66 protein-coding genes, 1 pseudogene and 1 riboswitch (1 of these 68 only partly in view) are annotated in these 57,438 nt (G+C 38.0%); of the genes and pseudogenes, 54 read left to right on the top strand and 13 right to left on the bottom strand.

All coding sequences use genetic code 11. From position 1 onward, the window contains the following. Positions 1-396 precede the first annotated feature (396 nt). Entirely contained in the window at positions 397-804 is a 408-nt protein-coding gene (locus EFT72_RS04435) for a GNAT family N-acetyltransferase (RefSeq protein WP_124065709.1), read from the top strand. A 126-nt stretch (positions 805-930) separates the two neighbouring features. On the opposite strand, the gene EFT72_RS04440 is transcribed toward EFT72_RS04435, so the two are convergent. The 3 genes from EFT72_RS04440 to EFT72_RS19895 all read right to left on the bottom strand — a co-directional run bounded on the left by EFT72_RS04440 (position 931) and on the right by EFT72_RS19895 (position 2,531). After that, on the bottom strand, positions 931-1,746 hold the full coding sequence (locus EFT72_RS04440) for an alpha/beta hydrolase (protein WP_124065710.1): 816 nt from the start codon (positions 1,744-1,746) through the stop codon (positions 931-933). Positions 1,747-1,807: 61 nt separating this feature from the next. Beyond that, positions 1,808-2,083 carry a hypothetical protein gene (locus EFT72_RS19890; RefSeq protein WP_347561845.1) on the bottom strand — a complete coding sequence of 92 codons (276 nt, stop codon included), beginning with the start codon at positions 2,081-2,083 and terminating at the stop codon, positions 1,808-1,810. Positions 2,084-2,105: 22 nt separating this feature from the next. Further along, positions 2,106-2,531 carry a hypothetical protein gene (locus EFT72_RS19895; RefSeq protein WP_347561839.1) on the bottom strand — a complete coding sequence of 142 codons (426 nt, stop codon included), beginning with the start codon at positions 2,529-2,531 and terminating at the stop codon, positions 2,106-2,108. Between the two features lie 139 nt (positions 2,532-2,670). On the opposite strand from EFT72_RS19895, the gene EFT72_RS04450 reads away from it, so the two are divergent. Continuing rightward, a complete protein-coding gene (locus tag EFT72_RS04450) occupies positions 2,671-3,030 on the top strand; it encodes a RidA family protein (protein WP_124065711.1) in 360 nt (119 codons plus the stop codon). Positions 3,031-3,119: 89 nt separating this feature from the next. Here EFT72_RS04450 and EFT72_RS04455 read toward each other — a convergent pair whose 3' ends face one another. After that, positions 3,120-3,656: a GNAT family N-acetyltransferase gene (locus tag EFT72_RS04455; protein WP_124065712.1), complete on the bottom strand. Its 537-nt coding sequence runs from the start codon at positions 3,654-3,656 to the stop codon at positions 3,120-3,122. A gap of 239 nt (positions 3,657-3,895) precedes the next feature. Further along, positions 3,896-4,048, bottom strand: coding sequence for a hypothetical protein (locus EFT72_RS19155; protein ID WP_164473072.1), 153 nt, complete (start codon positions 4,046-4,048; stop codon positions 3,896-3,898). Positions 4,049-4,968: 920 nt separating this feature from the next. Between EFT72_RS19155 and EFT72_RS04460 the strand changes: the two genes are divergently transcribed. Genes EFT72_RS04460 through EFT72_RS04480 form a run of 5 tightly spaced genes read left to right on the top strand, consistent with a single transcriptional unit; the run spans position 4,969 to position 9,186 of the window. Beyond that, complete coding sequence (locus EFT72_RS04460) at positions 4,969-5,802, top strand: AraC family transcriptional regulator (RefSeq protein ID WP_124065713.1); 834 nt, start codon at positions 4,969-4,971, stop codon at positions 5,800-5,802. Between the two features lie 59 nt (positions 5,803-5,861). Further along, positions 5,862-6,500 carry a hypothetical protein gene (locus EFT72_RS04465; protein ID WP_124065714.1) on the top strand — a complete coding sequence of 213 codons (639 nt, stop codon included), beginning with the start codon at positions 5,862-5,864 and terminating at the stop codon, positions 6,498-6,500. Positions 6,501-6,527: 27 nt separating this feature from the next. Continuing rightward, positions 6,528-7,466, top strand: coding sequence for a DMT family transporter (locus tag EFT72_RS04470; RefSeq protein ID WP_124065715.1), 939 nt, complete (start codon positions 6,528-6,530; stop codon positions 7,464-7,466). Continuing rightward, on the top strand, positions 7,453-7,881 hold the full coding sequence (locus EFT72_RS04475) for a DUF2000 domain-containing protein (protein WP_243109946.1): 429 nt from the start codon (positions 7,453-7,455) through the stop codon (positions 7,879-7,881). The genes EFT72_RS04470 and EFT72_RS04475 overlap by 14 nt, the downstream gene beginning before the upstream one ends. A 27-nt stretch (positions 7,882-7,908) precedes the next feature. Continuing rightward, positions 7,909-9,186 (top strand): 4Fe-4S binding protein, encoded by a 1,278-nt coding sequence (locus tag EFT72_RS04480; protein ID WP_124065716.1) that lies wholly within the window; start codon positions 7,909-7,911, stop codon positions 9,184-9,186. 76 nt (positions 9,187-9,262) lie between these two features. Here the strand turns inward: EFT72_RS04480 and EFT72_RS04485 are convergent, their stop codons facing one another. The 4 genes from EFT72_RS04485 to EFT72_RS04500 all read right to left on the bottom strand — a co-directional run bounded on the left by EFT72_RS04485 (position 9,263) and on the right by EFT72_RS04500 (position 12,280). Continuing rightward, positions 9,263-10,396 carry a site-specific integrase gene (locus EFT72_RS04485; RefSeq protein WP_124065717.1) on the bottom strand — a complete coding sequence of 378 codons (1,134 nt, stop codon included), beginning with the start codon at positions 10,394-10,396 and terminating at the stop codon, positions 9,263-9,265. A gap of 166 nt (positions 10,397-10,562) precedes the next feature. After that, positions 10,563-11,402 carry a KilA-N domain-containing protein gene (locus EFT72_RS04490; RefSeq protein WP_124065718.1) on the bottom strand — a complete coding sequence of 280 codons (840 nt, stop codon included), beginning with the start codon at positions 11,400-11,402 and terminating at the stop codon, positions 10,563-10,565. Between the two features lie 55 nt (positions 11,403-11,457). Then, complete coding sequence (locus EFT72_RS04495; RefSeq protein WP_124065719.1) at positions 11,458-11,934, bottom strand: ImmA/IrrE family metallo-endopeptidase; 477 nt, start codon at positions 11,932-11,934, stop codon at positions 11,458-11,460. A 19-nt stretch (positions 11,935-11,953) separates the two neighbouring features. Further along, on the bottom strand, positions 11,954-12,280 hold the full coding sequence (locus EFT72_RS04500; protein ID WP_124065720.1) for a helix-turn-helix transcriptional regulator: 327 nt from the start codon (positions 12,278-12,280) through the stop codon (positions 11,954-11,956). Between the two features lie 249 nt (positions 12,281-12,529). Here EFT72_RS04500 and EFT72_RS04505 point away from each other — a divergent pair, with 249 nt between their 5' ends. From EFT72_RS04505 to abc-f, 37 genes and pseudogenes are all read left to right on the top strand, one after another. Next, the gene (locus EFT72_RS04505) at positions 12,530-12,712 is read left to right on the top strand and encodes a helix-turn-helix transcriptional regulator (RefSeq protein WP_124065721.1); all 183 of its coding nucleotides are present in this window, start codon (positions 12,530-12,532) and stop codon (positions 12,710-12,712) included. Further along, positions 12,709-12,960, top strand: coding sequence for a hypothetical protein (locus tag EFT72_RS04510; RefSeq protein ID WP_124065722.1), 252 nt, complete (start codon positions 12,709-12,711; stop codon positions 12,958-12,960). The genes EFT72_RS04505 and EFT72_RS04510 overlap by 4 nt, the downstream gene beginning before the upstream one ends. 77 nt (positions 12,961-13,037) lie before the next feature. Next, on the top strand, positions 13,038-13,223 hold the full coding sequence (locus EFT72_RS19160) for a hypothetical protein (RefSeq protein ID WP_164473073.1): 186 nt from the start codon (positions 13,038-13,040) through the stop codon (positions 13,221-13,223). A gap of 190 nt (positions 13,224-13,413) precedes the next feature. Then, entirely contained in the window at positions 13,414-13,899 is a 486-nt protein-coding gene (locus EFT72_RS04515; RefSeq protein WP_243109947.1) for a CHC2 zinc finger domain-containing protein, read from the top strand. 1 nt (position 13,900) lies between these two features. Then, a complete protein-coding gene (locus EFT72_RS04520; protein ID WP_124065723.1) occupies positions 13,901-15,772 on the top strand; it encodes a DUF927 domain-containing protein in 1,872 nt (623 codons plus the stop codon). A 264-nt stretch (positions 15,773-16,036) separates the two neighbouring features. Beyond that, on the top strand, positions 16,037-16,267 hold the full coding sequence (locus tag EFT72_RS04525; RefSeq protein ID WP_124065724.1) for a hypothetical protein: 231 nt from the start codon (positions 16,037-16,039) through the stop codon (positions 16,265-16,267). 287 nt (positions 16,268-16,554) lie between these two features. Further along, a complete protein-coding gene (locus EFT72_RS04530) occupies positions 16,555-16,740 on the top strand; it encodes a DUF4177 domain-containing protein (protein ID WP_124065725.1) in 186 nt (61 codons plus the stop codon). A gap of 83 nt (positions 16,741-16,823) precedes the next feature. Next, positions 16,824-17,186, top strand: coding sequence for a hypothetical protein (locus tag EFT72_RS04535; RefSeq protein WP_124065726.1), 363 nt, complete (start codon positions 16,824-16,826; stop codon positions 17,184-17,186). Beyond that, complete coding sequence (locus EFT72_RS04540) at positions 17,171-17,584, top strand: hypothetical protein (protein WP_124065727.1); 414 nt, start codon at positions 17,171-17,173, stop codon at positions 17,582-17,584. The genes EFT72_RS04535 and EFT72_RS04540 overlap by 16 nt, the downstream gene beginning before the upstream one ends. A gap of 309 nt (positions 17,585-17,893) precedes the next feature. Then, positions 17,894-19,231, top strand: a complete 1,338-nt coding sequence (locus tag EFT72_RS04545) for a phage tail sheath family protein (RefSeq protein ID WP_124065728.1) — start codon at positions 17,894-17,896, stop codon at positions 19,229-19,231. Positions 19,232-19,244: 13 nt separating this feature from the next. After that, a complete protein-coding gene (locus tag EFT72_RS04550; protein ID WP_124065729.1) occupies positions 19,245-19,715 on the top strand; it encodes a phage tail tube protein in 471 nt (156 codons plus the stop codon). Positions 19,716-19,724: 9 nt separating this feature from the next. Next, on the top strand, positions 19,725-20,141 hold the full coding sequence (locus EFT72_RS04555; RefSeq protein ID WP_124065730.1) for a hypothetical protein: 417 nt from the start codon (positions 19,725-19,727) through the stop codon (positions 20,139-20,141). Positions 20,142-20,152: 11 nt separating this feature from the next. Further along, entirely contained in the window at positions 20,153-20,290 is a 138-nt protein-coding gene (locus EFT72_RS19165) for a hypothetical protein (RefSeq protein ID WP_164473074.1), read from the top strand. A gap of 10 nt (positions 20,291-20,300) precedes the next feature. Further along, positions 20,301-22,364: a tape measure protein gene (locus EFT72_RS04560; protein WP_124065731.1), complete on the top strand. Its 2,064-nt coding sequence runs from the start codon at positions 20,301-20,303 to the stop codon at positions 22,362-22,364. 9 nt (positions 22,365-22,373) lie between these two features. Further along, positions 22,374-23,099 (top strand): hypothetical protein, encoded by a 726-nt coding sequence (locus tag EFT72_RS04565; protein ID WP_124065732.1) that lies wholly within the window; start codon positions 22,374-22,376, stop codon positions 23,097-23,099. Then, complete coding sequence (locus EFT72_RS04570) at positions 23,096-24,073, top strand: hypothetical protein (RefSeq protein ID WP_124065733.1); 978 nt, start codon at positions 23,096-23,098, stop codon at positions 24,071-24,073. The genes EFT72_RS04565 and EFT72_RS04570 overlap by 4 nt, the downstream gene beginning before the upstream one ends. Before the next feature lie 10 nt (positions 24,074-24,083). Continuing rightward, positions 24,084-24,377, top strand: a complete 294-nt coding sequence (locus tag EFT72_RS04575) for a DUF2577 family protein (RefSeq protein ID WP_124065734.1) — start codon at positions 24,084-24,086, stop codon at positions 24,375-24,377. Between the two features lie 8 nt (positions 24,378-24,385). Beyond that, positions 24,386-24,787, top strand: a complete 402-nt coding sequence (locus EFT72_RS04580) for a DUF2634 domain-containing protein (RefSeq protein WP_124065735.1) — start codon at positions 24,386-24,388, stop codon at positions 24,785-24,787. Further along, positions 24,784-25,836 carry a baseplate J/gp47 family protein gene (locus EFT72_RS04585; protein ID WP_124065736.1) on the top strand — a complete coding sequence of 351 codons (1,053 nt, stop codon included), beginning with the start codon at positions 24,784-24,786 and terminating at the stop codon, positions 25,834-25,836. The genes EFT72_RS04580 and EFT72_RS04585 overlap by 4 nt, the downstream gene beginning before the upstream one ends. Position 25,837: 1 nt before the next feature. Beyond that, complete coding sequence (locus tag EFT72_RS19440; RefSeq protein ID WP_206426605.1) at positions 25,838-27,811, top strand: hypothetical protein; 1,974 nt, start codon at positions 25,838-25,840, stop codon at positions 27,809-27,811. Positions 27,812-27,814: 3 nt separating this feature from the next. Next, positions 27,815-28,429, top strand: coding sequence for a YmfQ family protein (locus EFT72_RS04595; RefSeq protein WP_124065737.1), 615 nt, complete (start codon positions 27,815-27,817; stop codon positions 28,427-28,429). Between the two features lie 7 nt (positions 28,430-28,436). Further along, positions 28,437-28,976 (top strand): hypothetical protein, encoded by a 540-nt coding sequence (locus tag EFT72_RS04600; protein WP_124065738.1) that lies wholly within the window; start codon positions 28,437-28,439, stop codon positions 28,974-28,976. A 3-nt stretch (positions 28,977-28,979) separates the two neighbouring features. Beyond that, positions 28,980-29,540 (top strand): hypothetical protein, encoded by a 561-nt coding sequence (locus EFT72_RS04605; RefSeq protein WP_124065739.1) that lies wholly within the window; start codon positions 28,980-28,982, stop codon positions 29,538-29,540. A gap of 17 nt (positions 29,541-29,557) precedes the next feature. After that, positions 29,558-29,983: a hypothetical protein gene (locus EFT72_RS19445; protein WP_206426606.1), complete on the top strand. Its 426-nt coding sequence runs from the start codon at positions 29,558-29,560 to the stop codon at positions 29,981-29,983. Between the two features lie 11 nt (positions 29,984-29,994). Beyond that, positions 29,995-30,219: a hypothetical protein gene (locus EFT72_RS04610; RefSeq protein WP_124065740.1), complete on the top strand. Its 225-nt coding sequence runs from the start codon at positions 29,995-29,997 to the stop codon at positions 30,217-30,219. 100 nt (positions 30,220-30,319) lie between these two features. Then, positions 30,320-30,430: pseudogene (locus EFT72_RS04615) on the top strand (XkdX family protein); the annotation flags it as partial. A gap of 2 nt (positions 30,431-30,432) precedes the next feature. Continuing rightward, positions 30,433-30,852: a phage holin family protein gene (locus EFT72_RS04620; RefSeq protein ID WP_124065742.1), complete on the top strand. Its 420-nt coding sequence runs from the start codon at positions 30,433-30,435 to the stop codon at positions 30,850-30,852. Positions 30,853-30,927: 75 nt separating this feature from the next. Beyond that, entirely contained in the window at positions 30,928-31,695 is a 768-nt protein-coding gene (locus EFT72_RS04625; RefSeq protein ID WP_124065743.1) for a hypothetical protein, read from the top strand. A 177-nt stretch (positions 31,696-31,872) separates the two neighbouring features. Next, complete coding sequence (locus EFT72_RS19170; protein WP_164473075.1) at positions 31,873-32,046, top strand: hypothetical protein; 174 nt, start codon at positions 31,873-31,875, stop codon at positions 32,044-32,046. 282 nt (positions 32,047-32,328) lie between these two features. Further along, complete coding sequence (locus tag EFT72_RS04630; RefSeq protein ID WP_124065744.1) at positions 32,329-32,985, top strand: hypothetical protein; 657 nt, start codon at positions 32,329-32,331, stop codon at positions 32,983-32,985. A gap of 158 nt (positions 32,986-33,143) precedes the next feature. Continuing rightward, positions 33,144-34,784 carry an ATP-binding cassette domain-containing protein gene (locus tag EFT72_RS04635; RefSeq protein WP_124065898.1) on the top strand — a complete coding sequence of 547 codons (1,641 nt, stop codon included), beginning with the start codon at positions 33,144-33,146 and terminating at the stop codon, positions 34,782-34,784. Positions 34,785-34,900: 116 nt separating this feature from the next. Beyond that, on the top strand, positions 34,901-35,674 hold the full coding sequence (gene cbiQ / locus EFT72_RS04640; protein WP_124065745.1) for a cobalt ECF transporter T component CbiQ: 774 nt from the start codon (positions 34,901-34,903) through the stop codon (positions 35,672-35,674). 34 nt (positions 35,675-35,708) lie between these two features. Beyond that, positions 35,709-36,539, top strand: a complete 831-nt coding sequence (locus EFT72_RS04645) for an ABC transporter ATP-binding protein (protein ID WP_124065746.1) — start codon at positions 35,709-35,711, stop codon at positions 36,537-36,539. Between the two features lie 27 nt (positions 36,540-36,566). Beyond that, positions 36,567-36,751, top strand: a riboswitch (cobalamin riboswitch). A gap of 177 nt (positions 36,752-36,928) precedes the next feature. Beyond that, complete coding sequence (locus tag EFT72_RS04650; RefSeq protein ID WP_124065899.1) at positions 36,929-37,678, top strand: energy-coupling factor ABC transporter permease; 750 nt, start codon at positions 36,929-36,931, stop codon at positions 37,676-37,678. A gap of 3 nt (positions 37,679-37,681) precedes the next feature. Then, positions 37,682-37,996: an energy-coupling factor ABC transporter substrate-binding protein gene (locus tag EFT72_RS04655; protein WP_124065900.1), complete on the top strand. Its 315-nt coding sequence runs from the start codon at positions 37,682-37,684 to the stop codon at positions 37,994-37,996. A 94-nt stretch (positions 37,997-38,090) separates the two neighbouring features. After that, positions 38,091-38,855, top strand: coding sequence for an exodeoxyribonuclease III (locus EFT72_RS04660; RefSeq protein ID WP_124065901.1), 765 nt, complete (start codon positions 38,091-38,093; stop codon positions 38,853-38,855). 18 nt (positions 38,856-38,873) lie between these two features. Then, positions 38,874-40,733: a ribosomal protection-like ABC-F family protein gene (gene abc-f, locus EFT72_RS04665; protein ID WP_124065747.1), complete on the top strand. Its 1,860-nt coding sequence runs from the start codon at positions 38,874-38,876 to the stop codon at positions 40,731-40,733. Here abc-f and EFT72_RS04670 read toward each other — a convergent pair. From EFT72_RS04670 to EFT72_RS04680, 3 genes are all read right to left on the bottom strand, one after another. Next, positions 40,720-41,670: a hydroxyacid dehydrogenase gene (locus EFT72_RS04670; RefSeq protein ID WP_164473076.1), complete on the bottom strand. Its 951-nt coding sequence runs from the start codon at positions 41,668-41,670 to the stop codon at positions 40,720-40,722. The two genes, abc-f and EFT72_RS04670, sit on opposite strands and share 14 nt — an antisense overlap. Before the next feature lie 142 nt (positions 41,671-41,812). Continuing rightward, the gene (locus EFT72_RS04675; RefSeq protein WP_124065749.1) at positions 41,813-42,283 is read right to left on the bottom strand and encodes a phage holin family protein; all 471 of its coding nucleotides are present in this window, start codon (positions 42,281-42,283) and stop codon (positions 41,813-41,815) included. A 13-nt stretch (positions 42,284-42,296) separates the two neighbouring features. Beyond that, positions 42,297-42,836, bottom strand: a complete 540-nt coding sequence (locus EFT72_RS04680; RefSeq protein ID WP_124065750.1) for a sigma-70 family RNA polymerase sigma factor — start codon at positions 42,834-42,836, stop codon at positions 42,297-42,299. 324 nt (positions 42,837-43,160) lie between these two features. Here EFT72_RS04680 and EFT72_RS04685 point away from each other — a divergent pair, with 324 nt between their 5' ends. Beyond that, entirely contained in the window at positions 43,161-45,719 is a 2,559-nt protein-coding gene (locus EFT72_RS04685) for a peptidoglycan-binding protein (protein ID WP_124065751.1), read from the top strand. Between the two features lie 91 nt (positions 45,720-45,810). On the opposite strand, the gene EFT72_RS04690 is transcribed toward EFT72_RS04685, so the two are convergent. Further along, positions 45,811-46,920, bottom strand: coding sequence for a hypothetical protein (locus EFT72_RS04690; protein ID WP_124065752.1), 1,110 nt, complete (start codon positions 46,918-46,920; stop codon positions 45,811-45,813). 362 nt (positions 46,921-47,282) lie between these two features. Here EFT72_RS04690 and arcD point away from each other — a divergent pair, with 362 nt between their 5' ends. The 9 genes from arcD to EFT72_RS04740 form a co-directional block, all read left to right on the top strand. Continuing rightward, positions 47,283-48,704: an arginine-ornithine antiporter gene (gene arcD, locus EFT72_RS04695; protein ID WP_124065753.1), complete on the top strand. Its 1,422-nt coding sequence runs from the start codon at positions 47,283-47,285 to the stop codon at positions 48,702-48,704. A 168-nt stretch (positions 48,705-48,872) separates the two neighbouring features. Next, positions 48,873-49,835, top strand: a complete 963-nt coding sequence (locus EFT72_RS04700; protein ID WP_124065754.1) for a helix-turn-helix transcriptional regulator — start codon at positions 48,873-48,875, stop codon at positions 49,833-49,835. Between the two features lie 1,154 nt (positions 49,836-50,989). After that, complete coding sequence (gene arcA / locus EFT72_RS04710; protein ID WP_124065756.1) at positions 50,990-52,246, top strand: arginine deiminase; 1,257 nt, start codon at positions 50,990-50,992, stop codon at positions 52,244-52,246. After that, positions 52,246-53,238 (top strand): ornithine carbamoyltransferase, encoded by a 993-nt coding sequence (gene argF / locus EFT72_RS04715; protein WP_124065757.1) that lies wholly within the window; start codon positions 52,246-52,248, stop codon positions 53,236-53,238. The genes arcA and argF overlap by 1 nt, the downstream gene beginning before the upstream one ends. A gap of 14 nt (positions 53,239-53,252) precedes the next feature. Continuing rightward, positions 53,253-54,191, top strand: coding sequence for a carbamate kinase (gene arcC / locus EFT72_RS04720; RefSeq protein WP_124065758.1), 939 nt, complete (start codon positions 53,253-53,255; stop codon positions 54,189-54,191). 96 nt (positions 54,192-54,287) lie between these two features. Next, positions 54,288-55,532: a helix-turn-helix domain-containing protein gene (locus EFT72_RS04725; RefSeq protein WP_164473079.1), complete on the top strand. Its 1,245-nt coding sequence runs from the start codon at positions 54,288-54,290 to the stop codon at positions 55,530-55,532. 29 nt (positions 55,533-55,561) lie between these two features. Continuing rightward, a complete protein-coding gene (locus EFT72_RS04730) occupies positions 55,562-56,020 on the top strand; it encodes an arginine repressor (protein WP_164473080.1) in 459 nt (152 codons plus the stop codon). A 238-nt stretch (positions 56,021-56,258) separates the two neighbouring features. Continuing rightward, positions 56,259-57,026 (top strand): C39 family peptidase, encoded by a 768-nt coding sequence (locus EFT72_RS04735; protein WP_164473081.1) that lies wholly within the window; start codon positions 56,259-56,261, stop codon positions 57,024-57,026. Positions 57,027-57,099: 73 nt separating this feature from the next. After that, positions 57,100-57,438, top strand: partial view of a hypothetical protein gene (locus EFT72_RS04740; RefSeq protein WP_124065762.1) — the 5' portion only. Its footprint extends 777 nt past the window's final position; the window shows 339 of its 1,116 coding nt (coding positions 1-339); its start codon is at positions 57,100-57,102; its stop codon lies off the right edge, out of view.

A 57,438-nucleotide genomic window follows, 5' to 3' on the forward strand; every position in this document is an offset into this window, starting at 1 on the left:
TGTAACATAGTATTTGCCATTCTTCGTGATGAAAAAGAGTTTCAAATCATCACACCAGAAGAACATCAAAAGAATTACTTAAAAGCGAGATGCGACGTCGCTGCTTAATGTAATGAATACCTCCTTCGAGCCAGCCACTTGATGAAATATCAAAGGGTCTATTAAAGTTGCCCTATTTTGTTTCATTGTAAATATCAAATATTTTTTAATTCACTATTGACATTTATTAGCTGGACTATAAAAGTTAACATCGTAATTTGGCGCTTACTGTATTATATTCAATAAGTATTAAACGGAAACTAGAGAATAGGGCCAAGCCATTTTGAAGTTGATGGTTCGTAAGTATAGTGGTAGACTATTTATGAAGAATATTTATGCTATATCGGAGGGGAATTTATGGAAGTATCAATAGATCTTCTTGAAAAATATAAAGACTATGAAACAAATCCAGGATCTGAATCAGTTGATGTGATAGCAAAAAAAATGAAAGATAAATATACGGATTTTTATTTTATTGTACTTGAAGATAAAAAAATTGGGGTGATTAGAGTTGTTAGGCTTTCGAATCAGGAATGCAGAATTGCAAACATGTTCATTCTGCCCGAATATCAAGGCTGTGGGTATGCCAAGAGGATATTAAAACAAGTGGAATTATTATATCCTTGGGCGAAAATTTGGGGATTAGATACAATTAAACAAGAAAAAAAATTATGCTATTTATATGAGTCTATGGGTTATAAGTTTACAGGACAAGAGAAAAAGATAAAAGATGGTATGACTATTGTGTTTTACCAAAAAAAATGAAAAAATAGGATCTCTCTTTTGATATTTAATAATAGTACCCTCAATAAAAACTACCAGCATAATACTGGTAGTTAGAAGGTTTTAAATAATGCTTATATAAAAATGAGAATTTATCTATTAATATTATTAATTACAGTTATTTAGCCAATCATGAAAATGAAAATCAAATAATGGTTTATTTTCTATTTGTAGATTGTGTCCTGCCTTATCAAGGCACACAAAGGTTAAATGTGATAAATGCTTTACTAATCTCCAAGTATCTTCATAACCCACACAATTATCTTGTTTACCTGTTATTACAACAATAGGTTTATTAAAGTTTATATCTTTTAACGATGCTTCAAAAGAAAAACCATATCCATCTTTACGATATGTATTGATGAAATTCACATCAGCGTCTTTTAGTCCAGGCATGATTTCGTTTCTATACCTTTCCCATGTTTTAGTAGTAGCAATAACCGCATAATCCATAAAATCTTGGAATTCATTCTGTTCACTATCTTTAGGTTTTAAATCTTTTTCTAAAACAAGAATTTCTTTTTGTGCTAGGTTACGACTCTCCTGATTACTTATTACACAAGGGCATATTAAGAATACTCCACTTATATTTAAACCCGAATTTAACATCATTCCCAATGATAGATACCCACCGTAAGAAAGCCCCACTAATAAGAAGCTTTCATCTTTAATAACTTCTCTTATAAAATTGGTTAAAAAATCTAACATATCATCTGCATTTTTTATACTAGCATTCATCTTAGTGCTACCTAATCCTGGCAAATCAATATAAATCCTTCGGTAATTATCTAAAGACGCCATAATTGGTTCAACACACCCAGTCATTGTTCTATGATCTTCTGGAAATCCATGAATACATAGTATTGGCTTTCCTGTACCAAATTCCTGATAGTAAACAGGATGATTATCTATCTTACATATCATATTTTTTATGCCTCACATTCTTTTTTGTTTTAAGATAGAATTATTTCTATTTACAACGTGATCATAATTTACATAAACTATTTACTCTAATCTCATTTAACTCATCCGGTGTTAATACATCATTATGATACAGCGTCAAGTATTCTTTTGAAACATCGCTTCCAAACATTAAAATATCATCGGAATTAATAGTAACTTTAACACCAGACCGAAACAATTTACCAATGGGATGGTGTTTCATATCCAAAACCCTTCCTAACAAAAGATTACTTGTAGGGGTAATGTTTAAAGTAATGTTGTGATTTATTAAATAATTTATAACCTCATATGATTCCACAGCAGCAATTCCATGTTGAACTTCATCTAATGAAAGCAGTTCCCCATTCCCCAATATGGGCAATCGTTTGATTCGCAGTGCGAAAAGCTGTTATTAACTCATCGATATCATTGGAAAAGAACTCACTTAATCCCCATACATCTTCCCCTATTTCCAAAATAGATACTCCATCATTTTTAGCTTGTTCAAAGGTTGCCTCAATAAGTAGCTTACGCATATCTTTGCAATTAAATCGGCAACCTATATTTTCGTGACTCCATATATGCATATCAGTCATAGAATACAGTACTGATTGAATGGGTTGGATATTATAGCCTGTTTTTCTTTGAATATATTCTCGACTACCTCCTAAAACAAAATGATTATGTAAATCAGCTTTAGGGATGTTACGAATCGTTTTCAAGTCGTTATTCTTTAATGCACATATAAATCGATTGGAATTTTCCATTGCCACACCTCCTAAAATATAAATAATACACTTATTGACCGCACATTATTAGATGTTTATACTTTCTTATAATTGAATATTGGCTACAAGTGTGTTATGATAAAAGAACACTAGTTCTGTATTGAGAAAGGGGTTTAATATGATTAAAAAAATGCCAAGTCATTGCGGCGATGAGACTTGTTCGTCATGCGTAATTGTCGGAGATTACATATTCCTGGCTCATCATGGGGGAGGGCAGGAGAAAGAAGATATTGTCCACCAAATGAGAAAGACATTTGAAAGTATGGAGAATACACTTGCTACTGCTGGTGCAACTCTAGATGAAGTGGTGCAAATAAATCTTTATCTAAGGGACATTTCTGATTTTCGGCTAGCAGCTGATGTATTTAAAGAATATTTTAAAAATGGAGCACCTGCAAGAATGACAACAACGACTGATTTTGTTGGTAAATCTTGTTTATGCCAAATGGATGGCATTGCATATAAACCAAACCATTAAAATTCTAAGTTCGTATATGGTAAATAGCCGGTACTGTGCTAATTAGTAGCAACCATGTAATAATAATTCATAAGATCAAAAGAGGTTTATTACAGGACCCACATTTGGCTTTCATTTACTAATTCATATGACGGATGATACAATCTCGTTGGTTTATAATAGTTTTTTCCTATGTATTGGAAACCAAGCTTGGTCAATATCTTTTCGGAAGCTTCGTTTTGTGGATGATGTCCAGCATACAATTTATCTGCTTTTAAAACATCAAAACTATAGTCAATAACTGCTTTTGCCGCTTCGGTAGCATATCCCACTCCCCAGTGATTTTTACACAGATGAAATCCAAGCTCATAGGAATGTATTTCAGAATCAAAAGGACGAATGCCACAACAGCCAATCAATTCTTCTGTTGTGAGTTCAAAAATAGGCCAGTACTGTATGTGATGCAATTTATCATTTTGAATTTCTGTTTCCAATCGGTGAATGATAGCTCCTCTTGTAAAGATACCAGTGGCACAAATATATTGGGTAACTTCTTTGTCCCCCCACAACTGAATAGCTAAATTTAAATCTAAATCATTCCATCTTGAAAAGCCAATCCGTTTTGTTTTCAAAAACAATTCTCGCATTTTGAACCTCGTGTTCTATAAAAATATTCATAAATAGACTACCACCAAACTTACGAACTATCAATATTAAGTTCTCAATGTACATAGATTTATTCTTAATCGTGTGATAAATTTTAAAATAACCATATAATTTGTCTGTAACCATTTTAATTATGCTCATCGTGTTTTCTGCTATTAATTAATTAAATCTACTCTTTTAATAAGCTCTTTGAGAAATAGAAAAGCACCCTTTCGGGTGCTTAACTTGGTCTTCTCTTTGTATTTGGCCCCATGCCTTCCCTGCGGGAATTATGGGTTTGATTCTGGTTCTCTGGATTTACTTTTTCCGTGATGGAGTTGAACAAATCACTGGATTTTCTCTGTTCTTGTTTCTCTTGTTGCCCCTTATCCATATTATCACCTCTTAGGTAGTATGGACTGAAATATATTCTTTTATTCATCACAAACTCAGTATAATTTCATATCTTTTTAATAATTAAGCATTGAAGGTATCGTATGGAAAAAAGTTTTGGAACAGCTCTAAGCTGCATTGATGGGAGAACGATAATTTGATTACGCTGCAAATCCAGTTAGCCAGTGCAAACATTTTCAAGATATTGTTGATTACCCTTCACATACCCTAGTCTTACATAGGAAAACCCTGTTTTTTTTAAGTATCGACAGACTTCTAAAATGATGGAAGTACCAACACCTTTCATTTGTACACTGTGATTCATCATAAAGAAACCGATAAAGGCGGTATCTGCATTGGGATACCCAAATATTAAATTCATTACTGCAACAAGCAATTCATTATTATAAAAACCAATATAGAACTAGTCATCTAGAGTCTTTCTATTAGGCAATGCTTTAAGATCTTCTTTCAAACTATCAATTGTTACGACTATCAATGTTAAAGTGGGACGGAGTTAATTACAAACACCTATTGAGTGCATGGAGAACCCATAAAAAAGGGAGGAGCCGACAAGATGGGGATCCTGCCGGCTGTATGAAAAAAAGTTTTATATAAAAAGGTTGTTAAACTGTTTGTAATTATTAATATAACTGGAAATTGTGACGGGAATTTGATAAAACTGTGAAGAGTTTGTGAAAGAAGTAATGTACGTTTAAAACTTAATATTGATAGTTAGAAGGGTATGCTGTATTGTAATATAAAGTAAATCAAAATTTTATGCATCAAAGGGATGTAAGAACTTTGTTGTTTTTTGCGATGTGTTTTTCTCTCATAAAAAAGCATAGACAATATCATACAATAAAAACTTACTATACTTGTGTTAATATTGTACCAAATCATAGAAAGGAGGAAGTTACAATGAAAAAAGAAATTAGAAATGTTTATTTAGATGAAGATTTAAATATTGAGGCATATCGCTTTCAAGGCATATCGCAAAAATTTCCCAATCATTTTCATGAATATTATGTAATTGGTTTTATTGAAGACGGGGCAAGAAGTTTAACGTGTCAAAATAAAACATATAAAATTGAGACTGGTGATCTGCTACTATTTAATCCAAATGACAATCATGAGTGTGAACAAATAGATAATAGATCTTTGGATTATCGCTGCATTAATATTCAAGTCGATATTATGTTGAAAACTACTTTAGAGATAACAAAGAAAAATTATCTGCCACATTTTACGGAGAATGTATTGTTTCATAGTGATTTGTTGCCTTTATTACGGAACCTTCATTATATGATAATGCAAGAGGAAAAGGAATTTGAAAAAGAGGAGCTATTTTTCTTCTTGATGGAACAGTTGATAACAGAACATTCCAATGCTTCTTATTCTGACGAGTTATTTGAACATAATACAGAAATTGAAACGATATGTGATTATATGAAAAATAATTATAGGAAGAGGATTAAACTGCTTGACTTAATAAATATTATAGGAATAAGCAAATATTGTTTATTACGCTCTTTTACAAAACAAAAGGGGATATCACCATATAATTATCTTATGGCAATCCGAATAAGTGAAGCAAAAAAGCTTTTGGAAAAAGGTACTTTACCAGTGGAGGTAGCACTAGAGACAGGTTTTGTAGATCAAAGTCATTTTAGCAATTTTTTCAAAAAGTTAATAGGGCTTACGCCGAAACAATATAGGAACATATTTGGACATATTGGATTAAACTTAAAATAAATTGATTTATATTATAACGTTACATGACAAGTTATATTTCTTGGTTTGGAGGTTATATCATGAATGAATTGTTAAATGGATTTTATGAACAGTATAATTACTTTTTTAAGGAAATAGTAACGAATGATAAGATAAGAATAGGAACGTTAGGACCATGTGGAACCAGTAGTGAACAAGCTCTGAAATACTTAAGTTGTTTTATTAAAAAATGTGATAAAACGATCACGATAGAAACAAGTTTGAAAAATAATTTTCTTGATGTATATGACGCCTTGAATCGAGGGCTGATTAACTATGCCCTGATACCAACTGCATATGAAAGAGTGACTGATTTTTACTGGAATAATAGATTTGTGAATAATTTGAATTTTATATTTCCAACACCGGAATATGGATTGGTGTGTAAAAGCAACTACGTGCCGATTAAAAACAGGAAAACAAGGATTGCATGTTGTCCAGCAGTTGAAAATATAATTGAGTATTTATCAAATGGTGAGCTAAAAAATGAGATGGTTGAAAAAGTAAAAACAAACTCCACAACAGAAGCGGTTATCTGTTTAATTAATGATGAAGTGGATTTGGCTATAACGAACAGAACTTCTTTCAATCATTATTCTAATAAAAACATTAAATTTATTTCTAAAACATATAATGCTATTATTGTTTGGTCTTTGTTTAAGCAAAAGGATACTTTATAAGAACGCATTGAACATAAGGGGGATTGCATGAAAGATAAGAATTCAATTGGAAATTTATTGGCATTATTAACTATGGTGATTTGGGCAACTACCTATATTTCTACAAAAGTACTTTTGCAGAATTTAGAACCAATTGAAATATTGTTTTATAGATTTGTAATGGCTTATTTTATTTTAATAATTATTCACCCCAAATTTAAAAAACTACATAAATTTCGTGAAGAATTATTATTTATTAGTGCAGGAATATCAGGAGTTACTCTATATTACATGATTGAAAATGTTGCATTGAAATATACACTTGCTTCAAACGTTGGATTATTTATATCTGTTGCACCAATACTAACAGCTATATTGAGCAATTTTTTTATAGAACACGGAGGGCTTACCAAAAAACTGGTCCTTGGTTTTTTAATTGCAATGATAGGAATATTTTTAGTATTGTTTAATGGGAATTTTGTACTAAAGCTAAATCCCATGGGAGATTTATTAGCAATATTGGCCGCATTTGTTTGGGCAATTTACTCCGTAATACTTAAAAAAATTAATAATAAATATAATTATAATAACATTTACATAACCAGAAAAATATTTTTTTACGGTGTACTGTGTATGATACCTATCATTATGTATTTTAAAATCGACTTACATGTAAACAAATTAATGATTCCGACGGTGGCGTTTAATATTCTGTTTTTAAGCCTAATAGCTTCTGCTTTATGTTTTGTTATGTGGAATGTAGGAGTCAATTATATTGGAGCGATCAAAGCAAGTAATTATATTTATATCGTTCCACTTATAACGGCTATTACATCCATAATCGTACTAGGTGAGAAAATAACTTTGATCGTTATATTAGGTGGATGCTTTATATTAGCGGGCCTGTATATATCACAAAATGGATTAAAAAATCCATTGAAATTTTTAACCATAATAAAAAGGAGAGATTCATTTGAAAACAACTGAAATAGAAAATAAATGTGTCCTTGTCATTGATTCTGAATTACCGGTTGGACTGATCGCTAATACAGCAGCTATTCTTGGAATGACAATGGGGTACAAGCATAATTGCATAATAGGTGAGGATATCATGGATGCTTCCAATCAATGTCACGTAGGAATTACCAATATTCCAATTCCAATTTTAAAGGGAACGATAGAAAAAATCAAAAAATTATTAGAGGAAATAAGAACAAACTATGCGGATGAGTTAACAATTATAGATTTTTCAGAAACGGCACAGACTTGTACTGATTATAATGATTATATTTCTAAAGTCAAAAATCTTTCTTCAAACGAATTTGAATATTTAGGGATAGGGATCTATGGACCTAAGAAAATTTTAAATAGATTAACGGGAAATATGCCACTTTTGCGTTAGATAATCAATGCTATAGGGGGGAATCATATGGGACACTTAGGAAATATGAAACAGGAATATTACGAACTTTCTAAAAGATTAGATAAAAATGTTGTTGGATTTCCAGAACCAGAGAATGAGACAGCTCGTAAGGGCTGGGTAACAATTCTTGAACTATTATATACACCAGAAGAGGCAATGATCGGTTCGGTGCTGCCTACTTTTCCAGCATCACTTGAAACAATTGCAAAGAAGAAAGATATTTCGAAGGACAAGCTAAAGGAAATTCTTGATCATATGGCGGATAAGGGCATAGTTATGGATCTTATTAATCCAGAGACAAAAGAAGTGTTATATTCTCTATCGCCTCCTATTGTCGGATTTCTTGAGTTGACAATGATGAAAATGGGGGATCAAAAAGTATCTCAAAAGGATTTGGCAGATGCACTTTCCATTTATGGTGGAAATAGTGAGGCTTTTGTAAAAGAAGTTCATGGATCTGGGAAGACAGCTTTGGGGAGAGCGTTGGTTTATGATTCATTGATAAAAGAAGATTTAATACCGTCGGTTTATGAATGGGAAAAAGTTGTAGAGATTGTTAATAAAGCAGAAATTATTTCTGTCTCTAATTGTTTTTGCCGGCATAAAGCGGAACATCTTGGTAAAAGATGCTCTGCACCAATGGAAACATGTTTATCTTTAGATGACTTTGGTAGATTTGTTATTAGAAGAAATTTTGGCAGAGAAATTTCTAAAGGGGAAGCAATAGAAATTTTGAAAGATTGTAGAAAACATCATCTTGTACATTTGGTTGATAATGTGAAAAATAAACCAGCATGGATATGTAACTGTTGTAAGTGTTGCTGTGGTGCTCTAAATGCAATTAATAAATTTGATTTTCCAGCTGTCAATCCAAGTGATTTTAAGCCTAAGCTATTAGGGAGAAATTGCGTAAATTGTTTATTATGCGAAAAAGTTTGTCCGGTGAATGCGATATCAAGTAATTCAAATGGAATTTACATAGATACGAACCGATGTATTGGGTGTGGAGTTTGTGCATCGGCATGTCCGCAGAGTGATATTACGTTAGAAAGACGTGAAAAAACGAATTTTGTACCAGACTCAAAGATAGAATTATTGATGCTAAGAGCATTTGAGAGAAATAAGCTTGCTGAATTTGTATATGATAATGGAGAACAATATGGTACAAGCTTCTTGAATTTAGTTGTGAAAGTAATATCCACATTGCCACAAAAGGATCAAGATAAGGCTTTAAATCAATTAGATTCAAAATTTGTTCACTATATAATGAAACATAAAGATTAAGACCATTTTTAGCCAACTATACAATATAATTAAGAAAAAAGATAAAAATTTTCAACAAGTCCCTGAAACCCTTTATCTATGCGTGTTTCAGGGGGATTATATTCTCGTTTGACTGCATCTTGACTGCATTGTAATAGGATTCCAGTTTGTCCACTTTTACATCTGCGTATCCAAAATGGGTGTAAGTGTCCAGGGTGGTCTTGATGTCGTCATGTCCGAGTAAGTATTGCGCTTGTTTAATATCTATCCCAGATTTATATAAGTCGCTGGCATAGGTATGTCGGAATGTATGGGGAGTAATGTCCTCTGCCAATGGGGTATTACTTACCGCTTGTAGTTTTTTAAGAATGTTGCTCCAGTGATTACACATAGATCCATTCCCAATGTAGTCACCTGTGCGGGAGGGAAACAGGATCCCTTTTCGGTCAGACGCATATTCTTCTAAGATGGGTAGTAACGGAGAGGGGATTGGCACTTGCCGCTTTCCTGCTTTGGTTTTTGTATTATCCTGTAGGCAATTATTTACTTTCTTGCTTGTGATCAGCGTTTTGCACACGTTAATTTTTTTATGGGTGAAGTCCAAATCTGACAGGTTCAGAGCTAATGCTTCACTTTTACGCAAGCCAGTATAAAGCAACAGACTTACAAAACAGCGTTCAAACTTATTAAAGGCGGCTTTGTCTATAAGATCTCTTTCTGCGTTGGTAAGGGATCTTTTTGTTTTTACTTCATGCTTAGCCTTTAACAGACCCTCGGTAACATCTCTTGCCACGATGTCTTTACGAACGGCATACCGCATAATCGCACGAATCGTAATCAAGCACTGGTTATACCTGGCTGTCTTACCCATCTTTATATACGTCCGGCGAAACGCTTCGATGTGGCTCTGTCTTAAGTCTTTTACCTTAATGTTTCCCACAAGGTCGTTTATACTTCGCAGCTGGCTTTTTATTACATGAATGGATTGATCTTTAATACGACCCACTTTTTCATTTGCAAGCCACAGATCTGATAACTCCTGAAAGGTGATGTTCTCTTCCTGGAGGATTATCCCTTTGTCTTTTAGACTCATGAAATCCCGGTAATTTTTATCCAGTTCTTTTAAGGTATCTCCATACAGGGTTTTTCGAATCGATTTCCCATTCTTTATCCCAATAGTTACCTGTTTTGCATATCGTCCGTCCTTTCTTTTCTTTCGTTTTTCAGCCATATTATCATTTCCTTTCTATTTTTGAGTATAAAAATAACGCCCTCTTGTCAGGACGCTTCGAAAATGATATAATTCCATTGATGAAGTGGATATATCTTTCCGGAAGTCCGGTGAGAGAAAATCTATATGAAGCCGTTCGGTGTTGGTAGCGCCGGGCGGTTTTTTGCTATTTAAGTTTAGTTTGAATATTCTGTTTTAATTTGTTGGTCACGTTACCAGATTCCAACGAGCGTAACTGGTAGTAAGCAATATTTCTTAATTTTTGAAGGCGCTCATCTGCAGGCAATCCTTGGCGAATCAAATCAGCGTTCATGCTTTCGAGGTTTACGAGTACAATTAATTGTTCAACGCTTGCATGATCACGCATATTTTCTTTGTTATTTCCTGTTTTTTCTCTCCACTGTTTCGCTGTAATTCCAAACAAAGCCATATTTAAAACGTCAGCTTCAGTTGCGTATTTCCGGCTCTTTTCTTGATTGGTTATTTCTGGAGTAATTAAAAATTCTTTTATCGCATCTGTGTGTATGCGATAATTAATTTTTGAGAGCTCCCGTTTGGTATCCCAACCAATTTCAAGTCGTTTTGCCTCGTCGGATTTTAATCTCTGATAATCTTTAATTATGTATAACTTAAATTCTGGAGATATCCAGGAAGCAAATTCAAAAGCAATATCTTTTTGCGCAAATGTTCCACCGCCACGGCCAGAACGAGAGATAAGACCTATTGCGCAGGTAGTGTTTATCCATTTTTGGGGAGAAAGAGTAAATGAGTTTTCTCCTGCGTGTTTTTTAAACTCCTCGAATTCGAGGGGTTTAAAATCAGGATTGTTCATTTGCTCCCACAATCCAAGAAAATCAAGAGTGTTTCGATTTCTAAGCCAATTCCCAATTACTCCAGCTGGATCATTGGAATTTTTATATCTAGCAATATCAGTTATTGAAATATAGTCTTCGCCGTTGCGATTGTCAACGATAAGTATTTCAGTACCTTTAGCACTAATTTTCATACTCATATTCTCTTTTCTTAAGATTTTTATTAAAAAGCCATAGGCTATTTTAATCTTATTTTACAGTCATTAATGTATGGACTTGAATATATGGTTCAAACTGAATCATATAATTATCTATCATAACACCAGTACCATAAATCTGTCGATAATATTCAAGCGCTTCTTTTAATGCGTTTTCAGAAACATTCAGATGCTCTGCAATATCGTACATACTTTCACAGTGGGCTTTAAAAGCATCGATAAGCCCTTCCAATCCAATTCTTTTATTGTATCCCCATAATCGGGCAGTACGCTCTTGTTTTTGATTTGAGATTTTTTGGTTATCTATTATATTTCCAGATGACGTATAATAGTGTCCCATTTCTTCTGCTAACACATCGGCTTTAAGAATGGTATTAGGTAAAGTTGAATTAACGGCTATCGTCCCATCATAATATAACCCAAGAATATTTTCACTTTTAAAATCAATGTAATCAACTTCTATATTTTCTTCATATGCCTTTTGCTCAAGTTTTTCTAAATCATTCATTAATTGTCCCCGTATAATGTTATTTTTTACGCCGGCTTTTCACAAACTCAACGTAACTCATAATTTCTTCCATTTCTTCTTCAGAAAGTTCTTCGCCATCAAAATGAGCAGCCAGTGTCTCAACTGCAGATAGCTCAGTAGTATAATCTTTGGATTTTTCCCCAGTCATCAAATAATCTACCGTAATGCCAAAATAGTCAGCTATCTTTTTCATTTTATCTGCTTTTGGAGTACTTTTCCCCCTTTTCCATTCACTAAACAGTGATGACGGAAGTCCCGTTCCTCTGCAAACGTCGGCAGCTTTTACGCCCCGAGTTTCTAATAGTTTTGAAAAAATCTCGTACATAGTATCTCCTTTTCAAAAAAAACTAGAAAATTCTAAAAATAAAGTTGACAAACTAGAATAGTCTAGCTATACTATGCGTATAAGTTAGAAAATCCTAGGAAGTAAGTTCTAGCTTTTAATAATTGATCTGTAGTAATTTCGATTATATAGAATTTTCTAGCTAAAGTCAATATAAAAAGTAGAATTTTTGAGAAAGTGGGTGATTTTTTGCTTAGTTCCGTTGATTCTTTTCGAAAGTTGGAGAATCTTGTGGAGAGGAATGGAGTCTCATTCTATGCACTCGGAAAAACGTTAGATTTTCCATCATCTTTTTTTAGTGAATGGAAGAGAGGAAAAATGATGCCGAAAGTAGATAAGCTTATGGTGTTGGCAGAGCATTTTAAAGTTCCAATTAATTATTTTTTAGAGAACATAGAAAAGGAGGGCTCATGAATGATTTAGTGACCCAAGTTCAGCAGTTTCCGGATGCACTGGAAGAGTTAAGCAAGTTTGTTCTTGGAGGTAGAGAAAAGTTGATTTCAATAAGGACGGAAAAAAGAGCTATTGATAAAGTTCATCTTGCATTTCTCCTTTCTTTTGTACTCAGCTCTGGTAGGAGCCTGTATTTACTGTTTAGGAAGATTTGGAAAATTTCACAAAAAAGGAATGGTGATACATATAGAACGCAGATTATTGTTTAAATCCTGTCGATACCGCAATCGCTGTCCTGATCGTTTCAGACGGTATCCATGCAAGGATAATAAAAGGGGGGAGAGCAATGCCAGACAAACAATTTCTAACAATTAAGGACTGCGTGGAGCGTCACGAAATAAGTCACAATACAATAGAAGGATTGTTTAAACGGAAGGGATCACCTGCAATCCGCGTCGGTCGCAAGTGGCAGGTGGACATTGCGAAGTGGGACCAATATCTACTTAAATTGGCAGAAGATAGTAAGGGATAGGAAAGGAGCATACGTCAACTCTTAAACACTTTTTACCCTTATTGCAAGGGATTTGCAGGAAGATTTACGGACGAACTGAAACGAGCGCAGGAAATAGGCGTGAAAGTGGTTACTGGAGAGAAACTGGAAAAGATCTTAAAGACTACGGGCAAAAAGATAATTGAACGATTAGGAGGTGTTCCCTCTGACAGTGGAAGAGATTAAAGATACATACAGCATGAAGGATGTTGTGGAACGCTACGGCTTTCAACCAAACAGGAGGGGGTTTATTTCCTGTCCGTTTCACACTGGTGATAGAAGCCCTTCTTTAAAAGTATATGACAAAGACTTTCACTGTCATGCTTGCGGAGCCAACGGGGATATATTCTCATTCATTCAAATGATGGACAATGTTACATTTAAGGTAGCATTTAGAATTTTGGGCGGAGCTTATGAGAACCCCACGTTTTCCTCTCGTATGAGCGTTTATAAGTCTCAAAAACGGCGGAGTATGCTTCACAAAGAACAGGAACGTCTTGGGAGAAAGAAATGGCTTAACTGTATGCTTATCGGTATCTACCGGGCATATATGGACCGTTCAGAGCCTTTCAGTGCTGTCTGGTGTGATTGCTACAATGCCCTGCAGTATCAGCTTTATATACAGTCAGAATTAAATGAAATGGAAGCGAGGTGGTAGCATGGTGCCCTTAAATGAGCTCACGGCAAAAACATTATTATCCAATCAAATATTAACAGAAGTTTTTGACCAGGAAGATGAGCTGTGCAGAGCGGAATTACTCGCTTCCCTCGGTTTAAAAGCTGCAGAGTTAAAGGTAAAAACAGAATTTAGAGAAATGGTAGCAGCGTATAAAAGAGTAGAAAAAGAAATGAAGCGCCAGGAAAAGGAACGGACGAATCAACCTTGTATTCTTGATAACTGGACAAATTTCAAAGGTCCCTATGACAATATGCAATGCAAAGAATGGCTTGCGACCGAAGGCGGGATCTGCCTTAAAAATCCATCAACCGGATACACGGATATCCTGGCCTGTTATCATCCGATTCTTCCAATCGAACGACTTAAGAACTTGGAGACAGGAGAGGAGCAGATAAAATTGGCTTATAAACGAAATGGCCGGTGGGAAGAAATCATTATTCCAAAGACCATGGTCACATCGGCAAATAAAATAGTTTCTCTGTCAGGCCGTGGAATTGCGGTTACCAGTGAGAATGCAAAGTACTTGGTGCGATACTTGGCTGATGTAGAAAATGCCAATGAAGAGCATATCGCAGTTCAGTATTCTACGTCTAAGCTTGGCTGGATTCGGAATGGTTTCTTGCCATACGATACAGAAATAGTTTTTGATGGGGACGCAAGGTTCAGGCAGATTGCGGAGAGTGTAGCGCAAGTCGGAAGCCGTAATAAGTGGTTTGAGCATGTTTTAGAACTGCGTAATACAGGTAGAATCGAAGTAAAGTTTATGTTGGCAGCTTCTTTTTCAAGTGTATTGGTTCAACCGTTAAACGGACTCCCGTTTTTTGTAGATCTGTGGGGAGAATCAGAGGGTGGAAAGAGTGTTTCTACTATGGTGGCAACGTCTATCTGGGCAGACCCAGCTGAGAATGCGTACATAAAAGATTATAAAGGAACAGAAGTGGGTTTAGAAGCGATTAGTGACTTACTAAATAATCTCCCTCTTATTTTGGACGATACCAGTAAAAAGAACCGTAAGATTGAAGATAACTTTGAAGGACTGGTATATGATCTGTGTTCTGGAAAAGGAAAGACCCGTTCGAATAAAGATTTGGGACTTAATCGAGAGAGCCACTGGAAGAATTGCATTTTAACAAATGGAGAAAGACCGCTTAATTCTTATGTAACACAAGGTGGCGCTATTAACCGTATTCTTGAGCTTGAATGTGGCCTTAGAGTTTTTAAGGATGTGTCAAGGACTCTTGAAATAATTAAGGGAAACTATGGTTTTGCTGGACGTGAGTTTATAGATGCAATTAAGGAAATTGGTTGGGAGAAAATAAAAAAAATACAGAAAGATTTTATGCAACAATTAGCTGATGATGAGAAGATGCAAAAGCAAAGCCTATCTCTTTCAATCATATTGACAGCGGATAAAATTGCTACAGAGTATCTGTTCAAGGACGGTGAACAGATCAGCTTGGAAGAGGCGAAAGAGGTACTTATCGACCGTAATGAGCTTTCCGACAATGAACGCTGCTATCAATTTATCCTGGACAAGATTGCCATGAATCCGGCACGGTTTGACATGCAGAATGAAAACACTGAGAAGTGGGGCGTGATCGAGAATGGATATGCCATTGTTTACGCTACGGCATTTACTGCACTTTGTAAAGAAGGTGGATTTTCACGGGCCTCATTCCTTTCATGGGCTAATCGGAAGGGGCTGATCCAGGCAGAAAGCAGCGGTAAAAAGATGGATAAAGTTAAGAGTTTCAAAGGAAATAAGGTGCGTTGTGTATTTCTAAAATTGAATGATGATGCGGACAAGGATGGATTTGTAAAGGTGGATCAGGCTGAAAACTCGATTCTATAAGGGTTTAATGGAGATTTTAGGGGGCAGTAACCCAGTAACCTAAAAAAACACCCCCCTATATATAGAAAAATAATTTTATGATTTTAGTATTATATTTAACAATATTTTATAAAAAATGTCTCCTACGTAGGGAAAGTTAAAAAAGTGGGTTACTAGGTTACTGTAGTGCTTAAAGCCTTATTTTACAGGGGTTAAAGCGGTAACCTATAAAATTAAAATGTAGGTTACTGTAACCATAATTAAGGTTACTTAGGAGGTTTTGTCATGTCAAACGAAGAAATCAAGAACATATTTAACGAGATACATAATGTTTTCTGGAAGAAATGGAGAGATAACGTTCCTGCAAGAGATTCCAAGGACTGGGAGGTTATCGTTCAAGAAGGAAAAGACTTGATGAAGAAATATAATCATTGCCCATTGGTAGTTTGCAATATGCGTGAGCTTATTGGAGAACTGAGTGATCGAATGAAAAAGTGTGAGAAAGGTGTCTGCTAAAAAGAAAGGCGGAGTAAGCTGCACATACATTTTGAGTGTATGAAAAATCCATAAAAAAGGAAGAAGCCGACAAGATGGGGATTCCTGCCGGCAGTATGAAAAAAAGTTTCATATGAAAAGGTTGTTTGCCTCTTTACAAGTATTAATATACCGGGGAAATGTGACGGGAATTTGATGGATCTGTGAAGAGATTGTGAAAGGAAGTTTGTACATTGATAATTGAATATTGATAGTTGGTAGTGTTGTGGTAGAATATAGATATTAGAGAATATATGGGGGCAATTATTATGAAAAAATATGAATATGTAAATGTGCATATCGGTAAATTTATTGGAGCGAAATCAGAAGAGCATAGAAAAATCATTAATGAATATGCTGATAAGGGATATCGTTTTGTGGGGTATATCCCAACCAATATAACGGATTATGGGAAAATAAAAGATATTGATTTAATATTTGAAATTGATTTTTAACCTATAATATCATAAAAGTACTATTTGACTATCAGCTATTAAATTCGGTTGATAGTTTTTTATTGCCCAAAAGGAGGGATACATTGAGAAAATCATCAAAAGAACAGCGAGAAGAGAAAGTGAAACGGGAAAAAGCTTTGCAGGCTGAAATGGCTGTAGCGATAAAGGCACCGCCGGTTATGAGCTTCAGTGCAAGAATGCCGGCTTATACATATACGAGTTTGTGTTCGGATCCGAAACTTAAGAAATCACCAGAACACAGATCAAATCATCCAGAAGGGATACAGCCTGTAGTAACGGAAAAGCTATGCTTGATCTGTCGTAAACACTGGCCTGTTGATTGCGGACGTGAGAACTGTGATTGCGATAGACAGGGGCATTTGTTTAGTTCGGGAGTTTATTATGAGCCTAAAAGGAAGGAGGTGACAGTTTGGAGACTAAGATAACTAGGAAATTGCTGGAGGACTATAAAAAAACGAAACGAGAGATTCCTGTGTTGGAATACGAGCTTGTAGAAATGCAAACCACGGATTCTGGAATTGGGAATGATATTATTTTCGATTACCGAGATGGATATCCTAAGCCCCAGAGTGTAGTAGGATTCGATTGGCCGTTGTATGAACATAGGCAAAAAGTCCTAGAACGCAAGAAGGAGATAATAGAAGCAATAGAGCAGTGGATCAATGCCATTGAGGACGGGCAAACTCGTTGTGTCTTCCGCATGAGGTACATAGATGATATGAACTGGGTTAAGATAGCGGCAAAGACAGGATTTAAGGGAAACCATGATTATCCAAGACTTTATATTAGGGACAAGTATTTTAAAGAGTCAGGAATTAAATAAAATATATCGTTTACATCGGAAATATCGTTTTAGAATATAATTAGGTCAAAAGGTTTAAGCCGATGCCCTCCCCCTGCGATTGCCGGGTGTAACGGCTTGGCGGCCGATTCGCCCGGTTTATACTCTGCCAAGACATTTGCCTGTTTTAAGGCTCTTAGCGTATAGCTAGGAACAGGTGACATGGCTAAGGCATGGGGGGGGTACTACAAAGCTTGATTTTGCTAAGGTGTTACTTTTTGAGCCTGCGTATAGTGTCAAAGATGCAAAGAAAATATTAAACAATTTTTATGAAAATAAGGAGGGAAATAGATGGCAGGTGAAACTTGGACTAGTCAAAATAAGAAACAGCCGGGAGTGTATATTAATGTGAAATCGAGTATGACACAGGCGGTCAGTGTTGGAGATCGGGGTATAGTTGCGATTTGTGAGCCGTTATCCTGGGGACCAGAGGGTGAGATTATGACCATTCATGTAGGCAATGATTTTACTCCTTACATTGGGTATGACTCCACCAATAATAAAGCACTGTTTTTAAGAGAAATTTTTAAGGGGAGCGATCGGACTACCGGACCAGTAAAAGTATTACTTTATCGCCCCAGTGCCACAGACGCAGTTAAAGCTACCGCAACGATTGAACCACTTACTGTTACCGCAAAATATAACGGTGTAAGGGGAAATGATATTTCTATTTCCATTATTACGGATCCTGATAACGCAGGAAACTTTATAGTGCAGACTGTAGTTGATGGAACGGTAAAGCATTCCCAGTATGGGAAAAAAGTAACAGACCTAAAGAGCAATGACTGGGTTATATTCTCTGGAACTGGAGACTTGGTGGACAGCGCAGGAGCGCCCCTTACGGGTGGCAGTGACGGGACTGTAAGTAGTGCAGCATATTCCGCGTTTTTAACCGTTTTGGAATCTTTTTCCTTTAATGTTTTGATCTATGATGGAGCTGACAGCGCGGTACAATCCGCTTATGTGGCTTTTGTTAATAGAATGCGAGATAATCTAGGTAAGAAGTGTCAGGCTGTTATGGCAGGTATTGAGAGTAATTCCGAAGCGATCATTTGTGTTAAAAACGGAGTAATACTTTCTGACGGAACCATTCTTACTCCGCAGCAGACGTCATGGTGGGTTGGTGGCGCGGAGGCAGGAGCTAATTACAATGAATCTTTGGTGTATGGGCAGTATCCAGACGCTGAAAATGTATCTCCCCGATTGACTTCTTCCGAGATTGACGAAGCCCTGGACAAGGGTCAGATTGTATTCTTTGAAGAGTTTGGCTCTGTAAAGATTATGTCTGATATTAACACACTAACCACTTATACCTCAGATAGGGGGGAAGCATTTCGTTTAAATCAGGTGATCCGGATCGTAGACACGGTAGTAAATGACATCTATAAAAATTTTTCCAAAAATTTTATTGGTAAGACGCAGAATAATGCAACCGGCAGAGATTTATTGAAAGTCTGGATTGTAGGACATTTGAATGAGATCCAAGCAAATGGTGGTATTCAGAACTTTATTGCAGATGATGTGGTTGTGGGAGCAGGTGAGGAGATCAATTCCGTTGTGATAACACTGGCAATCCAGCCCGTAGCAGCCGTAGAAAAGATTTATATCACGGCGACCCTTACAGATTAACAGGAGGTAGATTATGAGCTTTTTATTAGAACGTGATGCCTTAAACGGAAAAGCTGGCCGGGCTTTTGCTGTGATTGATGGTAGGAACGTGGAAATGTTTGGTTTAAAGAAGATTCAGGCGGATGCAGAGTTCCAAGAATCAGATTTTAAGGTAGTTGGTACCAATTTGGTACAGAAAAAGACTTCCGGCGTATCACTTACTGGCTCTGCAACTGTTTATTATGGGACACCAGAGTTTTTAAATATGCTTAGGGCTTATTTGAAAACAGGCAAGCTTCCCTATTTTACAATTCAGATCACAAATGAAGATGAAGGCAGCTCAATTGGAAGCCAAACGGTAGCCCTTTATAATGTAAAGCTTCAGAAGCTTCCTATTGCCATTTTGGATGCTGACACAGAGTTTTTGACAATGGATATCTCATTTAGCTTCACGAATGTTGAGATTCTTAACGCATTTTCATCCCCAAAGCAGTTGGGAGAATAGGAGGAATTTATGAGCGCATTAAAAGCATTTTTACAGCCATCAGTAGCGGGAGAAACAAAAGAGGTCATTGTTTCCCAACGTTTTAAAGATGAAAAAGGAAAGCCTGTCCCTTTCGTTATTAAAGCAATTTCACAGAAAGAAAATGAAAAAATTGCAAAAATGAGTAGGGAGACGGTTAAAATGAACGGAACTCCGGTTGAAAAGTTGAATCATTTCCTGTATACCAAAAGGCTCATTCATGCCTGCGTACAGGAACCGGATTTTGGGGAACAGGAGATCTGTAAGTATTATGGAACAGAGGATCCGCTGGAGGTTCCTTCCCAAATGCTTAGCATTGGAGAGTATAACCGCCTGTCAGAAGCAATCCTAGAGTTAAATGGCATGAAAGATTTAGAAGATAAGCAGGAAGAAGCAAAAAACTCTTAAACGGGGGAGATATGGACGTGCAGCTGGCTTACTATATGTTTGCCAATCATGGACGCTTCCCCGGGGAAGTTGTAGACCTTCCGGAAAATGAGAAAATATTGTTGTTTCAAATGGCAGTAAAAGAAATTAACAGCAGACCCAAGAAGTAGAGGAGGACCTATGGGAGAGATAAGAGAAGAATTAATACTTAGTGATCAGTTCAGTGCATCTTTTTCCAGGTTTCTTAATCTTGGAAATACTGCCATCAACCAAATGGGGCGCATTGATCAATCCGTAACGAGAACAGAAAGAACCATGCGTCGGTCGATTGGCGGAGCTACTGGAGCTGTTATAACAAATATGAGACAGATTGGTGAGTCAGCGAATGAAATCTCTTCTTCTGGTTTCGATAAGATGGAAGCGCAGCTGATCAAAATAGCAAACAATACATCTAAAGCCGCAAGGGAGCAAGATAATCATAATCGTAAGGTAAAAGAAACGAATAATTCGGCAGGAAATCTGCTGTCAAATGTTAAAAAAGTGGTCTCGGTCGCGTCTGGATTTAAAAATCTGTTTAATATATCTGACAAGATGACACAAACTTCAGCACGCATTAACATGATGAATAAAAGCTTTCAGTCCCCTGCGGCGAATACAGGCTCGCAGGGATCTGAGTCACTAAACAAAAGCCTCAGGGAGACTAAAAGAATCCAGGATGCTATCTTCCAGTCTTCGCAGAGGTCAAGAACAAGCTACCTCGCGACAGCGGACGTGGTTGCAAAGTTGGGGATAAGTGCGGGGGGCGCTTTTTCTGGAAGTGATGAAGTAGTGGCTTTTGTTGAGAATTTAAACAAACAGTTTGTCATAGCTGGTGCCAGTCAACAGGAAATTTCTGCCGCATCTCTGCAGCTTACTCAGGCAATGGGAACTGGGGTACTACAGGGAGAGGATTTAAACACAATATTTGCGGCTGCACCAAACGTAATACAGACAATAGCGGATTATCTCGATGTTCCTGTTGAAAAAATTAGTGAGATGGCATCAAACGGTCAGATTACAGCTGGGATTGTTAAAAATGCAATGCTGAGCGCCACAGATAAGATAAACCAGGAATTTGACTCTACGTCTATGACGTTCCAACAGGTAGGGATAGCGATTGCTAATTCTCTACTTCAGGCATTCCAGCCGGTTATTCAGCTAATTGGACAAGGAGCGGCATTTATTTATAAGAACTGGTCCTCTATAGCACCCGTGTTTTACGGGGTTGCAGCAGGGATTTTGGGAGCAGCGGCGTGCTGGGGGATATATACCGTATCTCAATGGATCGCAAACGGAGCAGCGGCAACATTCTTTGCAACCTTAATGTCCAATCCATTGACGTATATTGCTATCGTTATTGCTGCTGTAGTTGCAGAAATATACAGTTGGGTGCAATCGGTGGGAGGCATTCAAATAGCTTGGCTAATTTGCGTGAACGAAGTCTTGACGCATGCGGATCGGTTGAAGCTAGGTTTTATGGTAGCGTGGTCCATGATCAAGGGCGGAACGCTGGACGCCGTTTTTGCGTTTGACTCATTCAGTGTGAAAGTGCTTAATACTCTCGGGAATATGAAAGTCAATGCCCTAATAATTTTGCAGGATCTTGTAAATGGAGCAATCGACCGGTTTAATAAACTGATTGGTATGGCAAACAATATCCCAGGTGTATCGATTGATTTGATAGATCACGTAGAATTTGCCTCTGGTGCAGCCATGGAAGAACAGATGAAACAGCAACAGCGAGCAGCGAAACTTGAAAGAAAAAAGGAAGCAATTTCAGGTGCTAAAGCTGAGTGGAAAACAGAATTTGACAGAGCGCAAAAGGCAGCTGGTGAGGCAAGGGAAAAGCGGCTGGCAGGAATAGAGGATGCAAAAGAGAAAGCAGTAAGAAAAGCAGCAGGTGACGACGGTTCGACCGGAACCGGCAATAACGGAACCGGTGATATTGGAACCGTTGATAAGGTCGGCAGTGTTGGTAAGATTGACCAGGACGTAAACATTGCGGATGAAAATATCAAGCTTCTCCGAGATCTGTCAGAACGACAGTACGTGGCAATGGTGAATCTTACTGTACCACAAACGAATCTTTCTGTTAGACAGAATGTTGCAGGAGGGGGAGGATCCGATATTGACGCTGTGCTCGGTGCTTTAAATAATGCGTTGGGAGTTCAACATGTTTCTAGCAGTAATGTTGCTACAGGATAGGAGGAAATTATGCGGAACAAATATAAATTTTTTGCTGATATGGGAGGAGATACGATTGAATTCCCTGTTAATCCGAAAGAGTATACTATTTCCTATCCTTCAGACAATAAGACCTATAATATTTTGGATAAAGGAGAGATCGTAATTCCTAGGTTGCCGGCTTTAATGGAGGTGTCCTGGGAATCGTATTTTCCAGGAGATCGTGATGATCCGTTGATTTGTGGTAATGACTGGATGAACCCAGAAGATTATTTGGAAGCCATTATTGACGCTAGGGATAATCGGGAGATATGTGACCTCGTCATAAGCCGGTACGATGCTATGGGAAGTAGAATGTTTGATACGAATATCAGTTCAGTAATAGATGGCTTTGAAACTACGGAAAAGGGTGGAGAGGCAGGAGATGTATATTACAAAATTAAATTTAAAGAGTATCGAGATTTTGCTCCGATCAAAGTATCGTTACCGCAGGAAAGTACGGCAGGCTCGGATTCAATTCAGACGGAGAAGGAGTCAAGACCATTATCGGCAACCCCTGAACTACGTGTGGGAGCCACGGTCATTGCAAATGGTACTTATTTCAGCAGTAGTTATGGAGATAAGCCCACAGGCACGGCAAACAACTTATCAACAACTGTTTCAAGGATTATTCCAGACGCTTCTAGACCTTATCCGATCCTGATCGGTGGAAGTCGTGGCTGGATTAAGGCAGATCAGCTGCAGGTGACTGGATGAATTATAAATTATTAATTTACAACACTGACTCGAATACCATGTATGATTATGCACCGATTACGGAAAAAGTCACGTATACCACAAACCGGAATGGCAGTGCGGGTAAGTTGACATTTTCCTTCATGCAGGAAAAAGCCATAAACCTGACAGAAGGGGCCAAGGTTCAGTTTTATGTGGATGGGATAGGTGTTTTCTTAGGGTTTGTATTTGTGACAGAGCAGGACCGTTGGGGTATTGTTTCTGTCACTGCTTATGATCAGCTAAGGTATTTAAAGTCAAATGCTAGTTACAGTTTTGAGAGAAAGAAGCTGGGGGAGATCATACAGCAAGTAGCTACAGATATGCAGCTGCAGATTGGCTTATTGGAGGATACGGGGTACGTTATACCTACCCTTACCAAGGTTAGCACAGAATGTTTGGACATTATTGAGTACGGACTTCAGCTTACCCAGTATAATACTGGAAGGACCTTTGTGTTTTTTGACGATTTTGGGAAATTGTGCTTGATAGAAGCTATGAATTTGAAGTCCAGTATTCTTATTGGAAATGGAAGTATCATAACGGATTATTCCTATAAATCGGACATAGACTCAGATACTTTTAATCAGGTAAAACTTGTCCGCGATAACAAAGATACTGGACAAGGAGATACTTACAACTTTAGCGACAGCACCACAATAAAAAAGTGGGGCCTCTTGCAGAAATATGTAAAAGTGGATGAAAACTTAAATGAAGCGCAGATCAACCAACAAGGAAACATCATGATGGCTTATTATGACAGGGTACTTAAAACAATATCAGTTGACGGTGTTGGCGGAATACCTGGGCTAAAGGCAGGAGCCATGGCAAAGTTCAAGATCAAGGATGTCCCTGAACTTTCTGAAGGACTTTTCCTATTACTGGATAAGGTAAAACATACTTTTTCTAACGAAGAACATACCATGAGCCTTGATGCACAAATCATAAATATTTAAGGAGGGTGGAATGGAATTAATAGAGAGAATAAAGTCTATTGTTATTGATACAGTGAGGGCTATGGACCTATTGGATACTGGTTACGCTACTGTGGTTTCTACGTCCCCGTTGACAATAAAACTACAGGCCATGCAGCTGACGATTAAAGAGCCGGTGGCAGTCCTGACAGACAATGTAAAATATCAGGCTATTACCATTCAAGGAGAAACTGCGGTCATAAATCCAGGATTGAAAGCTGGGGACAAAGTTTTGACTTTGAAAGCTAATGCCGGGCAGAATTATATTATAATATCGAAAGTGTAGGTGATACTATGAAAACATTACCAGAATCTTCTCGAGCTGATGCGCGTAAATCAGAAGCAAAGGAGTATCCAACAGAAACATTTTTAATTGATGAAAGTACTGGCTGTATAAAGAAAGTCGGTGGAGGATTGCTTGCAATGAAGCAGGCGATTAATATCATATTAAATGTTGAACGATATCAGTATCAGATCTACACATCTAATTTTGGGCGGGAACTTAATAAATTAACTGGAAAACCTCCGGAGTACGTAACTAGCATGTTAAAACGTCGTATCAAGGAGGCTTTTTCAATGGATTCAAGGATCCTTTCTGTAGATAACTTTATATTTGAAGTAAGCTTAGGGACAGTGAAATGTACCTTTGATGTAAAAACTATATTTGGTATGGTACCGGCGGAGGTGAAAGTTTGATTGATTTTAGTAAAAAAACTTATGAAAATATTTTAAGATCACAGCTAGATCTGATACCTGATACGATTGACAAGAGAGAGGGATCAATTGTAAAAACAGCTCTTAGCCCCGCCAGTTGGTATATGGAAGGTATCTATTTGGATCTTGCATTTTTTCAGAATAATGTATATGCGGATACGGCTGCGGGAACTTATCTTGATAGGTTGGTTTCACAAGTAAGATTAGAGCGAAAAAATGCCACTACCGCTATGAAAGAGGGCGTGTTTAATATACAAATTCCGATAGGAAGTAGGTTCTCGATATTGTCAAACCCCCAATATGTAACTTACCGAGTTAAAGAGTTTGTTGAGAAAAAAGCTGATGAATTTATATATAAGATGGAATGCGAAACTGCAGGTGAATCTGGTAACAACTATTCCGGACAGCTTATAGCCATTGACTACATACCGGGACTCACATCTGCACGGCTTACCAATCTACTAAATGCGGGATCCGATGAAGAGACAGACGATGATTTGAGGAGAAGATTTCTTACAAAGATCCAAAAGCCATCTACTGGAGGAAACAGGTACGATTATTATAACTGGGCACTGGAATGTGAAGGGGTTGGAGCAGTAAAAGTCTTTCCTCTGGGGAATGGTCCAGGTACTGTTAAGGTTGTTATTGCGGATATAAACAGATCTGCTGCAGGTGCTGATTTGGTACGGCAAGTTCAAGATCATATTGAAGGAGTCCGCCCAATCGGTGCCGATGTGTCAGTTGTGTCCGCTCAGGAAAAAGGAATGAATATATCTGCTGATATTAAATTAAAAAATGGTTTAAATCTAGGAACGGTTCAGAACCTTTTCAGTAATGCTATAACAGAATACCTTCAGGAAAATGCATTTGGCGTTTCCTATATCAGCTTGGCTAAGATCGGAAATCTTCTACTTAATACAATAGGTGTAGATGATTTTACGAATTTGCTAATTAATGGGGAAGCCGGAAACCAGGAATTGCAGGATGAGGAAATTGCTGTTCCTGGAAACATCGTTTTGGAGGTGATTTAAGTTGGACATTGCGAAATTTAGCAAGAAGCTAAACAAAATAGACGGAAATATCTATGTGATGGAGGAAAAGGTGGATCTGGTAGGGGGTGTTTACAATGCTCCTTTGCAACATGGTAACATCAATACCTTCACCCTTGCCGTTTATAGTGGTCCCAAATTAACAGGGAAAAAAATACAAAGCTATACACTTTCCACGCCTAGTCATACTCCCTGGAAGCAAGTTATACGAATCTATGCCAATGTGCCTACTGTTTATATTAGCTATGAGACTGAGGGAGATACCGTGGAAGCCGAAGACGTAAACCGGCTTCAAGAAGAAATGGCTCGTACCCAGGAAGCAGTTAACGCAGAAGCTAGCCGAGCGAAAATTTCTGAGGAGGATAACGCTGATAAACTGACCGCAGAAACAACCAGGGCGAAGATGGTTGAAAATATTTTGGAAGATAATCTGTCTGCGGAAAAGACCAGAGCTATATCAGCAGAAGATGCAATCAGGAGCATGATTCAAAGTAATAAACCAAACTGGGAGGATAAATATACCCGAAATGAGGTTGATAATAAATTTTCTGCTTTGGAAAATGCGATTGACTGGAAGGAATCAGTTGCTACGTTTGCGGATATCGCAGAAGTTTATCCGGATCCACAGGACGGTTGGACAGTCAATGTAAAGGACACGGATTACACCTATCGTTACAGTGGATCCGCGTGGGTGGTTATCTCCGCCAATGCAATCCCGAAAGCCACCCAGAGTGTTGATGGGCTTCTGACAAAGGAAGATAAGACTTCTTATGATGATGCGAACAGTAAAAAGCATACCCATTCCAATCAATCCCTGCTTGATGAAGTTACCAAACCTCTAGTTGATCGGTGGAACGCAGCTCATGCTCATGTTTCCGATACAGTAAGGCATGTAACAGCAGAAGAACGGAAAGCCTGGAATACGGTTTCTGAAAAGGTGGATACTGTGGAAGGAAAGGGGCTTTCCACCAATGATTATACCAATTCCGAAAAAAATAAGCTGGCCAAAGTAGCAGCAGGTGCCGAGGTAAATGTACAGGCGGACTGGAATGAATCTGATTCAACATCAGATGCTTTTATTAAAAGTAAACCATCTTCCCTTCCGGCTAATGGCGGAAGTGCGGAAAGGCTTTCTAATGCGATACAAATAATTGACTATGATGCATTTGTTCCAATAAAAGTTTTACAAGGGTCGATAACCCCAGTTAGAGCGGATAACAATGCCAAATCACCTTGGTTAAATACGACATCCGGTTTCTTGATTCAAAGTAACTACACAGATAGCTGGCATTTGTTAATCTTCCGCAGCGGTGGAGAAGGCTGGGCATACCGATCATTTTACAATAATAAATGGGGGAGTTGGAAAATATGGTCTACATTTGATGGGAAATACAGTAGCCTGTTTGATAAACCAAACAAGGTGTCAGCATTCGAAAATGATACGGGGTACATAACGGCTGCAGATGTAGATATTAGCCAGAATCACGTTCATGCAAATAAAAGTGTATTAGATAAAATCACCCAGGCATTTCTTGACCATTGGGATGCTGCTTACATTCATGTGGGTGATAAAAACAATCCTCACGAAGTAACGGCAGCACAGGTTGGCGCCGCAGCTGCAGGGCATAAACATAAAAAAAATGACATCTCAGATTTTCCCTCTACTATGCCTGCGAATGGAGGAGACGCAGCTACTGTGAACGGTCACGCTGTAAACGCAGACGTACCGTCCAGCGCCAAGTTTACAGATACAGTCTATACACACCCAAATAGCGGCGTGACTGCAAGAACTTATAAATCTGTAACAGTCAATGCGCAGGGGCATGTAACGGGGGGGACAAATCCTACCACGCTGGCCGGATACGGAATCACAGACGCAGCATCCAAAACTCATAACCATGATAGTACATATCTAAAAGAGACTGGACTAACCTGGGACGATCTGAAAGGGGTGTAAGTCATGTATGGAAAAAATCAATACGGACGAGTCCAATATGCACAGGATAAAAACAATGACGAGGAGCAAAAAGAGTATTATGTAGATCTTGTCCGATACGCACCACCCTTCTTGGTAGAGGTCAGGGAACTGAAATCCATATATGAAACGGAAGGATATTTGGTGGGGCTGTTGGAACATGAGCTTTCCGACTTGCTGGACCAGTGCTTCATCTCAACCGCAACCTGGGGTTTGACCCGGTGGGAGGAAGTTTATGGTCTTACAACCAACATGGCTCTTTCCTATGAACAGCGTCGGGAGATCCTTACGGCAAAGCTCCGGGGGCAGGGTACCACAACAGCTCAGATGATAAAGGAGACAGCAGAAACATTTTCAGGTGGGGAGATCGAAGTGATAGAGGACAATCCAAACAATCATTTCACAGTGCGTTTTATCGGTATTAAGGGGATTCCGAGAAATATGAGTGCATTTATTTCCATGTTGGAAGATATTAAGCCTGCTCATCTTTCTTATTCGTTTGAATATCGTTACACAACCTGGGGTGAACTGATAGATAGAAGCTGGGCCAGCGTGAAGGGCTTTACCTGGAATAATATTAGAACTTTGAAGGAGGTATAATTGAAACATGAAAACTACAGCAAATCTAAATTTAAAAATTCCTGAAGGTGGGGATCCGATTGATATATTAGACATTACGGATAATTTTGAGACTCTGGACGAGGAAATATCTAAAAAATCAAATTCTATTGGCGGAGATGTATCGGAAACAGTGGTAAAAACACTGGAAACCATTAATACACCTTTTCCAATTCCAATCGCCGGTGAATCTACAAAAGTGTTTTTAGGTAAAGTGAAAAAATTTATTCAAGACTCACATGAAGCAGTAAGCCAACTGATTCATGTGACAGAGGTAACCTTGACTGCTGCAGGTTGGACCAGTTCGGCTCCCTACACTCAGACAGTGAACGTTTCGGGTATGGTTGAGACTGACAGACCTACAGTAAGCCTGTACCTGTCGGACGGAATCACTGCAGCAGACGTAGACCTGCAAAGCAAAGCTTACGATTGCGTAAACCGTGCGGTTTCCGGTAATGGGAGTATTGCAGTCTATTGCTACAAGAAAAAACCAGCAGTAGACTTTCAGATTCAGATGAAGGGGGTATAAGATATGGCAGAATGTATTATTTTAAAAGGCGGTGGAGGGGCAGATCTGGATGTAATAAATGCAACTGCACCTGATGTATTAGCTGGCAAGGTAATTGTTGATAAACAAGGGGAACCTTTGACGGGTACCATGCCAAATCGTGGAGCGGTAAAACCAAATCTTAACGCTGGAGGAAGTTATACAATCCCAGCAGGGTATCATAATGGCGGTGGAAAGGTAACAGCAAATAGCCTAGCAAGCCAGACCTCGGGGAACGTAGATGCCGGTTCTATGCTAAGTGGTCGGAGTGGTTGGGTAAATGGTGTTAAAGTCAATGGAGGGATTCCGTGGCAAAATGCAGACGTTTCAGGGACTGATAGAGTACGGGCAACAGGTATGTCGAATTGGGGAGGAACCATCAATCTTGGTGTTAGAAATGGCCATTATTTAAATGGTGTTAATTGGATTCAGCAGGATATACCAAACTATCAACCATGGAATATAAAAAAGGGAGTTAATATAGGCGGTGTAGTGGGTGAAATGGTGGACTATAGTTATTTAGCAGTAGGACAAACGTCTTTTTAAACGGAACCTTTTCGGGAGTGCTGACCAATGGGTTCCGAATTCATCCTCACAGCATAGTAAAAAAATATTACACAAATTCAAATGGAATAATACTTGATGCGGATTACATAGATGTTAATAAAAAACAGTTTTCTTCAATAGTAAGTAAATTATCTGTAAATGTAACTCCATTTAGTAAGATAAGAATAACATATAGTGGGACTATGGAGGCGAGAGTAGATGACCGTGAAATAAACTGTCGTTTTTCTTTAATCAAAACAGATAAAAAGACAATAGTAACCCGTACTATGGAACTTTCTGTATATCCAGAAGCTAGGTTTCGCGACATAGACGTTACAGACATAAACGAACATGTGTTTTTATATATAAATCCTTATTTCAATAATCGATTGTATATAACACACGCTCAGTTTATTGTTAGAAAAATTGAGTTTATAAAATAAAGGAGGTTTCTATGAATTGTTTTGCGGTTTACGATGAAACAGGTAGTATATATTCAGTGAGGTATGGTGACAACCAGAATATTCCCAATAAATTACTTGGAATATATCAGGAGATACCGGACGAAGTTCTGATAGATAGAGTGGACGTTTCTGATCCAGAAAACCATAAATTGATTTTTATTACACCGAAAGAGAAGGTATTAGAGAATGAACTTAAGGAAGTAAAAAAAGTCTAATAATAAATTGAAGGCTCAAATAGAGTATTTATCCATGATGTCCGGTTTCAAAATGGAGGCAGCTGATGAGGAAATTTAATAAGGTTAAAGATTATATGATGAGAAGTTATGGAATCTTTATATGGTAAACAATGCGGTTAGCCGCTGGATCACGGAGGACGAGTTCAAAGAGATTACCGGAAAAGAATATGAGAAGAAAGAGAGTAAATAAAAATGAAGAATATATTATGTACAACCGCAGGAGTTGTGGGAAGTGTTATAGCATCGTTATTTGGGGGCTGGGATACCGGAATCGGTACTCTGGTCCTTTTTATGGCCATTGATTTTATATCCGGCTTAGCGGTTGCAGGAGTATTCAAGAAAAGCAAGAAGACTAATTCTGGAGCGTTGGCTTCCGGGGCCGGCTGGAGAGGGCTATGCAAAAAGTGTATGACCCTTTTATTTGTTCTTATTGCATATCGGCTGGATCTGATCATTGGTACGGACTACATAAGAAATGCAGTAATTATCGGTTTTATTGCGAATGAGTTAATCTCCATCGTGGAGAATGCGGGACTTATGGGACTTCCCCTTCCTGCAATTCTATCCAAAGCAATTGATATATTAACAAAGAAAGCAGAGGTAACTGAATAACCTGTTGCGATTGTCGCAACTTTACGGACCTGGGATATTCTGGGTCCTTTTCTATTGAAAGGATAAGTTGAATTTATGATATGTAATTGTGGGCATGATGAAAATAAAAAATACAAAGGTGGTAAGGCAGGAGATCAGAGCGAAACTGAATACGCTGTTATTAATTGGTATGACCGTCCTTGGTCTTGCGTGTTAAGATATCCTGATGCAAACGTTGCGGAAAAGATTGCGGAGGTTTCTAGGGCTGCAGCTAATAATGACGAGGTTGGTTATGACCAAAACCAAAGACTTACCTACTATAATAATTTAAAAGCAGTAAACTGGAATCCTGCAAGTATAAAAACCGCTTGTGAGTCAGATTGCAGCGCTTCTACGTCTGCCAATATTATTGCAGCAGGTAACACTCTTAATATAGATAAGCTAAAAGCAATTAATCCATCGAACACAACAAGTACATTAAGAAAAGCATTAACTGCTGTTGGATTTGAGTTGTTGATGGATAAAAAGTATCTTTCCAGTGATAAATATCTTTTGCCTGGGGATGTTCTTTTATGCGACGGACATCATGTAGCTGTTAATCTTACAAAAGGTTCGGAGATAAAGGTTGCATATAAAATTGGCTGGCACAATGATTTAAATGGCTGGTGGTACGCTGACACTGAGACCACTTATTATAAATCCTGTTGGAAGATCATTAATCATCATAAGTACTATTTTGGTTCCGACGGATATGCGTATTCTGGCTGGAATAAGGTTGATGGAGAGTATTATTATTTTGAAGACAGAGCAGGATACAAATTAGAGTGTGCAGTGTATCCAAATGTAATGCCGGAGTATTATTAAGCCAGGCTTAATGAAACGCACACCAGATCAGGATGGGGCGTTGCAGTATCTGGGATTGGAGGGATAAGCCTTATATTTTATATATTCACAACTAGTCTATGCGTCCATATACTAATATATAATTAAAAAAATATGAGGTGCTTTATATGAGTTGTTCTCAGGGCTGTAGAAATAATTGTGGATGCAATTGGAACAATAATCGTAATAACAATTGTAACAGCGATTGTAATGATAGATGCAATGATCCTTGCGCGGAGGAAAAAAGAAGGTGCTATTGCGAAGGCTATCGCGACGGCTGTAACAATGCTCCTTGCCGTTGGAGTAATGACAATAATTGTGGTTGTTAGTTAAAGAAGTAGGCGGGTATCCGGTTTTTTGGACCCGCCTTTCTTTCTAGTAGAATCATATCATTTTCTGACTGCATTTTGACTGCATGAGGCATGGTTTTGACTGCATTTAGGTGGTAAAAGGTGGTGAGACGAAAAGTCTCTAAACCCTAGGTTTTAAGCGAAAAACCCCCATTTTAGCCAACTATACAATATAATTAAGAAAAAAGATAAAAATTTTTCACATTCTAATGATATACTAAAGGAGAAATCATAGGTAATGCAGATTACAGAAAAGAGGATACTTATGAAAAAAAACTTAATGATCGCATTGACGATCTGTATGACAGTTTTATTGGCAGGATGTGGAAAATCGGCAAATAACGGGGAAGGGAAAAAGGAAACACCGGTGACAGCAGAATCAGCGACTTCACAGACAAAGGAATCAGAAACATCTGCAAGCACAGAGGCACCAGGTGAGACAGAAGAATTCAAGATTTTAAACGGTAAGATTAAACGTGTTTCCGAGAACATGGATAAAATCACCGTGTTGAACGATAATATAGAAACCATATTTAATTTAAATAATGTTGTTGTAGAGACTTCCTATGCTTTGGAGCCAGATGTGGCTGTATCCATCATTTACAAAGGAGAGATTTCTGGTTCTGATACGACCAATGCAAAGGTTGTACTGGTACTAGATGCTCAAAAGAGTATGGAGATTAAAGAGATGACTGGCAGTGTGAAGGATCAAGCCATGAGTACATTTTTAATCGAGGGAAAAGATGGCTCGCAGATGGGATTTATGAAAGATAACTGCGAAGGACTTGATTCCGGAGTTCTTGGTAAGGCAACCGATGATAGCAATGGAAGTGGAGACATGGTAAAAGTGACTTACGTTACCGTGACCTATGATGCAGGCAGCAAATCCAATTTCCCATTAAAAGTTGAAGCTGTAAAATAGATATTTGAGAATCCCGTAGATGCAGGGCTTTTTTGATAAAGGGCTTGCAAAATCGGGATTTTCATGTACAATAAGAGAGACGACAGAGTAAGGGGCCAGATGCCCCTATTTTGGTGGTTTCGATGGATGAAAACCAGAATGCAGAAAGGGATTTTAAGATGATTAGTGCACATAATGTAACGTTAAGACTCGGAAAGAGAGCATTGTTTGAAGATGTAAATATTAAGTTTATCGAAGGCAACTGCTACGGTATGATCGGTGCCAATGGCGCAGGAAAATCCACGTTTTTAAAGATACTTTCCGGAGAACTGGAGCCGACCAGCGGTGATATTGTAATCACTCCAGGACAGAGACTTTCCTTCTTAAGGCAGGATCATTTCAAATATGATGAATTACAGGTGCTGGATACCGTTATTATGGGAAATACCAGACTTTATGAAATTATGAAAGAAAAAGAAGCTATCTATATGAAGGAAGACTTTACCGATGAAGACGGCATTAAAGCAGCAGATTTAGAAGGCGAATTTGCTACCATGAATGGCTGGGAAGCAGAGTCCGACGCAGCAAACCTTCTAAATGGTCTTGGAATTGAGACAGATCTGCATTACAAATTCATTCGGGATCTGACCGGTGCAGAGAAGGTAAAGGTTCTTCTTGCTCAGGCATTGTTTGGCAATCCGGACATTTTGCTTTTGGACGAGCCGACCAACCATTTGGATTTGGATGCCATTGCGTGGCTAGAAGAGTTTTTGATTAACTTTGAAAATACGGTAATTGTTGTATCCCATGACCGTTATTTCTTAAATAAAGTCTGCACGCATATTGCAGATATTGATTATAGCAAGATACAGCTATATGCAGGAAACTATGACTTCTGGTATGAATCCAGTCAGCTTATGGTAAAACAGATGAAAGAGGCAAACCGGAAGAAAGAAGAAAAGATGAAGGAACTTCAGGACTTTATCCAACGTTTCTCCGCGAATGCTTCCAAATCAAAGCAGGCTACCTCTAGAAAAAAAGCATTGGAAAAGATTGAACTAGACGACATCAAACCTTCCAGCCGGAAGTATCCATACATTGATTTCAGGCCAGCCCGTGATATTGGGAATGAGGTATTAAGTGTCATTAACCTATCAAAGACCATAGACGGGGTTAAGGTTCTGGATAATATCTCCTTTACGTTAAACCGGGAAGATAAAGTGGCGCTGGTGGGTCCAAATGAGTATGCGAAAACCATTCTCTTTAAGATTCTTGCAGGTGATATGGAACCGGATGAAGGCGAATATAAGTGGGGGCTGACCACTAGCCACTGCTATTTCCCAAAAGACAATAGCGCTGAATTCGACAACGATGACACCATTGTTGATTGGTTAACCCAGTATTCCCCAGAGAAAGATGCAACCTATGTACGAGGATTCCTTGGACGTATGTTGTTTGCAGGGGAAGACGGTGTAAAAAAGGTAAAAGTATTATCCGGAGGAGAGAAAGTCCGTTGTATGCTTTCCAAACTTATGATTTCTGGAGCCAACTCTCTCATGCTTGATGAGCCGACCGACCATTTAGATATGGAGTCCATTACAGCACTGAACAACGGATTGGTTAAATTCCAGGGCGTTCTTATTTTCTCGTCAAGAGATCATCAGATTGTTGAGACCACTGCTAATCGGATTATGGAGATCGTAAACGGTCAGTTGATTGATAAGATCACCACTTATGATGAGTATCTGGATAGTGATGAGATGGCTCGTAAGAGACAGGTATTTACACTATCGGATGAACAGGTAGATGAGAATAAATAAAATCATATAAAAACAGCTCTCTTAGAGATAAAACTATAGTTATCTCAAGAGGGCTGTTTCTTTGTTGCATAACCGGTACCAATGTTTTATAATCAGCCTTGTAAGGAGGTGAGAGAATGGATTGTATTGACTATTATGCCTATACTTCTAAACTTAGGAAGATAAACCCTCAGTTAAAAGCAGCTGTGGCAGCAGCTTCGCTGCTCTTTTGCATTGGAGTCAACTCCATATTGATATCTGTGGTGATATTTCTCGCGATGGGAGCGGTAACAACACTGGCAGGCGGACTTCCTCTAAGAAGATATGTCGTGTTTTTACGAATTCCATTGGCATTTCTGGTTCTTGGTACCTTTGCCATAGCAATTGACATATCTGCGCACCCCCAAGGGCAGATATTGTTTCCTATTTTAAAAAGTTTTGTGTATCTTCCCCAAGGAGGAGCACAACTGGCGTTGGGACTAATCTTAAAAGCCATGGCGGCAGTCAGTGCCATGTACATGCTTGTGCTTTCTACTCCGGCAGGAGAGGTAATCGGTGTACTAAGAAGACTTCACGTTCCAAAGATTTTTGTAGAACTAATGAATCTGGTGTATCGGTTTATTTTTGTTATTTTAAATACGCAGCGTACCATGAAACAGGCGGCAGCGTCACGTATGGGGTACTGTGATTTTAAGACTTCTTGTCAGTCCTTTGGCAGGATTGCAGGAAATCTATTTCTGGTTTCTTTGAAAAAATCCAACACCTATTATGACGCGCTGGAGGCAAGATGCTATGAGGGGGAACTTTTGTTTTTGGAAGAAGAAAAGCCGGTAAAATCAAAACAAGTAGGAGCGGTTGTCTGCTATTTTACTCTGTTGCTGGTTGTTTTTTTCATATCATCGAAAGCTTGAGGGTGAAAAGCAAAAGAAAAGGAAGGAATGAGCGATGGAAGAAATGCTGTTACAGGCAGAAGGGATAAGCTTTTCCTATAACGACGGGAAGAAAGCATTAAGGGAAATCAATCTATCGGTAAAAAAGGGAGAAAAGATAGCGGTGCTTGGATCCAATGGAGCAGGGAAATCTACCTGTTTTTTAACCCTAAACGGGGTACTGCGACCGCAATCTGGCAGGATTTTTTACCAGGGAAAGGAGATACAAAACAAGAATTTAAACGAATTAAGAAAGCATGTGGGAATTGTATTTCAGGATGCAGATAATCAGATCATTGCCTCCACGGTGTCTGCAGAAATATCCTTTGGTCCCATGAATTTGAAACTTCCGCAGCAAGAAGTGAAAAGGCGTGTGGAGCATGCCCTGGACTGTATGAACTTAAAGGATCTAAAAGACCGTCCGCCCCACTATTTAAGTGGAGGAGAGAAAAAGAGGGTCAGCATTGCAGATATCATAGCTATGGAATCTCAGGTTATTTTATTCGATGAGCCGACCTCTTCCTTAGACCCGGTGAATGTAAAAATGTTGGAACAAGTGCTTGATCAGTTATCAGATATGGGGAAAACTCTTTTGATTTCTACCCATGATGTGGATTTCGCTTACCGATGGGCGGATCGAGGTGTGGTTTTTTCTGATGGGAAAATCATAGGCGATAGAAGGATTCGTGAGATTTTTGAAGATAAGGCCCTGCTAAACAAAGCTAACTTAAAAGAACCTATTTTGCTGCAAGTCTATCATAATCTGGTAAAACATGGGAAATTGAAAATTGCAAAAGAAAGTCCGAAAGATATCATAGAACTGGATAAGCTTTTAGAAATTGATTGACAGATTTGTTAATAACGACTACAATACAATCGTATTTATGTGAAAGGTGCCTGTGTAATTCTCCACAGGATAATAGGGAAAAGGGTGAAAATCCCTTACGGTCCCGCCGCTGTAAGTGAGGAGCAAAGCTTAACAATCACTGGGAAACTGGGAAGAAGAGCGAATGCTATGAGACACAAGTCAGAAGACCTGCCTTTTACTTTACGACGCATCCGGTTACGAGCGATGACCGAATGCCGGGAGTCTTTTTTGTGTACAAAAGTACCCCAGCAAGCGCCTGTCTGATGAGTGGGAATTATCAGATCCGGGGGCTTATTTTATTGCAGCGCCATTCTGGCATACCTTTATGGCTTGAACGTGCGGGCATGAAAGATGAAAGGAGAATAACTATGAGTAGGAAAGAAAAAGGAATCATGAAACTTGCAGTATTATTGGCTATGGTTTTTGCAATTGTGCCAAGTGCTTATGGAATGCACATTATGGAGGGATACCTTCCCGTGGGGTATTGCATTGCCTGGGGAGCGATTTGTATCCCGTTTCTGGTCGCTGGATTTTTCTCAATTAAGAGAACGTTGCGGGAGAACAGGAGGGCAGTTACCATACTAGCCATGTCGGGAGCTTTTATCTTTGTCATTTCATCGCTTAAAATCCCCTCTGTAACCGGAAGCTGTTCGCATATGACAGGAACTGGACTGGGTGCGATTTTATTTGGACCAGCAGCGGTGAGCATTCTGGGAATTATTGTGCTGATCTTTCAAGCGATCTTATTGGCACATGGAGGTCTGACGACGCTTGGAGCCAATACATTTTCCATGGCAATTGCGGGTCCTCTGGTTTCTTATGGAATTTATAAATTATGTAAGGCATGTAAAGTACATAGATATGTCAGTATTTTTCTTGCGGCCATGTTAGGAGATTTGCTTACCTATTGTGTTACCAGTCTTCAACTTGCGCTTGCTTATCCATCTCCGACAGGAGGCATGGGTGCATCCGCAGTTAAATTTTTAAGTGTTTTTGCACCGACACAGCTGCCGCTTGCAATCATTGAGGGAATTTTGACCACTGTCATTATCATGACACTTGAAACCTATGCGATTCCCGAGTTAAAATCCATTGGATTTGCAAAGGAGGGGATTTAAATGATAAGAAAACAAAAACAAATCATTACAGTCTTACTTATTATTGTGTGTTTAATCGCTATTGTTCCCCTTTTCACCAAAAAAGGAGCAGAGTTTGGTGGTTCGGATGACGCTGGAAGCCAGATGATTACCAGCATTCAGGGAACGGAGTATGAACCGTGGTTTACTCCTGTTCTTGAAACTTTGCTTGGGGGAGAGCTTCCCGGAGAAGTAGAGAGCCTTCTTTTTTGTCTCCAGACAGGAATTGGAGTGGGAATATTGGCATTTTTCATGGGCCGGTTTGTAGAACGTAAAAAATGGCAGGAAAAACAAGCATAAGCAAGAAGTGAAAGGGAAGAATGCCAATTCTTCCCTTTTCTAATGCCTGGGATAATGGTATACTAACACTATCTTTAAAAAGAGGTGATGAATGATGAAAAAATTGATTTCTTGGAATGTAAATGGCATTCGTGCCTGTGTCAATAAAGGGTTTTTGGATTATTTTAATGAAGTGGATGCAGATATTTTCTGCATTCAGGAAAGTAAGCTGCAGAAAGGGCAGATAGACTTAGACTTAAAAGGTTATGAACAGTATTGGAATTATGCCGAAAAGAAAGGCTATTCTGGGACAGCGATCTTTACAAAAGAGAAGCCGATCCGTGTGACGTATGGGATGGATATCGAGGAACATGATAAGGAAGGTCGAATCATAACGGCAGAGTATAAAGACTATTATGTGGTGACTTGCTATACTCCAAATTCTCAAAATGAGTTGGCTCGTCTTCCCTACCGAATGACCTGGGAAGAAGCATTTTATGAATATTTAAAGAAATTAGAAGAGGACAAACCGGTTATTTTCTGTGGGGATTTGAATGTGGCACATAAGGAAATTGATTTGAAAAATCCAAAAAAAAATCGTAAAAATGCAGGCTTTTCGGACGAAGAAAGAGAAAAATTCTCGGCCCTAATGGAACATGGATTCATTGATACTTACCGTCACTTTTATCCGGAACAGGAAGAGGCTTATTCCTGGTGGTCCTACCGGTTTAAAGCAAGAGAAAAGAATGCAGGATGGCGGATTGACTATTTTTGTGTATCCCAGTGTTTTAAGGACAGGCTAGTAAGTGCGGCCATTCATTCGGAAGTGTTAGGTTCAGATCATTGCCCGGTGGAGCTGGTGATTCGAGAAAAGGAATAGACAGGAGATAAGAAAAGAATGAATTTATTAACCATAGAGCATATGACAAAATCCTATACCGAGCGGCTTTTATTTGATGATACTAGCTTTAGCATAAACGAAGGGGAGAAAATCGGTTTAATCGGAATCAACGGAACCGGAAAATCTACGCTTTTAAAGATTGTGGCAGGCCTAGAGGAACCAGATGAGGGGAAAGTGGTGAAAGGACGGAATTTAACCGTCCGTTTTCTGCCCCAGAACCCGGAATTTTACAAAGGAGATACCATCCTTACCAGCATTGTCCGTGAGAATGAGGGGCAGGACCATGTATGGGATTTAGAAAGCCAGGCAAAAACCATGCTGACCAAACTTGGATTTACGGATTTTGATATCCTGGTAGAGACTCTTTCCGGCGGGCAGAGAAAACGGGTAGCATTAGTCAGTGTCCTTCTTTCTACTGCCGATTTATTGGTTCTTGACGAACCGACTAACCATTTGGACAGCAGCATGGCAGAATGGTTGGAAGAGTACTTGCGTAGTTTTAATGGTGCGCTTTTGATGGTTACCCATGACCGGTATTTTCTAGACAGCGTAACCAACCGGATTGTAGAACTAGATAAAGGGAAGCTCTTCAGTTATCAAACAAACAAGGTGAATGGCGGCGGAGCCGACAGAGAGAGCACCCAGGGGTGTTATGAAGAGTATTTAAAACTAAAAGCAGAGCGGCTGGATCTTCTAGAAGCCTCAGAGCGGAAACGTCAGTCCATTCTCCGGGTGGAGCTTCAATGGATGCAGCGAGGAGCGAGAGCACGTTCTACAAAACAAAAAGCGCATATTGAACGTTATGAAACCCTGAGAGACCAAAAAGGATTGGAGACAGACCAAGCCGTTGAATTAGATTCCATTGAGAGCCGTCTGGGACGTACTACAGTAGAACTAGAAGGGATTAGTAAGGCATATGGGGATAAAGTACTGATGAAGGACTTTACTTATATATTATTAAAAAATGACCGCATCGGTATCATTGGACCAAACGGGGGTGGGAAATCAACCTTAATGAAAATCATCGCTGGATGGGTGGAACCGGATGAAGGAACGATTACTGTGGGGCAGACGGTAAAGATGGGGTATTTCTCCCAGGAAAATGAGGAATTGGATGGTCGGCTTAAAGTCATTGATTATATACGGGGAGCGGCTGAATATGTAAAGACCAAAGATGGAAGTGTTAGCGCTTCTCAGATGCTGGAACGGTTTCTATTTCCTTCCAGTGTGCAGTATACCACTATTGAAAAGCTGTCAGGAGGAGAAAAAAGGAGACTCTATCTGCTTCGTATTCTGATGGAAGCTCCAAACGTGCTACTTCTTGACGAGCCCACTAATGATTTAGATATTCAGACGCTTACCATTCTGGAAGATTATTTGGAGTCATTTCCGGGAATCGTGATAACCGTTTCCCATGACCGGTATTTTTTAGACCGTGTGGTACGTCGTATCTTCGCTTTTGAGGGGAATGGGATGGTTACCCAGTATGAAGGTGGTTTTACTGATTATCAGGCGGCATATAGTGAGAAACATCCGGAAGGTATTTTGGAGCAGAGCGATAAGAAAGAAAAAAAGACCGCTGCCCAGGAGAAAACGAATCCAGGTAAAAAACAGAGAGAACGGAAGTTAAAATTCTCCTTTCATGAGCAGCGGGAATGGGATACCATAGAAGATGAAATTACTTCTTTGGAAGATTCCATTGAGGAACTGGAAAACGAGATATTAAAGGCTGCCAGTGATTACAGTAAGCTGGCAAAACTAATGGAAGAAAAAGAGGAGAAAGAAACGTGCCTCAATGATAAAATGGAGCGTTGGCTGGAACTCAATGAACTGGCGGAACAGATTAAAAACCAGTAGCCGCAAACTTTGGGGGTTCTCCGTGTAACACTCGCCAGATATCCTCTGCTGCATAGAGTTCCATATTATGTAGGGAAGGTTCCGTATTGGAAGCGCAATGGGGAGTAACAATGAGATTGGTAAGGGTTAATAATTCACTGTCAGCAGGAACGGGCTCTTGTTCAAAGACATCAAGCCCTGCACCATGGATGATTCCTTTTTTTAAAGCATCAATTAAATCTGTTTCATTTATAATGCCACCACGGGATACATTAATCAAGATTGCAGATTTTTTCATCTGTTCCAACTCTTTTTTTGCTATGAGATGTTTGTTCTTCTCGGTATAAGGAATGTGCAGAGATATGAAATCTGACGACTGATAGAGGTCAGATAGGTTGGATACAGGAGTGATAAACGCAGGAGCATTCTCAGCAGTCAGATGATGGTCGTAGACAAGTACATTCATGTCAAAGCCGAAGGAAGCTTTCTTGGCTACTTGCTTTCCGATATTTCCGCACCCTATTAATCCAAGCGTCAGACCTTTAAGCTCTACGTTTAAAACCCGTTTCCTTACAGAAAAATCTCCTTTTTTAACTGCATCGGACATGATACATAGATTTTTTGCACAAGCAAGCATTAAGGCGAGGGTATGTTCTGCCACAGAATTGGAATTTGCATTACCTGAATTGGTGATTAGAATACCCAGAGATTTGGCAGATAAAAGATCAATATGTTCCACACCAGCGCTGAAATTAGCTATTATTTTGCAATTTTTGCATGAACGCAGTACCTCATCATCATATTGAAATCTGGATGGGCCGGTTAGAATGGCATCGCACTTGGAAAGTATGGGGTCATGCTTGGAGACCGGAACCTTTTGTATAATTTCACATCCCTTTTGCTTTAAATACTCCACACCGGAGCCTGATATGGTTCTTGGGATTAATATTTTAAACATAGATTCTCCTTTCTGCAACGAATATTTATTTAAACTTATCCTAGCATAACAAAAGTATGGTGACAAGACAAACTTCGCCCTACAAAAAATAGAAATGAACAGCTTCTTTACTGGATCAGGCCAGATCAGGAAGCTGTTCATTTTATTTTAAGTCTTTCTCTATGCTGTTATGTAATTCTGCTAGAACTTTATTAAGAAAACTAGGTAATTTTGCTCCCATACGTCCTGCGTTTTCCAAAATAGAAAGCAATTCATTAATAATCAACCAAACGGATACCATTAATCCAAATATAGTATTATGTTCAAATTTTATTCCAATTTGTATTGAAAACTTAAATAAGATAAAATCGGTACTAATACCTACTAATATTAACAATAGATAGCCAACTTTTTTATAAATTCCGATAAGACTTTTTTTACTGTTCCAACCATAGTTTTTGTTGTCTGGATAATCTAAGGCTTCTTTTTTTGCAGCAAGCATTCCTGATATATAGTCTGTTATCATAAGTATTGTTAATAGCATGATTGCTGGAAAGAGAAGTCCCCACTTGTCCATGATCCATGCACTGGTTATACCCACCATGCTTTTTTCCATAATTAATTTTTTCTCCATACGTTAACCTTCTTTACTTAAAATACGCTTCTCTTAATAGATTGTAGGTTTTTTTCCGGATACGATTTACATATTGTCTGGAGATAAATAATTTCTTTGCTATTTCTGTGTCTGATTCATCATTATACAATATGGAATATAAAATCTGATATTGTTTTCCTTCTGTTTTTAAAAGTAGATTTCTTAAGTCTATGTAGATAATACAATCATCATATTCAGATTGCTTAAAATTAATGTTTATTAAGTATTCATCATCTACACTGGTTTCTTTATCAAAATGCAGTTTACTTTTATTGTACAATTCATGAAACTTGTTTTTTATAGCTTTGCTTAAGAAATAAACACACTGACCTTCTTCGTTACAGTATTTCATCTTAGTTATCGATTCCAAGAGACAAAGTACAAATTCTGATTGCATGTCATCTTTTTCATCCTTGTATAAAATACGTGTATACTTATTAATTAGTGGCTTCATTATCTCTACAATGTGAATGAATTTTTCTTTTTCTCCATTTTTAAAATCATGAATAAGTTCATTTAATTGATCCCCCATTTTTCCCCTCCTAAAAGGTATAAAGAAAAAAGGGGGTTAATTGTAAACTTAAGGAATAAAAAAAGTAACTAAGATAATTTAATTATATAAACGAATGCAAAATGCTATAAAAAGTATAACATAAAACCTTTAACTTAATAAGAAATTAGTTCATAATTATAGACTCAATGAGAAGTATATAGTAACTTTAAAATATGAATTAAAATAGGCGTGATTTGAGTACTTTAAAGTGACAAAGAGTAATTTCAAGTTTACAAATGTAATTATTTTATCTTTTTAATTATTGAGTTTGCAAATTCAATAAATATAAAGGAAGGTAAAATTATGTTACTAGTAGAAGGTAGTCGAGGGAATACGGTAAAGTATTTGCAATATGGATTAAGGATAAAATGTTTTAATCCAAAGAGTATGGATGGGATCTTTGGGCCAGCAACAACAACTGCAGTCAAACGTTATCAAACATCAAAAGGGTTGTCTGCTGATGGTAAAGTTGGAAATGGAACTTGGAACGCGCTAAAAGAAGATATTAGTCCAATACAGAAGGCTTTGAAGAAAAAAGGATATTATTCTGGAACTGTTGACGGAATCGCTGGAACAGGTACTTACAATGCTTTAGTAACGTTTCAAAAAGAACATCATTTAACTGAAGACGGTATGGCAGGAAAGTCAACTTTGAATGAGCTATATAGTAATTCTGAAGAAAGTTACCCCACTTTAAAGCAAGGAAGTTCCGGTTCAAAGGTAAAAGAACTTCAGAAGAAATTAATTGCTTTAGGATATAAGTGTGGAAATACAGGTGCTGATGGAAGCTTTGGAGCTGGTACCTCTAATGCTGTAATTGCTTTTCAGAGAGCGAACGGTTTGACTGCAGATGGAATTGTGGGGAAAAAAACATGGCAAGTATTAAATTCAGGAGAAGCAATCGATTATGATAGTTCGAAGTATCCTCTATTAAAGCAGGGAAGTAAAGGAACACCAGTCGTTCGTCTACAGAATCTCTTAATAGATTTAAAGTATAACTGTGGCAGTACAGGAGCAGACGGAGACTTTGGATCAGGAACTGTAAAGGCAGTTAAAGAATTTCAAACAGCAAATGGTTTATCAGCAGACGGAATTGTTGGAAAAAAGACTTGGGAAGTATTATATTCAGAAAATGCAGTTCCAAATCCAAATACGACCCCTACATTAAAAAAGGGAGATAAAGGAGAATACGTTAAAAAACTTCAAACAGTACTTATTAAGTTAGGTTATAACTGTGGAAGTACAGGGGCGGATGGTGCTTTTGGAAGTGGGACATATGATGCAGTAGTTCTATTCCAGAAGAAAAATGGATTGACTCCAGATGGTATTGTAGGCAAGAAAACCTGGGAAGCACTTACTTCTGACTCAGCTGTTAAAAATGATACAACCAGTAATATTTTGAAAATAGGTAGTAAAGGGGAGTTGGTAGAGAAGTTACAATCTCGTTTAATAGAGTTAAAATACAATTGTGGAAGTACAGGAGCAGATGGTATCTTTGGTAACGGGACTTATCGGGCAGTAATCAATTTTCAAAGAATTAATGGATTGTCTGTAGATGGGATTGTAGGTTCTGAAACATGGGAAGTATTGGAATCTGAATCTGCAATGCCCTATGATGGTTCAGGACAAACCTCTGAACCAGGTACTCTCCATGGCAATTCAGAATCCTGTAGAGAGGCGATTATTGAAGAGGCGAAATACTGGATTGGTAAGATACCCTATTGTATTAATACGATCATAACAACAATGGTTCTTGATAAAAAAAATCCTCCTCCGTATATGGATTGTTCTGATTTTACATCTTCGGTATATTTGACAGTTTTAGGAATTAATATTGGTGGTACTACCAAAGTCCAGATAGATAGAGGAACAAAGGTGAGCTACGAAGATATGAAGCCAGGGGATTTGATTTTATTTGATTGGGGTGGAGATAAAAAGCCTGACCATGTCGGTCTCTATGCAGGGAATGGACAGTTTATTGATGAACATGGAAACAATCCTAATCCTAATTCATTAGATCCTGCCAATCAAAATGTACGAATATCTTCAATTGCGGATTATAAAACAAATATTTTAGATATACGAAGAATTATTCAGGATGATAATACAATAATTAACAATTCTGGAGAAGTAATTCCGATTCCAAATGATGATAATAAAGAAGGAGAAATTTTATATGTAAAGTATGATATTAGTTTAAAATCTGCTTTAGAAATTGAGATGACCAAGAGACCACAGTATGATGCAGGTAATAAATGGCTAGATGCATCAAATAACCAAGTCTTAAAATATTTAGATCCCAAGAATTATTGTACGGGTGACTCTCTCTATCAATTTTTAGACTTATCCGCGGTAGCAAATCTAAGTGTTGATGAGTTAAATGATTTCCTAAGCGATAAAGGGATTCTGTCCGGGATGGCGAAGGTATATATAGAAGCTGCAAATACCTATCATATATCTGAAGTATATTTAGCAGCACATTCTTCACTAGAAACAAGAAAAGGAACAAGTCAACTTGCAACGGGTGTTGTTGTTCAAGGAAAAACTGTATATAATATGTACGGAATAGGAGCAGTAGATAGTGATCCAGTAGGACAAGGATCTAAAACTGCATACAATAAGGGATGGTTTACTCCAGAAGCAGCTATATCCGGAGGTGCTAAATGGATTGCATCACAATATATAAACAATTCTTATTTGCAAAACACGTTATATAAAATGAGATGGAATCCTGCTTCTACGGGTACACATCAATATGCAACTGATGTCAGATGGGCGATATCACAAATATCTAGCTATAAACCATTGTATGACAAAGCTGCAAATCCTTTTCTACGCTTTGAGATACCAGTATATAAGTAATTAAAAATTTCATACTAAAATGGGATTGAATGAAACAAATAGTTCTGTTCAATCCCATTTAAATGTTGCAAAATACTAAGTAAAAAATTTTTTACCAATATATATCTCCTGAGTGATACTCAATTAAGTCATTCTCTCTCGCCATTACATCAAGGACATAACAGGAACCATCTGACTGATTTACATAAAACCATGCCAGTGTTCCGCTTTTATTATAATACTGGAATACATAGTAATTGTTCCCCTCTTTTGATTGGCAATTGTCAAAAATGATGTAGTCACCTTCTCTAAAACGTGGTTCTAGTTCATTTTTAACGATATCTAATGCTTCTTCTTGAGTTATAGCAGAGGAATTGCTTTCAGTTTCATTGCTTCCGGATTGTTCTGAAGAACTCGATTCTCCATCATTAGAATCTTCTTTATATTCATCAGCAGTTTGCGAATTCTGTTGTAAACTCAGTGGACTTTCCGTATTGCTAATTACACCAGAGAAAATACGATCGTATTCTTTATTTTCATCTATACCATCTTTAAAAGAGTGTAAATCCATTCCCCATAAAGAGATAAGATATGTTTTGGGATCAATAAAAAATTTAAGGTAACCATTGTTGCTTTTATATTCGTAAATAATATATTTTCCAGTATTATAAAATGAATAGTTATTACCATATATATCAAGTAGATTTTTTAAACTATCTCCACACCTAATATGATTATTAGTTTCTATATTAGAATTATAACAAAGTATACAGGTTAGAATGTTGGAATTATTATTTGAAATAAAAATAAATGTATACTTCATGTTTTCATTGATTATAAATATTTCTAAGGAGGCTTTTTTATAATAGTCCTCTTCTGTTTTCAACTCAGGCCAGATTTCCTTTTTATCAATGATAGTATAATCACTATATGAATCCTTATCTATGTTCTCTCCTACAGAAGCCAGTGACTTCTTTACATCATCATAGCTCATACCTAAAGTAAACGTTAGACTAGAAGTTTTGGAATCTTTGGTAAAGTCAAGCTTTATATCAGTATCCAAATCTATGAAATCATCATTTGATGAATCTTCTGTTTCTGCATGTTCCGAAGAGGTTACTTCTTTTTCCGATTCAGTCGTATTATTTTCCATATCTACAGTATGAGTACATGCAGTTAAAAATAGCATAAAAAAACACAGGAAATAAATTCTCTTTTTCATTTATAACACCTCTCTATTTTTATTATATTAATCGTAAATCATCTGCCTTTTTATTCTAACATAGATAAAATAATATGTCATATTTTTTATATAGGATTAAACTAAGATGACTTACTATAATTTAATAACCGATGTTTTGCACCGCATATTATTGTTTGAAAAGGAAAAAAAACTGGAAATTTATTGTAAATTCGTAATGAAATAATGATTCCAATCGGCATGTTTTAGCCATAATTGCGAGATCTGTTGGGTGTAAATCAATAAAAACAGAAGTTTTATTGCAAGAAATCAGCCGCTTTATGTCAGTCATCTTCTCTCAAATTCCGATACCATGAAAGTATAAACGAACGAGGAGGTTTTTCATGGAGAAGGAAGCTAAAAAACTGGGATTGCTGGCTTTAACTGCGTTAGTTATCAGTTCTTCCATTGGAAGTGGTATATTTGGTATCGCATCGGATATGGCGGTAGGGACAAGCCCCGGAGCAGCGATTGTAGCATGGATCATTACGGGGACGGGGGTGCTAATGCTGTGTTTGGCCCTTACTAATATCATTCATAAACGTCCCGAATTAAGTGGGATTTTCAGTTATGCCACAGAAACATTTGGACCTTTTGGCGGATTCTTAAGCGGTTGGGGATATTGGTTATCCGCATGGCTTGGTAATATAGCTTTTGCAACGATTATGATGAGTGCGCTCAGCTATTTTGTGCCGGCATTAGGCAATGGGAGCAATCTGCTCTCTATTATGATTGCAAGCGTGATCTTATGGATGATGTGCTTTGTTGTAAACAAAGGGATTGAAAGTGCAGCGGTTCTCAATACAGTTATTACAGTCTGCAAACTAGTACCGCTTGCATTTTTTACAATAGCAGCAATTATTTTTTTTAAAGCGGATATGTTTACCGCCGATTTCTGGGGAACTGTCTCCGGAAATTTTTCATTGATCGAGGTGCTGACTCAGGTAAAATCCAGTATGATGGTTCTTATGTGGGTGTTTGTTGGGATTGAAGGTGCTGCCATGATGTCGGACCGCGCAAAAACGAAATCCACAGCCGGGAAAGCGACTGTATTAGGGTTAGTCGGGCTTTTGTGTATCTATCTGCTGCTTTCTTTACTCCCATATGGTCTCATGGACCGAGCGGAAATCTGCCAATTAAAGCAGCCGGCAATGGCATATCTGCTTTCCTATCTTGTAGGGCCATGGGGTGCCGCTTTTATCAATATTGCGATGATAATTTCTGTTACCGGATGCTGGTTATCCTGGACCATGCTCCCTGTTGAAACGACACGTCTGATGGCCATGCAGAATCTGCTGCCACAAAAATTTGGGGAAGTGAATGATAAGAATGTACCCACATTTTCCCTTGTATTCATGACGGTTCTTTCACAGGTCTTTCTATTCACATTGTTGTTTACAGACAAAGCATATAATTTTGCTTACTCATTATGTACAGCTGCAATCTTTGTAACCTGGATTTTGATTTGCGTATATCAGATCAAACTATCCTATCAGCGCCGAACGGAAAAGGGAGAAATAAAGCAGCTGATCATCGGGATTGTCGGAACTGTTTTTTATGCCTGGGCGATCTGGGCATCCGGTATCGGATATTTCCTAATGTGCATGCTTGTTTATATTATAGGTATTCTCTTTTACATAAAAGCAAGGAAAGAAATCGGAATTTTAAAAGTATTCTCAGCCAAAGAAAAGCTTGCAATCGCACTAATCTTTGCAGGTGCCGCGCTATCTGTGTTTATGCTAGCAACAGGAAGGATAGCAATTTGATCATTGTTACGAAAACGACATCCAGATAATTGGATGTTGTTTTCCATCGTTCGCTAGTACTGTATCGAAAAGCCTGATTGACAGATGTTTAATAGGAATGGTATTCTCGATTTACGGATAGGGATGAATCTTAGGACCGGTTGACGACACGAAAGATGAGAGGGTTCAATGAGAACAATTAATTTTATTTATGATATGGGTTTAATCATAGTTTTTGTCTGTGCATGTACGGTGAACGCAGCGTCTTATATTAAGACAAAGCAGATACGTGAGCTTAGGATCAGCATGCTTATGTTTTTTTACTGCGTGAATTCTTTGCTGATTGTAATGTCTGAATTTCTTTCTGAACTACCATTTTTTGAAGGCGCATATAATGTTTTGACCTATTTTGGTATTAAAGTTATCTGCGGCATTGCCATAAGCACATTGTATTTATGCCTAACGACAGAATTGTTGGAGAAGAAGTTCGGGGGAATGCATGTAGCAGCATTGCTGCCTTTGATCTGTGTCACGGTTTATGTCGGTGATTTAAATGCTTCAGTCATGCAGCATTGGTTTTTTTATACGGTCAGGCAGATTTATCTGGCCGGATTTGCATTATATTACTTTGTTTCTTATAAGGTAAGCAGGGAAGCAGAGTATAAAATGAGAATAAAGAAATACCGGCTCGTATTTATCATTGCCGGCATCTTTGCTGTTTTGATTTTTGTAGAAGATACATTTGTTATTTTTCACTTTCAGTATGTCATTAATACACTTGGTATGAAACTATTTATGGAGCATAACTTCAGTGAAGATATATTTTTTGTCATTATAGCTGTTTATGCAGTCCGGTATGGATTACTCAGGTTGATTAATAAAAAAGAATCTCTGAGTAAAAAGCGGGTGGCAGCAATGCCGGAGGACCGGTTTGTCGGAGCATATGGGTTAAGCAGCCGTCAGTGTGATGTGCTTTTTTTGTTACTAAAGGATAAAACCTATCAAGAAATGGGCGATTTGCTGGGACTTTCGGTTGGAACAGTAAAATTTCATGCTCATGGTATTTACGAAAAAACGGAATCTAAAAATCGTTCCGAGCTGATTCAAAAATATCGCGAATTTCATTCTTCTGAAAAGGAATTTTCTTTATAATTTTCATATAGGGCACACAGCTCATGTTTGGATTTTACTGCTGTTTTTTGACATATATTATGTACATGGGTCTTCACGGTAAAGGAAGAGATGAGCAGTTTATCACTGATCTGTTGATGGGTTTTCTGTCTTAGAAGCTCTGTCAGAATGGTCTGTTCTCTTTTCGTTAACGCGTATGTATTACAGAAGGCATAAATTTTGAAAGAATCTGTTGCAGCTTCACACGTCAGTGAAGCTGCTTCTTTATGCAGGTAAGTGCAAATGCGAAATACAGCGGAGATGCCAAATAAAAAATCTAGAGATATAAGGCGGTGGGAAATCGGATTCGTCTTGGAATTGAAATAGAATATCTCTATAAAGCTTTCGATCAGTCCAAGTATGGGAAAAAGAATGAATAAATAGGAAAAAATATTAGATACACGACAATAAGAGCCATGTGGTTGCACAAGGCTTTTTTTGTGTAAATAGAAATAAAATAAGACTCCTCTATAAAGTAGATAGAGAAGGTAAACAGCTGTATAGAAAAAACGGTTTGTAAGACTGTTTTTTAAGGTCGGGATAAGAAGCAACAGCAGACAGAGTACAGAAAGTATAACAGATTCAGTTCCGGCTGCTTTTTTATCCGGTTTCATCAATAAGAAAAGATTCAAAAGACAGAGTGCAGTCAGTAGGAAGACAACCGTACTAAATACCGGCATATTCAGATAGAAAGCATCATAGATCCGGGAGAATCGGGGTATAAATTCAGTCATTGATATTATCAACTGGTTCAATAATAGACAAAAAAATAATACGCTTAAATAAACCGCCTTTTTATTTGGTTTTTTCAAATAATTACTGAATTCCAAAAGGCATGTACCAGAGTATAAAATTACAATTAAATTGTTATAGAGATAGTGTAATATATTCATTTTACCTTTTATCTTAAGCTTTTTTTTCAGTATATCAAAGGAGAATTGAAATGTCAAGGATGATTGTGTATTATGCACAAAGTTTGGGGTTTGGTTTTGTCTAAAATGCAAAAATGTGCATAAATTAGTGCTTAAAGTTTATTCCAAACCTGGATTTTTCATGGTAGCCTGTGGAGGACAGAAGGGAGGATTTACGATACATTATAGGTTTTACCAATGAAAAAACAGAAGGAGGACTTGGATATGCAGGGTATACATGTAAAAAGTGAAATTGGCTGCTTAAAAAGGGTCTTGCTGCACAGACCTGGAAAGGAGTTATTAAATTTGACACCGGATACATTAGAGCGGCTTCTCTTTGATGATATTCCTTTTTTAGAGGTTGCACAGCAGGAACATGATGCATTTGCTGAAACATTAGAAAATAATGGTGTGGAAGTGTTGTATCTGGAAGATATTATGGCAGAGGTATTAAATATCAGTGATGAGATCAGAGATAACTTCATTCATCAGTGGGTGGATGAAGCTGGTATTGGTACCGGACTTTATAAGAAGAAAATTTACGATTATATGATGCAGTATAAGGATGACAGCAAAGCGCTTGTCTTAAAATCTATGGAAGGAATTGTATTAAAGGAGCTTAATTATAATAAAAATGGTTCGCTGGTAGATATTATGAGTGAGCCTTCCAAGCTGGTGGTTGACCCCATGCCTAACCTTTATTTTACACGTGATCCGTTTGCGTGTATCGGAGAGGGCGTAAGTCTTAACCGGATGTATTCTGTCACGAGAAACAGGGAGACCATTTATGGAGAGTATATTTTTAAATACCACCCGGATTTCAAGAATAAGGTAGATAAGTATTATGATCGTTACAATGCTTTTCATATTGAGGGCGGTGATATATTAAATATCAACGATAAGGTATTGGCGGTTGGGATTTCCCAGAGGACGGAGGCGGATGCACTTGAGCTGCTGGCAAAGAACATCTTTGACAATGAAAACAGTACCATTGAGACAATTCTTGGATTTGAAATTCCAAACAGCCGGGCATTCATGCATTTAGACACCGTATTTACACAGATTGACTATGATAAGTTTACGGTTCATCCTGGTATTCTTGGGCCGCTTCGTGTTTATAAGATTTTAAGAGGCATAAACAAGGATGAAGTCAAGGTAGAGGTATTAAAATCAGATCTTGAGACGATTCTTGAACAAAGCCTTGGTATTGACCGGGTAGAATTAATCAAGTGCGGCGGTGATGATATCATAGCAGGCGAAAGAGAACAGTGGAATGATGGATCAAATACATTATGTATTTCGCCAGGAACCATCATCACGTATGAACGTAATACAAACACGAACGAATTATTGAAACAACATGGACTAAATGTCATTGAAATACCAAGTGCAGAATTGTCCCGTGGCAGAGGAGGTCCACGCTGCATGAGTATGCCTCTGGATCGTGAACCGGTAAACTACGAAACGAAAGGAATAAAATAATGGCAGTAAACTTAAGAGGACGCAGTTTTTTAAAATTATTGGATTTCACATCAGATGAAATCCGTTACTTAATTGATCTTTCAAAGAATTTTAAGAACTTAAAAAGAACCAGAACACCTCATAAATATCTGGAGGGTAAAAATATTGTTTTATTGTTTGAGAAAACTTCTACAAGAACTCGGTGTTCTTTTGAAGTGGCAGGTCATGATTTAGGCATGGGAGTTACCTATCTTGACCCAGGAAGCTCGCAGATGGGGAAAAAAGAAAGCATCGAGGATACCGCAAGAGTCCTTGGAAGAATGTATGATGGAATTGAGTATCGTGGATATAGTCAGGAGTTGGTTGCCCAGCTATCAGAGCATTCAAACGTACCGGTTTGGAATGGCCTGACAGATCAGTTTCACCCAACGCAGATGCTGGCAGATCTCCTGACAATCGAAGAAAACTTTGGTTGTTTAAAGGGTCTTAATTTTACTTTTATGGGTGATGCCAGAAACAATATGGGCAATTCTTTAATGGTAGCTTGTGCAAAGATGGGACTTAACTTCGTGGCATGTGCGCCCAGAGAATTATGGCCAGAGGAAGATTTGGTTGCCGAATGCAGAAAAATCGCAAAAGAAACTGAATGTACTGTTACATTAACCGAAGATGTGAAGGAAGGAACGCAAGGGGCAGATGTTATTTATACCGATATCTGGGTGTCCATGGGAGAACCAGAAGAAGTATGGGAAACACGCATCAAATTGTTAAGTACATATCAGGTAAACAAAAAAATAATGGAGAATACGGGCAAACAAACCATCTTTATGCATTGCCTTCCATCCTTTCATGATAGAAGTACAACCACTGGAGAGGATATTTATCAGAAATTTGGGTTGGCCGAGATGGAAGTTACGGATGAGGTTTTCGAGTCTAAATATTCGAGAGTGTTTGACGAAGCGGAAAACCGTATGCATACGATTAAAGCTGTTATGTATGCTTCTCTTTGTTAGAAAGGCTGGTCACGATGAAAAGAATTGTAATTGCACTTGGCGGGAATGCGCTGGGTAATACATCGGAGGAACAGCTGGAGCGTGTAAGAATTACAGCAAATACAGTTGTTGATATTATAAAAGCAGGATACCAAGTGGTCGTATGCCATGGAAATGGTCCTCAGGTCGGGATGATCAGTCTGGCTTTTGAGAGAGGACATGAGAGTGGAATTGTACCGGATATGCACCTTCCGGAATGTACCGCAATGAGTCAGGGATATATTGGTTATCATTTACAGCAGGCAATTGATCAGGCGCTCATTAAGAATGATAGGAAAGAAGTGGCTGTTATTACAATGCTGACACAGGTAATGGTTGATAAGGCGGATCCAGCCTTTGAAAATCCCACAAAACCCATTGGCGGTTATTATCAGGAAGCGGAAGCGAAACGTCTTATGGCTTTAACCGGCCAGAAATACGTGGAAGATTCCGGGCGTGGCTATCGAAGGGTCGTTCCGTCCCCCCAGCCAGTCAGTATATATGAAACGGTCTCTTTAAATACATTATTAAATGCCAACCACGTTGTAATCGCCGGTGGCGGGGGTGGGATCCCGGTAATCAGGGAAGACGATGGATCTTATCATGGCATATCTGCTGTTATTGATAAAGATCTGGCAGCAGAGAAGCTGGCAGAATTAGTAGATGCAGACGCATTTGTCATTCTGACAGCGGTGGACCGGGTATCTATCAATTTTGGCAGGCCGGATCAGATAGATCTTTTACAGGTTACACTAAAAGAAGCAGAACATTACGTGAAGGAAGGTCAGTTTGCTGCCGGAAGTATGCTTCCCAAGGTTAAAGCAGCCATGAAATTCATTGAAAAGAATAGCCAGGGTGTATCAATCATATGTTCTCTGGAAAAAGCTGGGGAAGCACTGGCCGGAAAATCAGGAACAAGAGTTGTCAGTAAATAATTTATAGATTACTATCCCATTTTATTTGACCATTGGTAAAATGGGGTATCTTTCAATACGTGAATGTTACACATAAGTCTGGAAGGATCTGATGAGATGAAGGAATATATAGAACTGCAAACACAGTTTTGCTCAAAAATTGATATAATAAAAATATGTACATTTGATTATGAGACAATTACAGAAAAAACAGTTCCAATATACCATAAAAGCCCACGGTTTCTTTTGGTAAAAGAAGGAAAAGGTAAAATTACGATAGACAGGAATGAGTATGAATTAAAGGCTGGGGTATTGGTTTCCATATTGCCTTGGGAATGCACCCAGCTGGTAGAAGTTAAGGAGCCGATTCGTTATGAAATTATAAAATATAACTATGATGTGGTAACAGATATTTTAAAATCCTCAAAAAGCATGAAGGATTCGCTATCTCCTTTGAAGAAACTAGAAGAGTCTTCCTACGCATATCTTAAGGGAGACATAAAGCAGACTGTGGAAAATTTGTTCCACAGCATTCGGGAGGAGGTGGGTGTGGAATCAGTCATGGATTTTCGGGAACGGAAGTCTTATCATGAGATGAATATCATCATGCAAATTACCTCACTGATCATATCATTCTGCCGTGCACTTGATGCACAAAAAGATGATGTCTGTATAAAGTCAGATCCATATGACAGTAGAATGTTAATCCTGCGCTACATATACATGCATCTAAGTGAAAAAATGACATTGGAGAAGATATCAAAACAGTTTTATTTGAGCAAGAGCTCGGTCAGAATCTACATTTTTCAAAAAACAGGACTTGCTTTTCATGAGCTGGTGAATGAAATGCGGATCATGAAAACCATTCATTATCTGTTATATACAGATTTTACGTTAGATGAAATGGCAGCAATCCTGGGATATGTGGATGCAGCACATATTTCTAAAGTGTTTTCTTTTCGAATGGAAAATAAGATCAGCGACTATAAAAAGACGTACCAGAAAGTCCTTCGTATAGCAAATATAGAAGAAAAAAAGCTGGCTTATCAGCTGGTTGAATATATTACAAAAAACTTTCGGGAGGAAATCCATACATTTGATACTGCAGAGCGGTTTCATATTTCCATTGAAGAGATGAATAAACATCTGATAATTCAAGTGGAAATGAATTTTTTTGATTATTTAAACAAGCTGCGAATCGATTATACCTGTGAAATGCTTCTCAATACCGATCGGTCTATCACGGATATTGCCTTTGAGGCAGGGTATAATACGGTGAAAACATTTCGAAGAAATTTTATTCAATTCAGGCATATGCTGCCAAATGAGTTTCGGATGGCACATGCCCGGATTATCAACTGAATATTAAGTAACGACAGATGGTGGGGATTATGAATCATTCAGAAAAAGACTTAGGGAAAAAAGAACGTCAAAAAGAGATTCTTGACCTGGTGGAACATGATACAATCACAACCCAGCGAATGTTTAGGGAACGTTTAGGTCTAAGGGGAATCGAGGTAACACAGGCAACCATATCTAGAGATATCTGGGAGATGAACTTAATGAAAGGTGTAGACGGGGAAGGATATAAGAAAAGAAACGTTGTTCCCAAACACCAGATATCAAACAAGTTGTTTGTTTTATTTTCCGTAGTAGTGAAAGAGTTTAAGGTCACTGGTAATATCATAGTCATCACCTGCGATCCCGGTATGGCTTCTTCCGTCTGTGCGATTATTGATGAGCTTAAGTGGAGTGAGATTGTTGGAACAATTGCCGGAAATGATGTGATTTTCGTAATCGCAAGAGATGGGCAGGCGGATTATCTAGTAAAGCAGTTTCTTATGTTCTAATTTCATTTCATTTATTTCCATTTAAGTAAAACTAGTTATGCAAATTTTGGCACCTAATGTGTATAATTTTGGCACTTAGGTTGAAATTTGTCTAAATATAGTATATGTTGAAAACGATTACAAAAGTACAAAAGGGAAGGAGGGAAAAATCTTTTTTGTAACATCAAGAACGTGGGAGAAGACGCAAACCATGATTCGAAATTTAGTTAAACGCGTCAACGAAGGGATGGAGATTAGTATGAAAAAATTAGTTGTAGTAACATTAACTTTAGCTATGTTGATTTCAGCAAACAATGCAGTGTTTGCAAGCGAGACAAATTCCGTTAAAGATATTTTAAAATCAGGAACTGTTTCCGTTCAAGTAGATAGCCGGACTTTAAGCCAGAGTAAGGATTCAAGTTCAACTCCGGTTGGTGCGTTACCGGCAAAATCCGACGATGTATCAGAGTTTAAACCGGCTATGAGGGCAAAGGGGTATCGTGCACCTCAAACTGCTACTTGGAAGTATCTTCCTAATTATTTGGTATATAATCAGATTACCAGCTACAATTGTGGTCCGGCTTCTGTACAGGCTGCATTAAATTACTTGAATGGTTATGCACCCGATCAATCTCAGATTGCTTGGGGATGCAAAACAACAACAAACGGTTCTTTTCTTGTTGACTTGAAAAATTATATCAATAGTAAGCAGTCTAAGAATCGTTATGTTACAAAATATAATCAGAGCTCAAGCAATATGAGGAATCAATTATACACGGGTATTAGCAACAATGTGCCTCCGATTATTGGATTGACTTTTTCCACAAGTGATGGCTGGCTTTATTCCTCCGGTGGACATTTTATGTCTGTATTCGGGGCAAATAGCAGTAAATCAGAGTTTGTTTTAGGAGATCCATGGATTGGTTATTCCGATTCTGGCGTGAATGATTCTTCATGGTCCTATACAAAATCTGCTGCCACTATTTATAATGCTTATAATAATGTAAATATTGGTCTTATGTATTAATCACTTTTATGATTTGAAACAGGCGGAGGGGGGGATAGACCCTCTCGCCTTTTTCTATCTATGGAGAAAATAAATGACGAAGTATATCAAAAAAAATATCACGATTTTCCTGATTCTATGTGTAACACTTTTGTCAGGATGTCAGGTCCAATCAAATCGTGAAAGTGTAAATAGCGAACTGCAAAATGAAGTGCAGGCAGATCAAGTCACCTTTGAAAAATCTGGTTTAAGAACGTATATTGATATTTACGAAAAAAAACTTTTCTATATGGAAATTGATGGAACCACATCTGACTTCTATGTATATAATTTTGAAAGTGGAAAGAACAAAAAAATATCTACAATATCAAATTTTGCATTAAAGGGAAAAAGTAATACATTTGTAGGTGATACGCTCTATTTTTATATAAGT

The organism is Clostridium sp. E02 (assembly GCF_003833015.1).
Lineage (GTDB): Bacteria > Bacillota > Clostridia > Lachnospirales > Lachnospiraceae > Lacrimispora.

What these genes read in the sequence shown, in the direction of transcription:
- EFT72_RS04435 (WP_124065709.1), top strand. Translation starts at nt 397, where the DNA reads ATGGAAGTATCAATAGATCTTCTTGAAAAATATAAAGACTATGAAACA.
- EFT72_RS04440 (WP_124065710.1), bottom strand. Translation starts at nt 1,746, where the DNA reads ATGATATGTAAGATAGATAATCATCCTGTTTACTATCAGGAATTTGGT.
- EFT72_RS19895 (WP_347561839.1), bottom strand. Translation starts at nt 2,531, where the DNA reads ATGGAAAATTCCAATCGATTTATATGTGCATTAAAGAATAACGACTTG.
- EFT72_RS04450 (WP_124065711.1), top strand. Translation starts at nt 2,671, where the DNA reads ATGATTAAAAAAATGCCAAGTCATTGCGGCGATGAGACTTGTTCGTCA.
- EFT72_RS04455 (WP_124065712.1), bottom strand. Translation starts at nt 3,656, where the DNA reads ATGCGAGAATTGTTTTTGAAAACAAAACGGATTGGCTTTTCAAGATGG.
- EFT72_RS19155 (WP_164473072.1), bottom strand. Translation starts at nt 4,048, where the DNA reads ATGGATAAGGGGCAACAAGAGAAACAAGAACAGAGAAAATCCAGTGAT.
- EFT72_RS04460 (WP_124065713.1), top strand. Translation starts at nt 4,969, where the DNA reads ATGAAAAAAGAAATTAGAAATGTTTATTTAGATGAAGATTTAAATATT.
- EFT72_RS04465 (WP_124065714.1), top strand. Translation starts at nt 5,862, where the DNA reads ATGAATGAATTGTTAAATGGATTTTATGAACAGTATAATTACTTTTTT.
- EFT72_RS04470 (WP_124065715.1), top strand. Translation starts at nt 6,528, where the DNA reads ATGAAAGATAAGAATTCAATTGGAAATTTATTGGCATTATTAACTATG.
- EFT72_RS04480 (WP_124065716.1), top strand. Translation starts at nt 7,909, where the DNA reads ATGGGACACTTAGGAAATATGAAACAGGAATATTACGAACTTTCTAAA.
- EFT72_RS04485 (WP_124065717.1), bottom strand. Translation starts at nt 10,396, where the DNA reads ATGGCTGAAAAACGAAAGAAAAGAAAGGACGGACGATATGCAAAACAG.
- EFT72_RS04490 (WP_124065718.1), bottom strand. Translation starts at nt 11,402, where the DNA reads ATGAAAATTAGTGCTAAAGGTACTGAAATACTTATCGTTGACAATCGC.
- EFT72_RS04495 (WP_124065719.1), bottom strand. Translation starts at nt 11,934, where the DNA reads ATGAATGATTTAGAAAAACTTGAGCAAAAGGCATATGAAGAAAATATA.
- EFT72_RS04500 (WP_124065720.1), bottom strand. Translation starts at nt 12,280, where the DNA reads ATGTACGAGATTTTTTCAAAACTATTAGAAACTCGGGGCGTAAAAGCT.
- EFT72_RS04510 (WP_124065722.1), top strand. Translation starts at nt 12,709, where the DNA reads ATGAATGATTTAGTGACCCAAGTTCAGCAGTTTCCGGATGCACTGGAA.
- EFT72_RS19160 (WP_164473073.1), top strand. Translation starts at nt 13,038, where the DNA reads ATGCCAGACAAACAATTTCTAACAATTAAGGACTGCGTGGAGCGTCAC.
- EFT72_RS04520 (WP_124065723.1), top strand. Translation starts at nt 13,901, where the DNA reads ATGGTGCCCTTAAATGAGCTCACGGCAAAAACATTATTATCCAATCAA.
- EFT72_RS04525 (WP_124065724.1), top strand. Translation starts at nt 16,037, where the DNA reads ATGTCAAACGAAGAAATCAAGAACATATTTAACGAGATACATAATGTT.
- EFT72_RS04530 (WP_124065725.1), top strand. Translation starts at nt 16,555, where the DNA reads ATGAAAAAATATGAATATGTAAATGTGCATATCGGTAAATTTATTGGA.
- EFT72_RS04545 (WP_124065728.1), top strand. Translation starts at nt 17,894, where the DNA reads ATGGCAGGTGAAACTTGGACTAGTCAAAATAAGAAACAGCCGGGAGTG.
- EFT72_RS04550 (WP_124065729.1), top strand. Translation starts at nt 19,245, where the DNA reads ATGAGCTTTTTATTAGAACGTGATGCCTTAAACGGAAAAGCTGGCCGG.
- EFT72_RS04555 (WP_124065730.1), top strand. Translation starts at nt 19,725, where the DNA reads ATGAGCGCATTAAAAGCATTTTTACAGCCATCAGTAGCGGGAGAAACA.
- EFT72_RS19165 (WP_164473074.1), top strand. Translation starts at nt 20,153, where the DNA reads ATGGACGTGCAGCTGGCTTACTATATGTTTGCCAATCATGGACGCTTC.
- EFT72_RS04560 (WP_124065731.1), top strand. Translation starts at nt 20,301, where the DNA reads ATGGGAGAGATAAGAGAAGAATTAATACTTAGTGATCAGTTCAGTGCA.
- EFT72_RS04565 (WP_124065732.1), top strand. Translation starts at nt 22,374, where the DNA reads ATGCGGAACAAATATAAATTTTTTGCTGATATGGGAGGAGATACGATT.
- EFT72_RS04570 (WP_124065733.1), top strand. Translation starts at nt 23,096, where the DNA reads ATGAATTATAAATTATTAATTTACAACACTGACTCGAATACCATGTAT.
- EFT72_RS04575 (WP_124065734.1), top strand. Translation starts at nt 24,084, where the DNA reads ATGGAATTAATAGAGAGAATAAAGTCTATTGTTATTGATACAGTGAGG.
- EFT72_RS04580 (WP_124065735.1), top strand. Translation starts at nt 24,386, where the DNA reads ATGAAAACATTACCAGAATCTTCTCGAGCTGATGCGCGTAAATCAGAA.
- EFT72_RS04595 (WP_124065737.1), top strand. Translation starts at nt 27,815, where the DNA reads ATGTATGGAAAAAATCAATACGGACGAGTCCAATATGCACAGGATAAA.
- EFT72_RS04600 (WP_124065738.1), top strand. Translation starts at nt 28,437, where the DNA reads ATGAAAACTACAGCAAATCTAAATTTAAAAATTCCTGAAGGTGGGGAT.
- EFT72_RS04605 (WP_124065739.1), top strand. Translation starts at nt 28,980, where the DNA reads ATGGCAGAATGTATTATTTTAAAAGGCGGTGGAGGGGCAGATCTGGAT.
- EFT72_RS04610 (WP_124065740.1), top strand. Translation starts at nt 29,995, where the DNA reads ATGAATTGTTTTGCGGTTTACGATGAAACAGGTAGTATATATTCAGTG.
- EFT72_RS04620 (WP_124065742.1), top strand. Translation starts at nt 30,433, where the DNA reads ATGAAGAATATATTATGTACAACCGCAGGAGTTGTGGGAAGTGTTATA.
- EFT72_RS04625 (WP_124065743.1), top strand. Translation starts at nt 30,928, where the DNA reads ATGATATGTAATTGTGGGCATGATGAAAATAAAAAATACAAAGGTGGT.
- EFT72_RS04630 (WP_124065744.1), top strand. Translation starts at nt 32,329, where the DNA reads ATGAAAAAAAACTTAATGATCGCATTGACGATCTGTATGACAGTTTTA.
- EFT72_RS04635 (WP_124065898.1), top strand. Translation starts at nt 33,144, where the DNA reads ATGATTAGTGCACATAATGTAACGTTAAGACTCGGAAAGAGAGCATTG.
- cbiQ (WP_124065745.1), top strand. Translation starts at nt 34,901, where the DNA reads ATGGATTGTATTGACTATTATGCCTATACTTCTAAACTTAGGAAGATA.
- EFT72_RS04645 (WP_124065746.1), top strand. Translation starts at nt 35,709, where the DNA reads ATGGAAGAAATGCTGTTACAGGCAGAAGGGATAAGCTTTTCCTATAAC.
- EFT72_RS04650 (WP_124065899.1), top strand. Translation starts at nt 36,929, where the DNA reads ATGAGTAGGAAAGAAAAAGGAATCATGAAACTTGCAGTATTATTGGCT.
- EFT72_RS04660 (WP_124065901.1), top strand. Translation starts at nt 38,091, where the DNA reads ATGAAAAAATTGATTTCTTGGAATGTAAATGGCATTCGTGCCTGTGTC.
- abc-f (WP_124065747.1), top strand. Translation starts at nt 38,874, where the DNA reads ATGAATTTATTAACCATAGAGCATATGACAAAATCCTATACCGAGCGG.
- EFT72_RS04670 (WP_164473076.1), bottom strand. Translation starts at nt 41,670, where the DNA reads ATGTTTAAAATATTAATCCCAAGAACCATATCAGGCTCCGGTGTGGAG.
- EFT72_RS04675 (WP_124065749.1), bottom strand. Translation starts at nt 42,283, where the DNA reads ATGGAGAAAAAATTAATTATGGAAAAAAGCATGGTGGGTATAACCAGT.
- EFT72_RS04680 (WP_124065750.1), bottom strand. Translation starts at nt 42,836, where the DNA reads ATGGGGGATCAATTAAATGAACTTATTCATGATTTTAAAAATGGAGAA.
- EFT72_RS04685 (WP_124065751.1), top strand. Translation starts at nt 43,161, where the DNA reads ATGTTACTAGTAGAAGGTAGTCGAGGGAATACGGTAAAGTATTTGCAA.
- EFT72_RS04690 (WP_124065752.1), bottom strand. Translation starts at nt 46,920, where the DNA reads ATGAAAAAGAGAATTTATTTCCTGTGTTTTTTTATGCTATTTTTAACT.
- arcD (WP_124065753.1), top strand. Translation starts at nt 47,283, where the DNA reads ATGGAGAAGGAAGCTAAAAAACTGGGATTGCTGGCTTTAACTGCGTTA.
- EFT72_RS04700 (WP_124065754.1), top strand. Translation starts at nt 48,873, where the DNA reads ATGAGAACAATTAATTTTATTTATGATATGGGTTTAATCATAGTTTTT.
- arcA (WP_124065756.1), top strand. Translation starts at nt 50,990, where the DNA reads ATGCAGGGTATACATGTAAAAAGTGAAATTGGCTGCTTAAAAAGGGTC.
- argF (WP_124065757.1), top strand. Translation starts at nt 52,246, where the DNA reads ATGGCAGTAAACTTAAGAGGACGCAGTTTTTTAAAATTATTGGATTTC.
- arcC (WP_124065758.1), top strand. Translation starts at nt 53,253, where the DNA reads ATGAAAAGAATTGTAATTGCACTTGGCGGGAATGCGCTGGGTAATACA.
- EFT72_RS04725 (WP_164473079.1), top strand. Translation starts at nt 54,288, where the DNA reads ATGAAGGAATATATAGAACTGCAAACACAGTTTTGCTCAAAAATTGAT.
- EFT72_RS04730 (WP_164473080.1), top strand. Translation starts at nt 55,562, where the DNA reads ATGAATCATTCAGAAAAAGACTTAGGGAAAAAAGAACGTCAAAAAGAG.
- EFT72_RS04735 (WP_164473081.1), top strand. Translation starts at nt 56,259, where the DNA reads ATGAAAAAATTAGTTGTAGTAACATTAACTTTAGCTATGTTGATTTCA.